This is a genomic window from Streptomyces sp. NPDC031111, from assembly GCF_055570675.1.
In genome coordinates, this window is the sequence record NZ_JBVIGS010000010.1 from 165512 (window position 1) to 222139 (window position 56628).

A 56628-nucleotide genomic window follows, 5' to 3' on the forward strand; every position below is an offset into this window, starting at 1 on the left:
TCTCCCCCCCCCCCCCCCTTCTCTCCCCCCCCCCCCCCCCCCCCCCCCCCCCCCCCCCCCCCCCCCCCCCCCCCCCGCCGCCCTGCCGCACCGGCGGGGCGTGCGGGCGGGAACTCAGGGAAGGATCTTGTCCAGGGCGGTGGGCCCCTCCTCGTCCAGCTTCCGCCTGGCCCAATCGAGGTTCTGCGGGGTGAGGTCCTTGCCCGAGGCAAGGACCAGGTCCTCCGGCGACACATCGGTGCCGGTGCGGGCGTGGAGCAGGCTGTCCGGGGTGGCGCGGTCCTCGGGCTGCCGGGACGCGTCGGGCTGGGACGTCGACATCTTCTGGCTCCTCGGGTCCGGATCGCTGTTGCGGCCCCGGTGCTGTCATCGGGTCCGATACTCACCATTCAACGCGGGAGCCCGCCGTGCATCCGGAACGCTCGCGGCACCGCGGTGAAGGGCCGCTCCTCCTGGAGGGCGGGGTACCTTCCCGCGCCGCCGGGAAACCTGCCCGTCGAGCCGCTCTAGAAGGCCGTGAGCGTCAGCCGGAAGCCGGTGGGTGCCGTGTCCTGGATGTACGAGGCGAAGTCGGCCACGTCGTCGAAGGCGAAGCCGTACGCCCTGCCGTCCTCGGTGGCCGTGTGGACGGCCCTGGAGTAGTGGTTGGTGAGCTCGGTCCGGTAGAAGTCCGAGGCGTCGGTCGTCGGCTGGTCGGGGTGGCTGAGCAGGGTCGAGCGGTTGAAGCCGGCGCCCAGCACCGCGGCGACCGGGCCGGTGGTGCCGTCGTTGGGGGCGGCGAGGGCGCCGTCGCAGAAGAGGACGTCCCGCGTGGACGGCTTGCCGAAGGAGACCTGGGCGGGCCCGTCGAAGGTGAACCGGTCGCCGCGCACCCGGCCGGTGAAGGTACCGGCGTTGGTGGTGACCTTGAGGTCCCGGCCGGTGTAGGTGCTCCACACCTCGTCGATGTACGGGGCGAGGTAGTCCTCGGCGAACAGCCCGGCGTCCAGACCGTGTCCGGGGGCGATGATCCGGGTGTCGTCCACGACGAGCCGTGAGAACGCCTCCACCCGCTTGACGGCCGCGAAAGCCGCCGCGCGGCCGCCCTCGCGCACGGTGCCCGTCGTCTGGTCCTTGGCGCCGGTGAGCCGGATGGCCAACGGCACGCTGAACATGTCGACCATGGTGGTGTTGCAGAACATGCCCGAGGAGTTGTACGTGAACTCCGCGCAGTCGTGCAGCACGCCGTGGTTGGGGTCGGAGGCGACCCAGCCGGCCGGGTACTGGAGCGCCGCGTTGCCGGCGCCGTCCGTGACGACCTTGAACTTGAGCTTCGCGCCGAGGGAGACGTAGATCCGGCCGGACATGTACGGCAGGGACAGCTTGGTCTCGCCGCTGCCGGCCAGGCCGATCGCGTAGTCCGTGAAGCCGTCGGGGCCGTTGTCGGACGCGGCGACCGGGGCGACGGTGCCCTCGGGGGTGACCCGGACCTGACGGCCGTCGGCGTTGCCCACGATGTAGACGTGCACGTTCGCGTTGTCGAAGGAGCCGCTGTTGTTGACGATCGTCAGCGGCAGGGCGCCCGCCGCCGCCGTGCCGGCCTTCCGCTCGCCGGACTGGTCCGCGAGGGCGTGCGGAGCGATCGCCGCCGCCGTGGGGACGGCCACGGCGGCTCCGCCGAGGGCGAAGAGGACCTTGCGGCGGCCGAGGCTGCGCTGGTGACGAGGAGTCATGTGGGGGATCTCCTGGAGTAGTGCGGGTTGCGGACCGCGCCGGCCGACCGACGTGGTGGGGGGAGACCAAGAGCGATGAGAGCGCTCTCAGACGCTACGTCGGGGCCGGCGCGCGGCACTGATGGTAGGGACCGCGGCGTCCCCCGCCAACGGTCCGACTTGTCCACGCACCGGCGCTCACCTGCGCATACGCGAAGGGGCGACGAACTCCCCACGATCGCTTAACCGGCCTTTAAGGGGCCCTTAAGTCGACCGGGCGCCGAGACCACGGAGCGCGTTGAGAACGCTCCATTCCGCAGTCGCCCGGGGCCGCGCGAGAGTCGCTGTCAGCGGGCACCGCCGCCCAGCAGCGTCTCCGCGGTGGCCAGGATCTCCGTCACCCGCAGGGCGAACGCCGCGTCACAGGGGTGGGGAGCGCCGCCGTCGGCCGCGGCGAGCAGGGCGTCCGCGGCCCGGGTGAGGGCCGGGACCGGGCCCTCCGTGGCCTCCGGGAGGAGCGTGACCCCGGCCTCACCGCGCAGCTCCACCACGGCGCCGGCCGCGGCCGGGGGAGCGGTGAGGCTCAGGGTGAGGCTGCTCGACGCCCCACCGGCGTGGTCGAGGACGAGATGGACGGTGTCCCCGGGGCCGTACGCGGCGGCCGTCACCCGCCGCGCGTCACCGAGCACCGGCAGCAGCACGGACAGGGCGTGCGGGCCGACGTCCCACAGGGCGCCCTTCTCCCGCCGCCACGGAGACGCCGCGAAGGGATTGCCGTCGGCGGTGAACACCGCCCCGAGCCACTGGGCCCGCCCGGTGAACCAGCCGCCCGCGCGCCCCTGTTCGGTGATCCACGCCTCCGGTTCGGGCTGGAAGCGGGTGGTGAAGAAGACGACGGAGGCGACCCCGGACTCCTCGGCCGCCTCCACCACCGCCCGCCCCTGCGCGACCGTCGGTGCCAGCGGCTTGTCGAGCAGCAGATGGCACCCGGCCCGTGCCGCACGCACCGCCAGCCCCGCCTGCACCGCGGGCGGCAGTGCCACGGCGACGGCGTCCACGTCGGCGAACAGCGCCTCGACGTCGTCGTACGCGCGGGTGCCGTGCTGCGCGGCCAGTTCCTTGGCGGCTTCGGGCCGGCGGCCCCACACGCCGGCGAAGTCGAGTTCCGGGTGCCCGCTCAGCGCGGGGGCGTGTGCCACCCGCGCCCAGGGCCCGGTGCCGAGCAGTCCGATCCGCATGCCGCCGCCTCTCCCGGTCCGGCGACCGCCGCCGCACCGGTGTCCTGGCGCGCTCCGCCGACGCGCTCCGGTCAGTACCGTGATCCCTGCCGAAACGTCATGTCAACGGCGTGCCGCCGGAAAGCCGCGGGGCGTTCGCGGCCGGCGTCACCCCTCGGGCTGGTTGATGTTGACCATCCAGGGGATGCCGAAGCGGTCCGTGCACATCCCGAACACGTCTCCCCACATCTGCTTCTCCAGCGGTACGGACACCGAGCCGCCGTCGGACAGCTTCTCCCAGTAGCCGCGCAGCGCGGACTCGTCCTCGCCGCTGACACTCACGGCGAAGTTGTTCCCCGGGGCGTGCGTCATGCCCGGCGGCATGTCGGCGCCCATGAGGGTGAAGCCGACGGGGCTCGAGAGCATGCCGTGCATGATCTTGTCGGCGTTGTCGGCTCCGGGCTGACCGAAGTCGCCGTACGTGTTGAGCCGCAGCTCGCCGCCGAAGACCTCCTTGTAGAACTCCAGCGCCTGCCGTGCGTTCCCGTCGAAGCTCAGATAGGGGTTGAGGAGCGAGGCCATGATTACCTCCGGAATGTCCGCAAAGGGGCAACTCCGCGCAGCGTAACGCCGGGCACCGACAACCGCGCGGCGGCGCCGTCGCCCTCCGCGCGCCGCGATTCAGCGCCCCGTCTGCTGAATGCGTTCGCTTTCTTCTATTGGATTTCGGGCCGTCCGGGGACCAGGCTGGTACGCGCTTTCCAGGACCGTGGGACGACAGCCGGAAGAGGTCGCGCGCACATGCACATCCGCCGTATCGGTGATGTCGAGGTCGGTGCCGTCGGGCTGGGCGCCATGCCCATGTCGATCGAGGGCCGCCCGGACGAGGCCCGTTCACTGGCCACCCTGCGCGCCGCGCTGGACGCCGGTGTCACCCTGATCGACACCGCGGACGCCTACCACCTGCACGCCGACGAGGTCGGCCACAACGAGACCCTGATCGCCAAGGCGCTCGCCTCCCACGACCGGGGCGGCGACGTCCTGGTCGCCACCAAGGGCGGTCATCTGCGCCCCGGTGACGGCAGCTGGACCCAGGACGGCAGCCCCGAGCACCTCAAGCGGGCGTGCGAGGCGTCCCTGCGCCGGCTGGGCGTGGAGGCCATCGGGCTCTACCAGTTCCACCGGCCCGACCCCCGCGTCCCGTTCGCCGAGTCCGTCGGCGCGCTGCGGGAGCTGCTGGACGAGGGGAAGATCCGGATGGCCGGCGTCTCCAACGCCGGCCCGGAGCAGATCCGGCAGGCCGACGAGATCCTCGGCGGCCGGCTGGCCTCCGTGCAGAACAAGTTCTCCCCGGCCTTCCGGTCGAGCGAGCCGGAGCTGCGCCTGTGCGGCGAGCTCGGCATCGCGTTCCTGCCCTACAGCCCGTTCGGCGGCATCGCCCGGGCCGGCGAACTCGCCGCCGCCCACGCCCCGTTCGCCCGGATCGCCCGGAGGCACGGGGTGAGCGCGTACCAGGTGTGCCTGGCGTGGATGCTCGCCAAGTCGCCGGTCGTCGTCCCCATTCCGGGCGCCAGCCGGCCGGAGTCGGTCCGCGACTCGGCGGGCGCCGCCGATCTCGTCCTGACGGCCGAGGACATCGCGGAACTGGACGCCGTCTGACCTCACCCGCCCGTCTCAGGCGCCGGACGCCGGAGCGGCGGCCCCACGTGCCCGGTGTACTCCTGGACGTGAGGCGCGGAAAGCGCTTGCTGGATTCACAGGGGAGGACCACCCATGGCGTCGTCGCTGGAAAGACCGCTCGACCACCGCTACCGCGGCGAGCACCCGATCCGCACCCTCGCCTATCTGTTCCGCGCCGACCGGGGCCGGCTCGCCGCCGCCGTCGTCGTCTTCACCGTCAAGCACAGCCCCGTCTGGCTGCTGCCGCTGATCACCGCGTCCATCATCGACACCGTCGTGCAGCACCAGCCGATCTCCCGGCTGTGGACCAGCACCGGCGTCATCATGTTCATCCTGCTGGTCAACTACCCGCTGCACGTGCTGTACGTACGGCTGCTGTACGGCAGCGTCCGCCGCATGGGCACCGCCCTGCGCTCCGCGCTGTGCACCCGCATGCAGCAGCTCTCCATCGGCTACCACTCCCGGGTCAGCGCCGGCGTGCTCCAGGCCAAGGTGGTCCGGGACGTGGAGACCGTGGAGCAGATGGTGCAGCAGACCGCGGAGACCGGGCTCGGCGCGCTCACCGTGCTCACCGGCGGACTTGTCATCATCGCCATTCGCACGCCGGAGTTCCTCCCGGTCTTCCTGGTCGTCGTACCCGCCGCCGCCCTGCTCGTCGCCCGGCTGAGGGCCCGGCTGCGCACCCACAACGAGCACTTCCGCCACGAGGTGGAGGCGCTGTCCTCCCGGGTGACCGAGATGACCCGGCTCATCCCCGTCACCCGCGCCCACGGCCTGGAGGGCAAGGCGCTGCGCCGGATGAACGGCACCCTGAACCGGCTGCTCACCTCCGGGCTGCGCCTGGACCTGGTCAACGGCCGCTTCGGCTCGCTGGCCTGGGTCGTCCTCAACGTCGTCGGGGTGATGGTGCTGGCCGGGGCGGCCCTCGTCTCGTACTACGACGTCTGGGGCGTCACCGCCGGCGACGTCGTGATGCTCAGCGCCTTCCTGACCACCCTCACCAACTCCACCACCACGCTGGCGGGCCTGGCCCCCGTCATCACCAAGGGGCTGGAGTCCGTCCGCTCGGTCGGCGAGGTCCTCCAGGCCCCCGAACTCGAGGACAACGAGGGCAAGGCGGAGCTCACCGCGCTGCGCGGCGCGATCACCTTCGAGGGCGTCGGCCACGCCTACGACTCCGACGGGCGCCCCGCCGTGCGCGACTTCACCCTCGACGTCGCCCCGGGCGAGACCGTCGCGCTCGTCGGCGCCTCCGGGGCGGGCAAGTCCACGGTGCTCAACCTCGTCATCGGGTTCATCCGCCCCACCTCGGGCCGGCTGCTGCTCGACGGCACCGACATGAACAGCCTCGACCTGCGCACCTACCGGCGTTTCCTGTCGGTGGTGCCCCAGGAGTCGATCCTGTTCGACGGCACCATCAGGGAGAACGTCGCCTACGGCATGGACGACGCCGACGAGGAGACGGTACGGGCCGCCCTGCGCGACGCCAACGCGCTGGAGTTCGTCGACCGGCTGCCCCAGGGCCTCGACACCCTCGTGGGGGAGCGCGGCGCACGGCTGTCCGGCGGGCAGCGCCAGCGTCTCGCCATCGCCCGCGCGCTGATCCGGGACCCCAAGGTGCTGGTCCTCGACGAGGCGACCTCGGCCCTTGACACCCGCTCCGAGGCACTGGTGCAGGAGGCTCTGGCCCGGCTGCTGCGCGGGCGCACCACGTTCGTCGTGGCGCACCGGCTGTCCACCGTGCGCGGCGCCGACCGGATCGTGGTGATGGCGGACGGCCGGATCCAGGAGATCGGCACCCACGAGGAACTGCTGCGCGGGGGAGGGGCGTACACGGCGCTGCACAGCGGGCAGGTGGCCTGACGAGCCGGTCAGGGTGCGACGGGTTTCGGTCAATTGCGGTCAGTTGAGCACATGAGGTGAGTGCTTCGGTCTGGTTCGGGCATACGCAGCGAAAACCAGAGAGGGGCGCTTCGTGCTCGGACCGGACCCGAAGGTCGTCAGACAGCTGCTGACGCGGTACGCGACGCTGCGGATAGCACAGGCGGAGCGGCACGCGCCGGCGGCGGCGCGCGAACTGGAGGACGTCGGCCGCACGCTCCGCGCCATGATGGGGACGTCCGACCTCCACGAAGCCATCGCCCTGGCGGACGCCCTGCTCGACAGGGCGCGCCCCGCCACCGGCAGGGACCCGGAGGCGGACGGGGAGAGGGGCCTGTCCCTGGCGGTCTGAGCCACCGGGACCCTCACCCGTTCACCCGCCGCCCGCGGGGACGGCGCGCCGTCCGCTGAACGTCGAGCGGTAGGCGTACGGCGTGGTGCCCACCACCTTGCGGAACCGCTCGCGGAACGCCGTGGGCGACCCGAACCCGGCCTGCTGGGCGATCCGTTCGACCGTGTGGTCGCTGTTCTCCAGCAGGTACTGCGCACGCCGCACCCGGGCCCGCAGCAGCCACTGCAACGGCGTGGTGCCCGTCTGCTCGCGGAACCGGCGGCTGAAGGTGCGCTCGCTCATACCGGCGCGCGCCGCCATCGCCCCGAGCGTGACCTCGTGCGCCAGGTTGTCCTCGATCCAGTCCAGCAGCGGTTCCAGGTCCGACCCGCGGGGCACCGGCGGGTGCTCGTGCACGATGAACTGGGCCTGGCCGCCCTCCCGCTCCAGCGGCATCACCGACATCCGGGCGGCGTTCGCGGCGACGACCGAGCCCAGGTCCCGGCGGATCATGTGCAGGCACATGTCCAGCGCGGCGGCGGCCCCGGCCGAGGTGAGGATCCGGCCGTTGTCGACATAGAGCACGTCCGGCTGCACGTCGACCTCCGGGAAGGCCCGCGCCAGCTGCCCGGCCGCCACCCAGTGCGTGGTGGCGCGCAGGCCGTCCAGCAGCCCGGCCTCCGCCAGTACGAAGGCGCCCACGCACACCGAGGCGATCCGGGTGCCCGCCCCGGCCGCCTGCCGCAGCGCCGCGAGCACGGCGGGGGAGGGCGGGGGCGCCCCTTCCGCACGGCCCGGGACGATGATCGTGTCGGCGTCCGCCAGCGCCTCCAGCCCCCGGTCGACGCGCAGGGTGAAACCGCCGTCGGCGAGCACCTCCGGCCGCTCGGCGCACAGCCGGACCCGGTAGGGGTGCCGCCCGTCGGGCAGCCGGGTCCAGTCGAAGACCTGCATGGGCGCCGCCATGTCGAAGGGCACGACCCCATCGAGAACCAGAATCGTCACGGAGTGCATGAACGCCACGATAGGCGGGTTCCCGCCACCCGCCGGAACCGGGGGCACCGGGTGGAACGCCCGCCGAAGCCGTGGTGGGCGGTGCTGGCGGGAATCCGTTGGAACCTGTCGTTTCAGCCCCTGGGTGATCACCCGGCGGGCTCCTAACGTGGGCCCGGCACCGCCGATCACACCATGGAAAGAGTTCCGGTGACCAAGCTCCTGCTCTCCCTCCACGTCCTGGCCGCCATCATCGCCGTCGGCCCCGTCACCGTCGCGGCCAGTATGTTCCCGCCCGCCGTGCGCCGGGCCGCCCCGGCCGGGGCCGACGGGACCGCCGCGACGGACATGACCACCGTCGCACTGCTCCACCGCATCTGCCGGGTCTACGCCCGCATAGGGATCGCGGTGCCCGTCCTCGGCCTCGCCACCGGCCTCGCGATGGGCGTCCTGGGCGACGGCTGGCTCATCACCTCGATCGCCCTGACCGCGGCCGCCGCCGGAGTCCTGCTCGCCTTCGTCCTGCCCCGGCAGGACGAACTCGTCGAGCAGCTCGGCGAGCAGCGGCCACCGGAGCGCCGGGACACCGTCCGACTCGCCATGTTCACCGGGGTGTTCAACCTGCTGTGGGCGACCGTCACGGTCCTGATGATCGTCCGCCCCGGCTCCACGACGGGGGCCTGATCCGGGCGGGACCGCTCGGTGTGCCCGATGTGTGCCGCACATCCGCCGCGTCCGTTCCGTGTCCCCTTGTACCGGGGAATTCCTCCTTCAGGGTGTCCGGCCGCCTAGACTCTGCAATCGCGTCCCGCATCGGGGCCGACGAGCAGAAAGGCACGTTGACGCGTGTTCCAGGATTCCCCCATCTACGACCGACTCATCGCGGAGTGCGGCGACGTGCCCGCGCAGGTGCGCCGCGAGGCCGAACGCGTGAGCCGGGAACTGGAGCTGGTCATGCGGCCTCTGCAGTCCCCCGGTTACGCCCCCGGCCTCGACCGGCCGCACTCCCCGGGCAACGGCTGGCAGCGCACCGCCCTGCTGCCCGGACCCCGGTCGCACTGATCCGGGCGCGGTGACGGCCCCTCACCGCACCGTGCTGCCCGCCTCGTCGAGCTCCGCGGGTTCGTCGGGAATCGGACGGGACAGCCACTCGGCGATGGTCCGGGCGATCGGCTGCCCCGTCTCCACCTCCACGAATCCGAACTGCCCCGACTGGTTGCACTCCAGGAACCACCAGGTCCCGTCGGCGTCCTCCGCGAAGTCGAAAGCTCCGTACGCCAGTTCGGCCCGGCGCAGATAGGCGCGTACGGCGTCGGCGGTGCGCGCCGGGACCTCGACCGGCTCCCAGGGCGACCCGGGGGCGGCGAAACGCACGTCCACCTCCTCCGGATCCGCGTCCGGCGCCGTCATCTTGCGGGCCGCCAGCAGCCGCTCGCCCACCGCGGTGAGCCGGATGTCGGCCCGCTTGGCGATCCGCCGCTGGAGCAGCGTGGGCCCGAACGCCACCGCCGAGAAGTCCGTGTCCGGCGCCACCCGGCTGGTCGGCACGGCCCGCGGCGGATCCTGCGGGTGCGACCCCGACACCGGCTTCACCACCAGGTCGGGGAAGCGTTCGGCGAACTCCCGCGCGGCACGCGGGAACGTGGTGATCACCGTGGCCGGCACGGGCAGGCCGCAGCGCTGGGCCAGACGCAGCTGCCACGGCTTGTGGCGGGCCCGGTGCGCGGCGTCCGGGTGGTTCATCCACCGCGCGTCACAGCCGCGCAGCATGCCGTAGAGCGCCTGTGAGGCCTCCTCGGCCAGCCACGCGGACGGCCGCGGCGCGTGCCCGGCGGGGGTGCCGGGCCGGCGCACCCACACCGACCGCAGTCCGCCGATGCTCACCAGCCGGCCGCCGGCGGACAGATGGCCGCGGAAGCGGCCGTGGACGTACTCGCCCGACAGGGAGACGCCACCGGTCAGATCGGCGGGGTCGAGACGCACCACCGGCACACCGGAGCCGTTCAGATGGACGACCACCATGTCGGCGGTCACATCCTCCTCACTGGTGAGGATCAGGACGGTCATCGTCTACGGTCCGCGTTCAGTCGTCGAAGTGGGTCTTGGAACCCGCGGTGGACGTCGTCGTCCCCACCTCGCGCAACAGCGCGTGATCGCAGGCCGCGATCCGTCCGTCGCCGAGTACGTTCAACTGCAGTCCGGAGTCATACGCATACGGAGTGGCAACGGCCAACTCAACTGCCGGACGGGCGTAGTTGAGCGCGAACGGTTGCATCGTCTCTCCCTCGTCGGTGCTGCGCCGAGCAGGCAACGGCCCACGGTGCGCCGTCGCTTGGTCCGCCGACTTCTTTTGGCTTCCAGAGACTTATACGAATCGAACGGGTGGTTGGTTTCCTCACGGAGCGTAGTCATCGGCGGGTCGCCGGCCGCCCCGCCTGAGGGGCGTTCCGGGCGCCCGGGCGCCGGAGGAACCGCGCACGGTGCGCAGAGCGAGCAGCAGCACGCCCATGTCGTCCAGATAGACCGGATCGGGCAGCAGATCGGCGGGCAGCACCAGATAGAGGACCGCGCCCCAGAACACCCATCGGGGCCCCGTGGGCAGACCCGCGTGACGCAACTCACGCCGTGTACGGACCAGTCGGACCAGTACGGCGACGGCGCCGGCCAGCACCACGGCCGCGAGGACCGCGGCGACGACGAGCACCACAGTGGTCGTGTCCAACGGACTGCCCTCCTCCCGGTGACGCGTGCCGAGGTCCCGCCGCGGCACGGCCCTCACGGGAGCGGATTCCCGTTCCCGGCCCCGGTATGGCGGCCGGGACCGGCCATGCGCGCACGCGTCCGATGCCCCGCGGGAACCACGCGAAACGCCGGATCGCCGCAGGTCATCCCGGTGGCTCAACCAAGTGGCAGCGAGCGGTGGGGGCGCCTAGTAATGGTCATCAGCCTTCCCATGGAGTCGATCATGACCACTTTCTCCCCGTCGTCCTCGAACGAACCGGTCATATCCACCGAGGCTGCCGCGGTCCCGCCCTCCGTCGAGGACGTCACCCGGCTGGTGGCGCTGCTGCACGACGAGCCGCCGGCGCGCCGGCGGGACGCCCGCCGCCCTCGCAGGCTGCTTCTCCTTACGCGCCGCTCGCCCGAGCCGGTCCTCCGGTCCGTGATCCGGTCGAGCTGGCTCGCCGCCGTGGCCCTCGCCCTGTGCGCGGTGACCCACTTCCCGCTGCGCCATGACGGCGTCTCACCGCGCCTGCTCGCCTGCACCGTCGGCCTGTCGGTGCTCTGCACGGCGCTGGCACTGATCCTGGTGGTGCGACCCGGAGCGGTCGCACTGGCCGGAGCGGTCGTGGTCCCGGCGGTCCTTGCCGCGGCCCACGTCTACGGGGGTTCCCTGCCGTCGGCCGACCTGTCCAGGTCCGTGGAACTCGCCCTCGCACCCCCGTGGCTCGCCACCCCGGCCGCCTTCATCGCCGCGTTACTGGCCCTGGCGGCCCTGCTGGTACGCGTGCGCAACTGCGGGCAGTCGTGCCGCTGGGGCGGCACGGGTGGGCGCAGCGGCACCCCGTAAGCGCCGGGCTGCGCAACCCACCCCCGACCGGACTCAGCCCGGCTCCCCACCCTCCGGCCGCCGGGCCTTGGCACCGGGCTTCAGCCGTTCCAGCGTGCGCGTCAGCTGGTGCAGCGGCGACGGGCTCCGCGGCGCCGGAGGCTGCCCGACGGCCGAACCCCCGGCCGACTCCCGATACGCCGCCAGCGCCTCGTGCGCACGCTCGGCGGCCTCCCTGTACAGGTCCCGCGACTTCGTCATCGCCTCCAGCGCCTCGGCGTACATCGCCACCAACGCCCGCTCGCGGGCGAGCTCCTCCTCCGGCGTCAGCAGCCGCCAGTCCTCCCGCAGCGCGGTCAGGGCGTCGTGCGCGCCGTCCGGCAGCACCCGCGGCAGCGCGTCGAACCGGGCCACCGCGTCCACGAGGTCGGCCGGTTCCTTGCCGTCCAGGAACACCGCGCGCACGGAGAAGGCGTCGGCGCCGTAGCCCTCGGGGGCCGGGCCGCCCGGCAGCACCACCGCACCGCCCCTCGGGACCTCCACCCCGAACTCCCGCAGCGCCCAGTTCGCCACCCGCGACTGCTGGGGCGTGGCCCGGTGTTCCACCACCCGGTCCCGCAGCCCCGGCGGCAGCCAGCGCGCGAGCGGCACCCGCCCGCGTTCGTCCGTGGTCATGGCCTCATGCACCACGACATGGATGTGCCACGGGTCGCGCGCACAGTCGCGCAGCAGCCGCCGTACGTCCTTGTCGTCCTCGGGCAGGGGGTTGATGCCACCCGGCCGCAGTCCCGTGGCCGGGTCGGCGTTCCATGCGGCGTCGTCCGGCTCCGTCGGCCAGAACATGGCGGCCGGGGACGGCCAGGAGTGGTCCCAGGGCCGCTCCGCCTCCGCGACCAGGGTCCAGTCCCGACCGCCGTCCGCGGGGGCCGCGAGGGTCAGCCTGGCGCGCACGGTGATCTCACCGGCGACGCGCGTACGGGATTCGAACACCAGGTCGGGGGCGGTCTCGGCGGCGGGGAGTTCCAGGAAGTCGTCGATGTCCCGGTCGTCCTTGAGCCGGCGCAAGGTGCGCCGGAGCACCGTGTCGGCCGTGGTTCCGGTGTGGCGGCCGCGGGCCAGCCAGACCGTGGGGGGAATGGTGGGGTGGGCTGTGGGCGAGGTCGGCATGGGTCCAGTCGTGAACGGGGGCACGTGCTCCTGCCAGTATCGTCGCCGCCGGCCCGCGGGTTGAGCCGGGGTTCCGCCGGACGGCGTGTCGCGCGCGGGGTGTGCGCGGCGCACACGTGGTGAGCGCCGTTCACCCGTGGCCCCGGTGGTGCGACCGTCACCACAATGGGTCCCGCGAGCGGGGCCGGCCCACCATCCGCATCGGGGCCGGTCCTGCCCGCGCCGGACCGGGCGACCGCCCCGTTGCCCGGCGGCAAAAGCCCGGACCCTACCAGTGGCGAACCGCCCCTGTCGCATATTCCACGGGAAAACGCCAAAGCCCTCACCACGGTCGAGCACACACCGTAGCGTCGACGTCACGTTCGCGGTACAGCCGTGCGAGAAGGGGGATCCGGCGTGCCCGGAATCGACGAGAGCCTGCTGGAAGCCATGCGACTGCCCGGCGCGCGAGGAGCACTGGTGGTCGACTGGATCAGCGGGCTCGCCCTGGGCGCGGTGGGCGAGGCCCCGGGCGGTGACGCGGAGGCCACGGCCGCGGAGACCGCCGAACTCGCCCGCCTGGCCATGGAGAGCGGCACGCTCGCCCCGGGCGACGGCGGCGGCGCCACGGCGGGATCGGGCAAGGAACCACCCGTCGACGACCTGATCCTCACCACCGCGGACGCGTACCACCTGCTCCGGTTCGTCATCACGACCTTCGACAGCACCGTGTTCCTGTACCTGTGGCTCGACCGAGCCGAGGGCAACCTCGCCCTGGCCCGGATCCGGCTGGCCGAGATGGCCGAGCGGCTGGTGCTCGGATGATCCCGACACCGTGCGCGGACGGATCCGCGCCCGAGCTGCTCGGCACCCTCGCGGCGGACCACGCCACCGGGGCACTCTCCACCGAGTCCGGGATCTTCTACCTCTCCGCCGGACGCGTCGTCCACGTGGAATCCGCGTACAGCCCCGATCTCGGCGACCTGCTCACCCGCAGCGGAGCCGTCGCCCCGGCCGGCTGGTGGGAGGCGGTCGAGCGGGCCGGGGCCCGCCAAGGCGTCGGCCGCCGGCTGGTGGACAGCGGACGCCTCACCACCGGTGCGCTGGAACTCTGCCACCTCGGCGCCCTCTTCGACGCGGCATACTTCGCGCTCGCCCACCACGGCTCCGCGCTCCGCTTCCGCCCCGGGGCCGCGCACTGGATCGGCGTGGTCCGCCCCGTGCCGGTGGCGACCGTGCTCCACGAGTCCCGGCGCCGGCGCGACCTGCTGCACCGCATCTGGCCCGACCCGGCCGTCGACACCGCCCCGCTCGCCCGCGTGCCCGGCACCGGCCCCGCCGGGCTGCCGCCCCGCCGCGCCCGCACCCTCGACCAGGTCGACGGCGCCCGCACCGCCGCACAGATCGCCTCGGCCCTCGCCCACCGCGCCTTCCACACCCTCGTCGAACTGCGCCGCCTGGCCGCCGGCGGACTGGTCACCCCCGCGCCACCCCCGCCCGCCGCGCCCGTCCACACCGTCCCCGACGCGGGCGGGGCGGCGTGGGACGAGCCCGACACAGCGCTGCTGAAACGGCTCCTGGACGCCTTGGAGGCACTGTGATCCGCGCGCGCCGGCAGCGTGCCGAAAGGAGACTGCTCATGGCCGTCGAGACCGACGTGCTGGACGAACTGCGTCGGCTCCGTACCCGGATACCCAAACTGGCGGGCTCCCTCGCGGCCACCGTCGACGGACTCGTGCTCGCCCACGACGTACCGGACACCGAACCGGAGGGGCTGGCCGCGCTCACCGCCGCCGCGCTCGGGGTCGCGTACCGCATGACGGACGCCGCCGCCCGCGGCGACTTCCGCGAGCTGCTGGTGCGGGGCAGCCAGGGCTACGTCGCGACCTACGCGGCGGGCGGCACCGCCGTGCTCACTCTCCTCGCCGACGACCGGGTCAACGTGGGCCGGCTGCATCTGGAGGGCCGGCGCAGCGGCGCCCGGATCGCGGAGCTGGTGCAGACGGGCATCGGCCCGGGCGGGGGCCGGCACGCCGACCGGCTCACGGCCCGGGAGGCCCCCGGACCGGCCCGGCCCATCGGCACCCTCCCGGTGCGGACCCCGCAGCGGCCCGCACCCCGGCCCCAGCCCGGCGGCTGACCTCCCGGCTTTCCCCTCGGCCGGACGCCTCGTACCACCCGGCGTCCGGCCCGTATCACCCATCACGACGGAAAGGACATCTCCCATGGCCAACACCGAGACCTCGCTCAAGGAATGCCTCAGCTCCATCGAGGGCGCGACGGCCGCCGCACTCGTCGACTACACCAGCGGCATGGCCCTCGGCACGCTGGGCGGCGGCAAGGACTTCAACCTGGAGGTCGCCGCCGCCGGCAACACCGACGTCGTACGCTCCAAGCTGCGCACCATGGAACACCTGGGGCTGAACGACGAGATCGAGGACATCCTGATCACCCTGAGCAGCCAGTACCACCTGATCCGCCTGCTCAAGGGACGCGGCGGGAACGGCCTCTTCCTGTACCTGGTGCTCGACGCGGGCCGCGCCAACCTGGCGATGGCGCGGCACCAGTTGCGCCGTATCGAGACCGAGCTCGAGGTCTGATCCCGGCACGTGGCCCCGCGTGCCGACGGCGGCACACGGGGCCCGGCGCCGGTCAGGCCGCCTCGGGCAGCCACAGGTCGGGGCCGAAGACCTCGTAGTGGATGGAACGGGCGGGCACCCCGGCGTCGAGCAGCCCGCCGCGCACGGCACGCATGAAAGGCAGCGGGCCGCACAGATACACCGTCGCGTCCGCCGGAACGTCGATCCCCGCGAGGTCCATCAGGCCGTCGCGGGCGTCGGGCTCCTCGGGGCCCGGACGCTCGTACCAGAAGACCGCCTCCGCGTCGGGCAGCGAGCCCACCGTCTCCCGCGTCTCGGCGCGCAGGGCGTGCTCGCCGGGGGAGCCGTCCGCGTGCAGGACGAGCACCCGCCGGGTGGAGCCGGTGGCGGCCAGCCGGGCCAGCATGCCCAGCATCGGCGTGCAGCCGATCCCCGCCGAGACGAGGACCAGCGGGGTGTCGGCCTCGTCGAGCGCCACGTCACCTGCGGGCACCGAAAGGACCAGCTCGTCCCCGGTGCCGATCCGCTCGTGCAGCAGGTTGGACACCTCTCCGTCCGGCGCGCCGTCCGCTCCGGCGACCCGCTTGACGGTGATCCGCCGCAGCTCGTCCCCCGGGTCGGAGGACAGGCTGTACTGGCGCAGCTGGTGCACCCCGTCGGGCATGCGCAGCCGTACGCTGACGTACTGGCCCGCCCGGGCCTCCGGAGCCGGCTCGCCGTCGGCGGGACGCAGCAGGAACGACACCACGTCGTCGGTCTCCTCGTGGCGCTCCACGACCGTCCACCGGCGCCAGATGTCGCCCGGTTCGACACCGGCGTCCCGGTACAGGCGCGCCTCCCGCGCGATGAGCGCGCCGGCCATCAGCCAGTACACCTCGTCCCAGGCGGCGGCGACCTCGGGCGTCACCGCGTCGCCCAGCACCTCGGCGATCGCCCCGAACAGGTACTTGTGGACGATCGTGTACTGGTCGTCGGTGATCCCGACCGCCGTGTGCTTGTGCGCGATCCGGGACAGCAGGGCGTCCGGCCGGGTGTCCGGGTCGTCGAGCAGCGCCTGGGCGAAACCGGCTATGGACCCGGCGAGCGCGCGGCGCTGGGCGCCACTGGCCTGGTTGCCCCGGTTGAACAGGCCGTCCAGCAGCTCGGGCCGGTCGCGGAACATCGAGCCGTAGAAGCGGGTGGTGATCTCGTCGAGCGCCCCGGCCACGGCGGGCAGGGTGGCCCGCAGTACCGCGGCGGACTCTTCGGACAGCATGAGGTCTCCCAAGGGCGGGACGGGGGAAGGGGTTGGACCGCGGATCCGGATCGGCGGCAGCACCTGTATAGCAATCCGACATGCCCGTTTCCCGGGGTAACGGGGTCGTCGGCGGCAACGCGGGACCGTCGTCCCGGCGGAACGGGACCTCCGGCCCCGGCGGGCGGCCGGGGACAGGGCCGACCGGCCCTGTCCGTCCCGTCGCGCCCGCGGCCGGCCCCCGGTCCCCGCCCGTCCGGCCGCCGGGCCGATGCCGTAGCGTCACCATTGCTGGACCGTTACCGGTGCGCCGGCGGCAGGCCGCCGGGCGTCGGCGTCGGACGAGGGGACGGGAGGCACACGGGTGGCAGGCTCCGAGCGGGACGGGGACGCCCGCGTACGGCTACCGCAGCTGAGGCTCGACGAACTGCTGGAGGAGCTCCAGGCGCGGATCGACGCGGCCCGCGGCACCCGCGACCGGGTGCACAGTCTGCTGGAGGCCGTTCTCTCGGTCGGCCGGGAACTCGACCTGGAGCAGGTGCTGCACAGCATCGTGGAGGCCGCGGCGGCGCTGGTGGACGCCCAGTACGCCGCCTTGGGCGTGATCGGCCCGGACGGCAAGCGGCTGTCCGCCTTCCACACCGTCGGGGTCGACGAGGAGACGATCGCCCGGATCGGCCACTACCCCGAGGGCCACGGCATCCTCGGCGAGCTGATCCGCCATCCGGAGCCGCTGCGGGTGGCGCGGCTCTCCGACCACCCCGCCTCGTACGGATTCCCCCCGCACCACCCGCCCATGAACAGCTTCCTCGGGGTCCCCATCCGGGTCCGCGACCAGGTCTTCGGCAACCTGTACCTGACCGAGAAGCGGGGCGGGGCGCACTTCGACGAGGAGGACGAGTCGGTCCTGTCCACCCTCGCGGTCGCCGCGGGCGTCGCCATCGACAACGCCCGCCTGTACGAGGAGTCCCGGCTGCGCGAGCGGTGGCTGCGGGCCAACGCCGAGATCACCCACGGACTGATGTCCGGCAGCGAACGCGGCTCGGCCCTCCTGCTCATCGCGGAACGCGCCCGGGAGATCACCGGGGCCGCCCTCGCCGTGGTCGCGGTGCCGATGGCCGACACCGACTCGCTGACCCTGGAACTGGCCATCGGGCAGGGCGCGGACACCCACCGCGGGCTCGTCGTGCCCGTCGACGACAGCCTGCTCGGACGCGCCTTCACCGGTGCCGCTCCCGTCACCAGCCCGGACATCGCGCACGACGACCGGGCCTTCCCGGGCCCCGAGCGGTACACGGGCCTCGGACCGGCGGTCGCCGTGCCCATCGGGTCGGGCGAGGGCGTGCGCGGCATCGTCCTGCTGGTGCGGGCCGCCGGACGCAACGCGTTCGCGGACAAGGAGATCGAGCCGCTCCAGGGGTTCGCCGCCCAGGCGGCCGTGGCGATGGAGCTGGCGGAACGCCGTCGGGACGCCGAGCAGATCGCCGTGCTCGAGGACCGCGACCGGATCGCCCGCGACCTGCACGATCTCGCCATCCAGCGGCTGTTCGCGACCGGCATGACGCTCCAGAGCGCCGGCCGGTTCATCGAGCACAAGGAGGCCTCGGAGCGGGTGCTGCGGGCCGTGGACGACCTGGACGAGACCATCAAGATCATCCGGTCGACCATCTTCGGCCTGCGTTCGCCCGAGGACCCCGGCGGCGGGACCGGCCTGCGTGCCCGCGCCGTGCGGGTGGTCGGCGAGGCCGCCCCCGTGCTGGGCTTCCCGCCGAGCGTGCGGATGGAGGGCCTGATCGACACGCACGTCACCAAGGACGCGGCCGACCACGTGGTCGCCGTGCTCTCCGAGGCGCTGACCAACATCGCGCGGCACGCCCGCGCCGACCGCGCCGAGGTCGTCCTCGAGACCGACGGGCGCGAGCTGCGGCTGACGGTCGCGGACAACGGCGTGGGCATCGGGGACGGGGGCCGCCGCAGCGGGCTGCGCAACATGGCCGAACGCGCGGAGCGACTGGGCGGCACGCTCGACGTCACCACCTCCGCCGACCGGGGCACCACGCTCCTGTGGCGGGTGCCGGTGGGCGCACGCTAGGCGGCTTCCGCCCGGCCCGTGTGTGTTCCGCACCCGCCGGGGGTACTCCGATGGTCGACCGCCGGCCGTGGCGGCCGTCCGTCCCACGACCGGTGTGGGGACGGACCGCCGCGGCACGGCGCCGCGCGACGGCCGTCGGCGGGGAGGAGCGTCGAAGTGACGGGCTGGACCTGGGAGCACGAGGGGTACGACCCCGCCGACGCACGCCTGAGGGAGTCGCTGTGCACCCTGGGCAACGGATACTTCGCCACCAGGGGCGCGCTGCCCGAGTGTTCCGCGGACGACGTGCACTACCCGGGCACCTACGCGGCCGGCATCTACAACCGGCTCACCTCCGAGGTCGCGGGACGGCACGTCGAGAACGAGGACATGGTCAACCTGCCCAACTGGCTGCCGCTGCGCTTCCGGCTGCCCGGCGGGTCCTGGCTCACCCCCGACACGGCGACCGTGCTCGACCACGGCGAGACCCTGCACCTGTCGTCCGGGCTGCTGGAGCGCCGGACGCGGTACGGGCTCGGCGAGGGCCGGGCGCTCCTGGTGCGCCAGCACCGGTTCGTGCACATGGCCGACCCCCATCTGGCGGGTCTGCGCACCGAGTTCACCGCCGAAGGCTTCTCCGGCACCCTGGAGACGGAGGCGGCGCTCGACGGCGACGTCACCAACGCGGGAGTGCCCCGGTACCGGGACCTGGACGGCCGCCATCTGACCCATGTGCTCACCGGCACGACCGCCGCGGACACGGTGTGGCTGCGCTGCCGCACCCGTACCTCGGACATCCGGATCGCGCTCGCCGCCCGGCTGACGTCACCCGCGCCCGTGACGAATCGGCACGACCGCCCGCGGGCCCTTCAGACCACCCGTCTGGAGCTGGCGGCCGGACGCACCGTCACCGTCGACAAGGTCGTCGCCCTGCACACCTCCCGCGACCCCGCGATCAGCGACCCGCTGCACGCCGCCGTGGACCGGGTGGTCCGGGCGGGCGGCTTCGACGACCTGCTCCCGCCGCATCTGACGGCCTGGGACCAGCTGTGGCGCCGGGCGGAGCTGGACGTACCCGGTGAGGCGGGCCGCATCCTGCGGCTGCACCTCTTCCACGTCCTTCAGACCCTCTCCCCGCACACCGCGGACCTGGACGTGGGGGTCCCGGCCCGGGGACTGCACGGCGAGGCGTACCGGGGGCACGTCTTCTGGGACGAGCTGTTCGTCCTGCCGTACCTCAACCTGCACTTCCCCGAGGTCTCCCGCGCCCTGCTGCACCACCGCCACCGGCGCCTGGAGCGCGCCCGCACCGCCGCGCGGGACGCCGGGCGCAGAGGCGCGATGTATCCCTGGCAGAGCGGCAGCGACGGCCGGGAGGAGACCCAGCAGCTGCATCTCAACCCCCGCTCCGGGCGCTGGCTGCCGGACCACTCGCACCTCCAGCACCACGTCGGATCGGCGATCGCGTACAACGTCTGGCAGTACTGCGAGGCCAGCGGCGACCAGGAGTTCCTGCACACCAAGGGCGCCGAGATGCTGTTGCAGATCTCCCGCTTCTGGGCGGACTCGGCCACCTTCGACGACCGGCTGGGCCGGTACCGCATCAAGGGTGTGGTCGGGCCCGACGAGTACCACGAGGCCTACCCGGACGCCGCCGAACCGGGCCTCGACGACAACGCGTACACCAACGTCACGGCCGCCTGGGTGCTCGCCCGCACCCTGGAGGTGCTGCGCGGGCTGCCCGAGCCGCGCCGCCGCGAACTCGCCGAGCGGACCGGGCTGGACGCGGCCGAGCTCGAGGAGTGGGAGGAGGTCTCCCGCACCCTGCACGTGCCCTTCCACCACGGGGTCATCAGCCAGTTCGAGGGCTACGGCGAACTCGCCGAACTCGACTGGCGCGGCTACCGGCACCGGTACGGCGACATCCGGCGCCTGGACCGGCTGCTGGAGGCCGAGGGCGACACCGTCAACCGGTACCAGGCGTCCAAGCAGGCGGACGTCCTGATGCTGGGTTACCTCTTCGCGCCCGCCGAACTCCAGGGGATCTTCCGCAGGCTGGGGGTGGACCTGGACGAACGGACCTGGCGGCGCACGGTGGACCACTACCTGCACCGCACCAGTCACGGTTCCACCCTCAGCGGCCTGGTCCACGGCTGGGTGCTGGCCCGGGCCCGGCGCGCGGACGCCTGGAAGTTCTGCCAGGAGGCCCTCCAGGCGGACATCGCCGACATCCAGGGCGGCACCACCGGGGAGGGCATCCACCTCGGGGCCATGGCCGGCACCCTCGACCTCGTCCAGCGCGGACTGACCGGGCTGGAGACACGGGGTGGAGCCCTGTGGCTCGACCCCGTGCCCCTGCCGGAACTCTCCTCCTACGGCTTCACCCTGCGCTACCACGGCCACTGGGGCGTCCGGCTGCGGCTGGAGCACGGCCTGCTGGAGATCGCCGTGCCCTCGTCCGGCCGCTCCCCGATCGACGTGCACCTCCCGGACCGCACGGTGCGCCTCCGCCCCGGCGAGACGGACCGCCTGGCCCTCCAGGAGTGACCGCCGGGCGCCGGACCGTCACTTGTGGAACGTCACGTACCCGTTGCCGTCCGGGTCGGATCCGCGCTTGGTGTACGCGTGCGCGTCGGCCCGGCTGCCCGTCGGCTTGACGAGGTAGACGGTGTCCTTGTCGTTGTTCCACATGAAGTTGCAGTTGTCGCGGTAGACGACGTTGTCCTTGTCCGAGTCGGTGCCGTTGCCGCCGCGCAGCTTCACGTAGTCGCCGGGCTGGAGGTAGTGGCTCGCGGTGAAGACGAATCTGTTCCCCGCGGCGTCCTTGACGACGTATCCCTTGAGGTCGACCGTCTTCGACGACGAGTAGTTCTTGATCGTCAGGTACTCCTGGTGGGTGTTGCCCCCGGAGCACCGGTTGGAGTCGCTGCCCGGCGCGTCGTACTGGATGCCGCGCACCTTCAGCGCGGAGGTGTACTCGGTGGCCTGTGCCGGAACGGCCGTCAGCGCGGCCAGCGCGCCCGCGGCGGCGGTGGTGGCGACGGCGGCAGTGCGTATGCGCATCAACTCATCCCCCCTGCATGGTCCTTCGGTGAAGGACATGTGGTGTTTCGGTGAAGAGTCGGATCGTACACACGGCATCGCCGTTGTCACCCGCCGGGGTGACGACTCGAGCACGCGCCGAGCGCCCGCCCGGTCCGGGAAGTGGACCGGACGGGCGCTCGGTGGTGTGCCCTCGAAGGGCGGTGGGTCAGGCGCCGCTCTCGCGGAGCATGTCCTCGCGTTCGACGATCTTCACGCGTTCGCGGCCCTGAGGCTCGCCCAGCGCCTTCTCCGCGGCGTCCAGGCGGTACCAGCCGTCCCAGGTGGTGAAGCGGATGCCGCGTTCGGCGAGGAACGCGTCCACGGCCTCCGGAGCAGGGGACCCGGGCGTCTGGAGCCTGCCGCCCGCGTAGTCCTCCAGCAGGTTCGCCACGGTCTCGTTGGCGTCGCCCTTGGTGTGGCCGATCAGGCCCACCGGACCGCGCCGGATCCAGCCGGTGACGTACGTGGACGACAGGTGCTCGCCGGTCTCCTGGACGACCCGGCCGCCCTGGTCCGGGACCGTGCCCGAGTCGATGTCCCAGGGCAGCTTGGGGAGTTTGTCGGAGAGGTAGCCCACGGCCCGGTAGACCGCGCTGACGTCCCAGTCCTTGAACTCGCCGGTCCCCTTCACATTGCCCGTGCCGTCGAGTGCGGTGCGCTCGGTGCGCAGCCCGACGACCTTGCCGTCCTCGCCGAGGATCTCCACCGGGGACTCGAAGAAGTGCAGGAACAGCTTGTGCGGACGGTCGCCGGTGTCGCGGATCGCCCAGTTCTCCAGGGTCTTGGCGACCATGTCGGCCTGCTTGTTGCCGCGCCGGGTGGCGATCGAGCCGTCGTCGTAGTCGATGTCCTCGGGGTCGACGACGACCTCGATGTTGGGGGAGTGGTCCAGCTCCCGCAGCTCCATCGGGCTGAACTTCGCCTGCGCCGGGCCCCGGCGGCCGAAGACGTGGATCTCCACGGCCTTGTTGGCCTTGAGTCCTTCGTGGACGTTCGGCGGGATCTCGGTCGGCAGCAGCTCGTCGGCCGTCTTGGCCAGCACGCGGGCCACGTCGAGCGCGACGTTGCCGACACCGAGCACGGCGACCTTCTCGGCCTCCAGCGGCCAGGTGCGCGGCACGTCCGGGTGCCCGTCGTACCAGGAGACGAAGTCGGCGGCGCCGTAGGAGCCGTCGAGGTCGATGCCCGGGATGGGCAGCGCCCGGTCGGCCGTGGCGCCGGTGGCGAAGATCACGCCGTCGTAGAACGTGCGGAGATCGTCGAGGTGGATGTCGGTGCCGTAGTCCACGTTGCCGAACAGACGGATCTGCGGCTTGTCGAGCACCTGGTGCAGGGCCGTGATGATGCCCTTGATCCGCGGGTGGTCGGGGGCGACGCCGTAGCGGATCAGTCCGAACGGCGCCGGCATGCGCTCGAAGATGTCGATGGACACGCCGGGTTCGGCGGCCACGTCGGACTTGAGCAGGGCGTCGGCGGCGTAGATCCCGGCGGGGCCGGATCCGACGATGGCTACCCGCAGGGGGCGGGGCATGGTCAGGTTCCCTTCGAGCGATGACAGGCGACTCGATGGGAAGCCTAAACTGAGGCATGCCTTACCTGGTACGCGGGTCCGGTCTATGGGCTCATAAGCGGCTCTTATGAGTTCTCCCCAGGCTCCCTTATGTCCGGGGGGACCGGCTGCTCCGCCCAGATGACCTTGCCGGCGGGCAGATAGCGGGTGCCCCAGCGCTCGGCGAGCTGGGCGACCAGGAACAGCCCCCGTCCGCCCTCGTCCGTCATGGTCGCGTACCGCAGATGGGGCGAGGTGCTGCTGCTGTCGTAGACCTCGCAGATCAGATTGCGCTCGTGGAGCATCCGCACCTGGATCGGGGCGCCGCCGTAGCGGATCGCGTTGGTGACCAGCTCGCTGAGGATCAGCTCCGTGCTGAACATCAGCTCGTCCAGCCCCCACTCGGCCAGCTTCCGGGTGACCGCGGCCCGCACCTCGCCGACGGCCGCCGGGTCCGACGGCACCGGCCACTCGGCGATCCGGCCGGCGGGCAGCGCCCGCGTGCGTGCCACGAGCAGCGCGATGTCGTCACCGGCCCGCGTCGGCCGCCGGGACTCCAGGACCACCCTGCACGTGTCCTCGGGCGAGTCACCGGCCCGGGACAGTGCCTCGCGCAGCCGCTCCAGACCGACGTCGATGTCGTGCCCCCGGTCCTCGACCAGACCGTCCGTGTAGAGGACGAGCCGGCTGCCCTCCGGCAGTTCCCGTTCCGCCGACTCGAACGGCAGGCCGCCGAGCCCCAGCGGCGGGCCGACGGGAACGTCCCAGAACTCCACACCGCCGTCCGGGCGGACCACGGCCGGCGGCGGATGACCCGCGCGGGCCACGGTGCAGTGCCGGGAGACCGGGTCGTAGACGGCGTACAGACAGGTCGCCCCGGTCACCGGCGCGCTGTGCTCGTCCTGCGCCTCGTCCTGGTCGATGCGGCCGACCAGTTCGTCCAGCAGGGCGAGGAGCTCGTCGGGCGGGAGGTCCAGCGAGGAGAAGTTGTGCACCGCCGTGCGCAGCCGCCCCATGGTCGCCGCGGCGTGCAGGCCGTGCCCGACGACGTCGCCGACCACGAGCGCGACCCGGGCCCCGGACAGCGGCAGCACGTCGAACCAGTCCCCGCCCACCCCGGCCTGCGCGGGGAGGTAGCGGTAGGCGATCTCCAGGGCGCTCTGCTCGGGCAGGCTGCGCGGCAGCAGGCTGCGCTGGAGCGTCACCGCCATGCTGTGCTCACGCGTGTAGCGGCGGGCGTTGTCGATGGAGACCGCGGCCCGGGCGACCAGCTCCTCCGCCAGCGCCAGCTCGTCGGTGTCGAACGGCTCCTCCTTCTGCGAGCGCCAGAAGCTGACCACCCCCAGCACCAGGGCGCCGGCCCGCAGCGGCACGGTGATCAGCGAGTGGATGCCGTACTCCACGACCTGTCCGGAGCGTTCCACGTCCTGTGCCTGCCAGCCCGGCGCCTCGCTCAGCCGGGGCTCCAGGACGGGACGGCCGGTGGCGAGGCTGACGCCTTGCGGGGACGACGCCACGAAGCGGATCTGCTCGCCCCTGGGGTAGAGCGGCGCGTCGTCCCCGATCCCCGTGCTCGCCGCGCGGCGCAGCCCGCCGGCCGCGTCGGGGTGGCCGCCGGCCAGCACCGGCTCGAACAGGTCGACCGTGACGAAGTCGGCGAACCGGGGGACGGCCAGCTCGGTGAGCTCCTCGGCCGTGCGGGTGACGTCCAGGCTCGTCCCGATGCCCACCCCCGCGTCGTAGAGCATGTTGAGCCGCTCGCGTGACTCCTCGGCCCGGCCGGAGAGGGCCCGCAGCTCGGTGGAGTCGCGGACCGTGGCCACGCTGCCGGGCGGGCCGCCCGCCCGGTCGGTGGGCCGCTGGTTGACCGCCAGCAGCCGGTCGCCCACCAGATGCACCTCGTCCGTGGCGACCCGCCCCGAGGACAGCAGCTCGGCGGTACCGGGGTCCAGGCCGATGTCCAGCACCTGCCGGCCCTCGGCGTCCTCGGGCAGGTCGAGCAGCCGGTGCGCCTCGTCGTTGGCGAGCATGAGGGTCCCGTCCCCGTCGACGATGATCACCCCTTCGCGCACCGCGTGCAGCACCGCGTCGTGGTGTTCGTACATCCGGGTCATCTCGTGCGGGCCCAGCCCGTGGGTCTGGCGCAGCAGCCGTCTGCTGACCAGGGCGGCGCCGCCGGTCGCCAGCGCGAGCGCCGCGAGCGCCGCGCTCAGGACGAGTGGCAGCTGGTCCTCCGCGGCCCCGCCGACGTGCTCGGTCGTGATGCCCGCCGACACCAGGCCCACCACCGTGCCGTCGGGATCCTCCACCGGCACGACCGCCTGCACCAGATGCCCGATGGTGCCCTCGATCTCCTCCACCACCGGCTCCCCGGCCAGCGCCGGCTCGATGGTGCCGACGAACTGCCTGCCGATGCGGTCCGGCCTGGGGTGCGTGTAGCGGATGCCGTCGGTGTTCAGGACGACGATGAAGTCGACCCGCGCCAGCTTCCGGGCGGCCTCGGCGCGCGGCTGGAGCTCGGCCGTGGGGTCGGGGGAGTCCAGCGCCTCGATGATGCCCGGCGAGTTCGCGAAGGTCTCCGCGACGGCGAGCGAGCGGTTGCGGGCTTCCTGTGTACTGTCCCGCCGCACCTGGAGCACCAGCGCCACGACGGCGGCGACCACGAGCAGCAGCACGATCATCAGGTGCAGCAGGAACACTTGTCCGGCGACGCTGCGCCCGCTCAGTGCCGACCGTACCGCCGCCGCCGGATTCCACCGGGAGCGGCCGTCTTCGTGTCGCCGACGCCGTACGGACGCCGCGGCACCGGGCCGCAGGGGCGACCGGGTCCGGGATCGACCCATGAGTCGGACCATGTGCCATGTCTACACTGCCGCGCCACGCGAGGCGAGGGACGGGCGCCCACCTGACCGGCGGGTTGTCGCCGTGGGGTTCCCGGGTCGCGCGCGGCCGTCCCCCGTTGACCGCGCGCGACCCTCCCCCCGGCGCGCGACTCGTCCCCCGAAGGTCGCGCGCGCTCCCCGCCCGGGCCGTCCCCGGCTCCCGGGCCGCACCGGCTCAGTCGGCCAGTGCGCGGGCCAGTTCCGTGGTGGCCCGGGCGATCTCGGTGTCCGGTTCGGCCAGCAGCCGGTTCAGGTCGTCGCGCCGGGAGCGCACCGCCTGGCGCGCGGCCCGCTCCCACACCACCGGGTTCTCCCGGTGATTGAGCAGCTTGGGATACGCGGCGGCGGTGCTCTCCCACTGCCGGGCGTCGGCGATGGCCTTGAGCAGCTGGATGATCCGGGCCCGGCAGGTGACGTGCGGCAGCTGGGCCAGCTCCCAGAGGAAGGGGACCGTGGCGGCCGTGGCCTGTTCCGTGACGAAGCCGTACTGGCAGATCCGTTTCCGCAGATCCTCCAGGGCGGCGCGGGCCGTGCCCGCGTCCCCCCAGGCGATGCCGTTCAACAGCAGGGGGATGGCCGCGGCCGATCCGGTGGAGTCCTGCATGTCGGCCCACGGCACGCGGGACAGCGCCGTGAGGGGCGTGGAACGTGCCACTCCGGTGGGGGACGTGTGGCGCACAGGGCGCTCGCTGCTCGGCTGTTCCGTAGAAGCGCTGCGCATGGCGAGGGTGCCTTTCCGCGGCAGTCGTGTCAGGTGGGCGGGTGGGTCGACAACCGGGCCCACACCGTCTTGCCCGCGGGAGGGGTGGGGGTCCAGCCCCACGCCTCGGACAGGGCGTCGACGATGCACAGACCCCGGCCGTGCTCCTCCAGGCCGGGGACGGCACCGGACGGGCGGACGGGCGGGTGGTCGTCGGGGTCGGAGACGGTGAGCAGCAGGTGCGCGGGCTCCAGCCGGAACCCGAGCCGGACGTCCGGCGCACCCGGGCACCGCGGTGCCGCGTGCGTCACGGCGTTGGCGGCGAGCTCGGTGATCACGAGGGTGGCGTCGTCGCAGCGGTGGCCGAGCGACCAGACGCGCAGGGTGTCCCGGGTGAAGGACCGCGCACGCGCGAGCCCCTCCCGGCCGCGTGCGATGCGCAGCGCGGCCGAAGGGGACGCGGCGCGGACCGTCTCGGGCACCGGGTGCGGTTCCCCGTGCGGCACCGCCGGGAGCGGTGCGCCGGGCCCTGCCTGTGCCGTGCCGGGGCCACCCGTCGGTGTCACGGCCACGGCCGCCGGCCGGAGCAGTGGATGCGCAGGTGATGACACGGCATCTCCCCGATGCGACGTCAGGACAGGGCGCCAACACGGGGGTTGACGCCGCGGCTATTATCCACGCTGACAGCGCTCGCGTGCAATTGCACGAGAAATTGCGCGAGATTTTTCCCCGGAGCGTTCGGGCACCGAACGGCGCGCCGGGGCACGGGAACAGCAAGGAGACAGCGGTGCCAGGAGTGCGCAACGGAGTGCGGGCCAGCCAGTTGGACGCCCGCTGGATCAAGAGCCGGCACAGCAATGCCGAGGGCAACTGCGTCGAGGTGGCCCCGCTGACCGACGGGGGCATCGCGATGCGCAACTCCCGTGACCCCGACGGCCCCGCCCTCGTCTACACGACCGCGGAGCTGGCCGCGTTCCTGGCCGGCGCGAAGGACGGCGAGTTCGATCACCTGGTCTGAGTACCCGCGACCCGTCGGCGCCGGCGCCCGGTCCGGTGCCGTCCGGGTGAAGCGGAGCTCAACTCACCACTTCTCCGGGGCTTTCGTACACGGATGCGGTGAGGGACAGTCAGGTGCGATAGTGTAAATCGCCCTTGTGCCGGTCTGCTGGGAGTCAGGATGTCCGCCGCGTCGCATCGTATCTCCCGCCTGGAACCCTATCTGGACAGGCCCGAGCCCGCTCCGACCCTGCTGAAGATGCTGGTCGGCGTACAGCTGGCGGGCTTCCGGGACGACGCCGGACTGTCCCAGGACCAGGCGGCGCGCACCGTCGGTTTCAGCGCGGCGAAGCTGTCCCGCATCGAGTCCGGCAAGGGCCGCCGCCCGCCGACCGAAGGCGACGTCCGCGCCCTCCTCGAGCTCTACGGCACCGACGAGTACGAGGCCTCGGTGCTGCTCAAACTGCTCCGCCGGGCCGGCGAGCCGGGCTGGTGGCAGCGGTACGACAAGCGGCTGATGCCCGAGTGGTTCGACCGTCTGGTCGGACTCCAGGAGGCAGCCGCCACCATCCGCACCTTCGAGATCCAGTACGTCCCCGGACTGCTCCAGACCGCCGCCTACACCCGCGCGGTGGTCGAGCGGGGGCTCCCGAACGCCCCGGCGAGCGAGGTGCAGCGCCGGGTCGAACTCCGTATGCGCCGCGCCGAACTGCTGATGCGCGAAGGCGCGCCGCAGATCTGGGCCGTCGTCGACGAGTCGGTCCTGCTGCGCGTCCTGGGCAGCCCCGCGGTGATGCGCGAGCAGCTGGAGCACCTGGCGACGATGGCCGAGCGCCCCAATGTGACGGTGCAGATCGTGCCGCTGGACGTGACGAACGCCTCGGCTCCCGCCATCCCCGTGACCTATCTGCGCTTCGGCGGCCTCGACCTGCCCGACGTGGTCTACCTGGAGCACATCAGGAGCGCCAACTTCCTCGAGGACCGCGACGAGACGGAGGAGTACCGGATCGCGCTGGACCGTCTCGCCGACGAGGCGCTCAAGCCCCGCGACTCGGTGGACCTGCTGCGCAGGACGATCAAGGACCGCTACGCCCCGGCGTAGCGCCGGCGAACACGCCCACGCCCCCGGCGGGACCACGTCGGTCCGGCCGGGGGCGTCGAGGTGTCAGCGGGTCACTGCGGGATCCGGCCGACGCCGCCGAACTCGATCCATTCCTGCGTGAGCTGACGCGGCGCCACCTCGGTGTCCGGACGCCAGGTCGACACCTCCACCAGGCCCGGTTCCAGGACCTCAAGGCCCTCGAAGTACGACGCGACGTCCGCCTCCTGCCGCACCCGCCCCCAGTGCCCCTGGGTCGCCCGGTCCATGAAGTCGGTGACGAACTCGCGGACCTCGGCGTCCTCGCTCACCAGCTGGCACATCACCATGAAGCTGCCCGGGGCGAGCCGTTCGCGCACCCGGCGGGCCAGGGCGAGCGGGCCGTCGCTGTCGCTGTCCGGGATGCAGTGGAAGACCGAGTTGAACAGCACGCAGACCGGCTCCGAGAAGTCGATCAGGCGCTGGGTCTCCGCGTGACCGAATATCTCGTCGGTCTCGCGCATGTCGGCCTGGATGACCGCGGTGCGCTTGTCCTGCTCCAGCAGGGCCCGGCCGTGCACCAGCACCATCGGGTCGTTGTCGACGTACACCACGTGCGTCGTCGGGTCGATGCGCTGTGCGACCTGGTGGACGTTGTCCTGGGTGGGCAGGCCGGAGCCGTGGTCGAGGTACTGCCGTATCCCGTACTCCTGCGTGAGGGTGCGGACCACCCGCTGGAGGAAGCGCCGGTTGTTCAGGGCCAGACGCCGGGTGCTGGGCACCACCTTGTCGAGTTCCTCGGTCGCCGCCCGGTCCGCCGCGTAGTTGTCCTTGCCGCCCAGGTAGTAGTCGTACATGCGCGCCGCCGTCGGAACGGTCGCGTCGATCTCGGTGGACAACTGCTTACCGGTGTGCATCGTTCCCCCTGCGGGCGCGCCAACTGGACTGGCTGGACAGGAAGTACATCCTAGGGAGCGCCGTGTCCGCCGTGCCAGCCCGTCGGCGAACGTCGCCCGGAACGAACGACACGCCGGGCACCCTTGAATACCCACCGTGTTCATGCGGGTGCGAAGTGTGAGTATCGATCCGCGGCTCCCCGTCAGCGCCTGACCACACTGGGTGGATGCCCGCCGCTCCCTGCGCGAGCGCGTGTGCCCCGCTATCGTCGGTTTCGTCCCCACGGGACGTTCGTCGCCGGCAGGGCGGTGGCCGGCCCATCCGCTTCCCCGGGAGGCAGGCACTCATGGACGACTACTACGACCTCGGAACCTACCGCCGGCCCGTGACGACCTCCTCCGCCGAAGCCCAACTCTGGTTCGACCGCGGGCTGCTGTGGACGTACGCGTTCAACCACGAGGAGGCGGTCGCCTGCTTCGAGAGGGCGGCCGAGGCCGACCCGGACTGCGTCATGGCCCACTGGGGCATCGCCTACGCCCTCGGCCCCAACTACAACAAGCCCTGGGAAGCCTTCGACGGCGACGAACTCGTCCACACCGTCGCACGCACCCACCGGGCGGTGGAGCGGGCGCACGAGAAGGCCGCGCACGCCACCCCCGTCGAGCGGGCCCTCGTCGAGGCCCTGCGCGCCCGCTACCCCCAGGCACGGGCCGCCGAGGACTGCTCGGTGTGGAACGAGCCCTACGCGGACCGGATGCTCGCCGTGTACGAGAACCACCCCGGTGACCTGGACGTGGCCACGCTCTGCGCCGACGCCCTGATGAACCTCACCCCCTGGCAGCTGTGGGACCTGCGGACCGGCCGCCCCGCCGACGGCGCCCGCACGTCGGAGGCCAAGGCCGTCCTCGACGGCGCGCTCGCCACCGCCGACGGCGCCCGGCACCCCGGAGTCCTCCACCTGTACGTCCACCTGATGGAGATGTCCCCCACCCCGGAAGCGGCCCTCACCGTCGCCGACCGGCTCCGCGGCGCCGTGCCCGACGCCGGGCACCTGCTCCACATGCCCTCGCACCTGGAAGTGCTGTGCGGCGACTACCGCCGGGTCGTCTCGGACAACACCGCCGCCATCGCCGCCGACGAGAAGTACCTCGAGCGGGCCGGCGCCATGAACTTCTACACGCTCTACCGCGCCCACAACCACCACTTCAGGATCTACGGCGCCATGTTCGCCGGGCAGTCACAGGTCGCCCTGGACGCCGTCGCGCGGCTCGAGGCCGCCATCCCCGAGAAACTGCTGCGGGTGCAGAGCCCGCCCATGGCCGACTGGCTCGAGGGATTCCTGGCGATGCGCGTCCACGTCCTGATCCGCTTCGGCCGCTGGGACGACATCCTCGCGCTGCCGTTCCCCGCCGACCCGGAACTCCACTGCGTGACCACCGCCATGCTCCACTACGCCCGGGGTGTCGCCCTCTCCGCGACCGGCGCCACCGACCGCGCCGAGGCCGAACGGGCCGCCTTCCGTGCGGCCGTGGACCGCGTCCCCGGGACCCGGATGCTGTTCAACAACACCTGCCGCGACATCCTCGCCATCGCGTCGGCGATGCTGGACGGCGAACTCGCCTACCGCAAGGGCGAGTACGACGCCGCCTTCGCCGCGCTGGAGCGGTCCGTCGAACTCGACGACAACCTGCCCTACGACGAGCCCTGGGGCTGGATGCAGCCCACCCGGCACGCGTACGGGGCGCTGCTGCTGGAGCAGGGCCGCGCAGAGGAGGCCGAGGCCGTGTACCGCGCGGACCTCGGCCTGGACGCCACCCTGCCCCGGCCACTTCAACACCCGGGCAACGTCTGGGCGTTGCACGGATTCCACGAGTGTCTGACGCGCACCGGCAAGCTGGGCGAGGCCGCGATCGTCGCCGCACAGCTCAAGCAGGCGGCCGCGTTGGCGGACGTACCGATCGAGGCGTCCTGCTTCTGCCGGCTGGAGATCCACGGGCCGGCGGCCCCGGGCGCCGGCCACCCCTGCCACTGAGCCGGCCCGCTCGACGGCTCAGCGGGACTCGACCACGGTCTGGAACGTCTTCATACAGGAGAAGCAGTGCCGGTCCGTCGTGTGCCGCCGAGGTGATTCGTCCTCCTTCTCCACTCCGCAGAGCGTGGATGTCTTGTCCGGCGTGAGGACGTGCCACACCGGCTCTCCCGAAATGTCCGCACCGCACCACATCTCGTGCATCGCCAGCTCCCTCCGGGTAGGCATGGGGGCCGCTCCCATACGAGCACGGGACGGGCCCGGACGGCTCGTCCGGCGAGCCAGTCGGGTGATGTGCGGGGCCGGGATGCATACCGGCGGCACCGGCAGGATCCTGGAAGGATGACCAAGGCGCCGATCGTGGTGCACCCGCCGCTCGGGTCGGGCGGCCGACGGGTGACGGTGCGGGGTGAGATCGTCGGCCTCGCCAACTCCGACCGCGACGTGGTGGAGTTCCTGCGGCGCGCGGGGCTGCCGGAGGGCGAACGGCTGCTGGACGACCCCGCCTGGGTGAAGTGGGCCGGCGGCCGGGCCCACGTCTACGACGCCGCCTGACGAGCCCTCCAGCGACCGCCGCGCCAGCGTGAACGGCGCGCGGACCGCGAACCGCGGCCACCGTCGGCGCCGACTCCGACGGTGACCGCGCCTGTCCGTGTACCCCCGGTTCGACCCGGCATGCGACGCGCGACTCCATGTTCGCCCCCGGATCCGGGCGGTGAGGCCCCGCGGCCCGCCGCCCCGCGTCCCGGCGCGGCGCACGAGACCGGTGAGATTGCCGGTCCGCACCGACCCTCCCCTCTCCGACAGTGGCACCCCCAGTCAATCGGCGGCGCCACCGGCCCGTGCACGGCCCCAACCACACCGTGATCCCCGTGCACAACGACGGCCGGGCGGCCCGCCGCGACAGAGAGGACCACTCGTCGTGCAGCAGCACCCCCACAGCAGCAGGCGCCGGACCGGCCGGCTCGCCGCCCTGGCCTCGGCCGTGGCCGCCGTCGTCGGACTCACCACCCTCGGCGGCCCCGGCGCCCACGCGGCGGACAACCCGTACGAGCGCGGCCCGGCCCCCACCGAATCGAGCATCGAGGCGCTGCGCGGCCCCTACTCCGTGTCGGACATCTCCGTCTCCTCGCTCTCGGTCACCGGCTTCGGCGGCGGGACCATCTACTACCCGACCAGCACGGCCGACGGCACGTTCGGGGCGATCGCCATCTCGCCCGGCTTCACCGCCTACCAGTCCTCCATCTCCTGGCTGGGCCCGCGCCTGGCCTCCCAGGGCTTCGTGGTCTTCACCATCGACACCAACACCACCCTCGACCAGCCCGCCTCCCGCGGCAGCCAGCTCCTCGCCGCGCTGGACTACCTGACCCAGCGCAGCGCGGTCCGCGGCCGCATCGACAGCAGCCGGCTCGGCGTCATGGGCCACTCGATGGGCGGCGGCGGAACCCTGGAGGCGGCGAAGGACCGGCCCTCGCTCCAGGCGGCGATCCCGCTGACACCGTGGAACCTCGACAAGAGCTGGCCCGAGGTCAGGACCCCCACCATGATCTTCGGGGCCGACGGCGACACCATCGCCTCCGTCTCCAGCCACGCCGAGCCCCTCTACAGCGGACTGCCGTCCTCCCTGGACCGGGCCTACATCGAGCTGAACGGCGCCACCCACTTCACGCCCAACTCGTCGAACACGACGATCGCGAAGTACAGCATCTCCTGGCTGAAGCGGTTCATCGACAACGACACCCGCTACGAGCAGTTCCTCTGCCCGCTGCCCCGGCCGAGCCTGACGATCGAGGAGTCCCGCGGCAACTGCCCGCACACCTCCTGAGATCCCGAAGTCCCGCTGAACGAACACCCGGTGGCGGTCCGCGCACGACGGCGGGCCGCCACCGGCGCTGTGCGCGCGCACCGCCACGCACCGGTCGCCTTGGGCCGCGGCACACGTGTGGACGCGCTCCCTCCACCTCACCTTACGCGTGAGTAAGGTCGAGGGAATGACCGGACAGACGACCCCACGGCGGCAGGCGCTCCACCGGCTGCTGGCCGTGCTGCGCACCGACGGCGGCGTCCGCGTCGTGACCGGTGAACCCGGTTGCGGCCGCACGGCGTTCCTCGAACACGCCGCCCGCTCCTTCCGCGCCGGACCGGTGTGGCACGTACGCGCCGACCCGGCCCGCACCGCTCAGCCCCTGAGCGGCCTCCACACCCTGCTGCGCGCCGCCGGCCGCCCCCTGCCCGCCCCCGGGGACGCCACGGCGGGGGAGTCGCTGCTCGACGCCCTGCGCGCGGCGGCCGGTACGGCGCCGCTCCTGGTGTGCGTGGACGACGCGCACCTCTGGGACGACGCGTCGCGCGCCGCGCTGGGGCACGCGGCCGTGCGGGTCCACGCGTCGGGGATCAGGGCGGGACTGCTCCTCACGGTTCCCGGACACCGGCCCGTCGGCGGGGGGTTGGCGGCGCTGCCCGTGTTCCGGCTCGGTCCGCTGCCACCCGGGGACGCGGCACGACTGGTCGACGACGTGACCGACGGCGCCGTCGACCCGGCCGTCCGCGAGGAACTGGTGACGGCGGCGGAGGGCAACCCCGCGCTGCTGGTGGCGCTGACCCACCGGCTGTCCCCCGACCATCTGGGCGGACGCCGGGCGCTGCCCCGCCCCCTGGCCGACGGGGAGATCCTCACCGAAGTGGCCGGCGGGTGTCTGACCGGCGTACCGCCCGACCGGGCCGGCCTGCTGCTCACGGCCGCGGCCGCCGTGCGCGCGACGGGGGAACCGGACGCCGACGCCGGCCTCGTACGACGGGCCGCCGGGCCCGGTTCGGCGGAACCGCTGCCCGAGGTGCTCGTCCTGGCCGACGGCCGCCTGCGGTTCCGCAGCGCGCTGCTCGGCCGGGCGGTGTACGCCGGAGCGCCGCCCGAGCGCCGCCGCGCCGCGCACCGCGCACTGGCCGAGTGCCTGACCGGCCCGGGCGTGGACGGCGTCCTGGCACTGGTGCACCGCTCCTGGACCGTCACGGGGCCCGCCCCCACCCTCGCGGCCGAACTGGCGGCGGCAGCGGCGGACCCCGCGTCCGCGCTGCCGCCGGGCCTGCGCCGACGGGCACTCACGCGCGCCGCCGAGCTGACACCGGACGACGCGGAGCGGGCCCGCCACTACACCGCCGCCGCGGAACAGGCCGTCCTCGCCGGGCACTCGCCCGACGCCCTGCGCCTGCTCGACGCCGCCCGGAGCCGCCGGGCACCCGCCTCCTCACGCGGCGCCGCGGAACTCCTGCGGGGCACGGTGCTCCTCGCCGACGGGCCGGTGGACGACGCCCGCGAGTCCTTCCTGCTCGCCGCGGGGCTGCTGGTCACGGTCGACGACGAGGCCGCCGGCACCGCGGCCCTGGGAGCGGCGGACGCGGCCTGGGCCGCGGGCGACCCGGCCTCCTGCCTCCACGCCCTCACCCCCGTGCCGGAGGCCCCGGCCCACGGCCCCGCCGACCGGACCCCGCTGATACACGATCACCGGGACGGGATGCGCGCCGTTCTGCTGGGCAGGTTCGACCGCGCCGCCGGACCGCTGCGGCGGGTCGTCGAGCGCGGACTGTCCGACGACGAGCCCCAGCGGCTGCTGCGGTCCGCCTCCGCCGCGCTGATGCTCGGCGAGGTCACCGCCGCCCGCCGCGCCGGCGCCCGGGCGCTCGCGGCGGCCCGCACCCTCGGCTCCGCCGCCCTCGAACCGAGAGCCCTGGAGTATCTCGCCTACGCCGAACTGCGGGCCGGACGCCATCAGCTCGCCCGGACCCACGCCGAGGAGGGGCTGCGCACCGCACGGCGTACCGGACAGCGCAACACGGCCGCCCACCACCACGCGGTACTGGCGCTCGCCGCGTCCATCGAGGGGGAGAATGAGGTCGTCGCCGAGCATGTGGCGGCCGCCCTGCGCACCGCCCGCGAGCACGGACTGGCGCAGGCCGCGACACTCGCCCAGTGGGCCGCGGCCCGAGCCGACCTGGGCGCCGGCCGCCCCCGCGAGGCCGCCGACCGGCTCGGCCCGCTGGTCCGCCCCGGTACGCGGCGCGGCCACTTCGCGGTGTGGATGCTCGCCGTCCCCTGCTTCGTCGAGGCCACCGCACTCGCAGGCCGGCCTGAACACGCCTCGCCGGTCGTCGAGGACTTCGCCCTGTGGGCCGACTGCGGGGCCGACCCGCAGGCCCCCGCGCAACTCCTGCGCTGCCGCGCGCTCCTGGCCGTTCCGGACGCCGCCGACGCGCTGTACCTGAGCGCCCTCCGCCGCCACGACGCCATGACCGGCGACTTTGAGCGGGCGCGCACGGAGTTGCTCTACGGCAAGTGGCTGCGCCGCCGGCGCCGGCTGCGTGACGCGCGCACCCACCTCGGAGAGGCGCTCCTGGGCTTCGAGCGGTGCGGCGCGCACCTGTGGGCGCAGCAGGCCGCCGCCGAACTGCGCGCGGGCGGCGCGGCCCCGGCGGGCGCCGACGCCGGGGAACTGTCCCGGCTGACCCCGCAGCAACTGCGTATCGCACGGTGCGTCGCCGAGGGCGCCACCAACCGGGAGGTGGCCCTGAGCCTGTCCGTCAGCACCCGCACCGTCGACTACCACCTGCGGAACGTCTTCGCCGTCCTCGGCGTCCGTTCCCGGGTCGAGCTCGTCCGCCTGGTCGAACAGGCGGAAAAGACCGGTGCACAACTCTAGGGACCGACCGGACGGTATGCCATCCTTCGGGGCAGGACGAGTCCGACGGCGGCCGGCCCACGGGCTCCCCGTACCGGCCGGGCGCCGGTACGGGGACCGCCGCCGCGCGGGCACCGCCGGGAAGCCGACCCTGGGGGAGATGCGCGATGCAACACGCCGTACGACCACGTACCCTGCTGCGCCCCGGACCCATGCCCGCGCCGCGGCCCCGGGCGCCGCGGGTGCGGTCGCTGATCGACGCCGACGCGCTGCATGTGCTGCACCGGGCCGCCCGCGTCCTGCTGGACGACCTGCCCCAGCTCACCGACCGGCTGGTCGCCGCGGTGCAGGAACAGGAACCCGCCTACCGGGCCGCGATGGAGAGCGACGCCACCGAGACCTGGCAGGAGGTGCACCGCTCGCTGCGGCACAGCATCGCCTCGCTGCTGGATCCGCGGGGTGCCCGGGACGCGGCCCGCCGCTGCACCTGGAAGATCGGCGCCACCCGCGCCGAGCAGGGCCTGCCCCTGGACGCGTTGCTGCACGCCTTCCGGCTGGGCGGCTCGCTGGTGTGGCAGGGCCTGGTCGACGAGACCTCCCGGTCCGCGCCCGAGGACGTGCGCCTGCTGGTGCATGTGGCGTCCGACGTGTGGGACTTCGTCGACGAGCACTGCACCCTCGTCGCGGACGCCTACCGGCAGACCGAGCGGCAACTCGCGTGGCGAAGGGAGAACAGGGTGCGTCTGCTGGCCGCGGCCCTGCTGGACGGTACGAGCAGGATCGCCGACCTGCCCGAGGCGGCGCAGGCGCTGGAGCTGCCCGAGCACGGGCGGTACGTGGTCGTCGCGGTCGCCGGCGGCGGGCTCACCGGTTGTTCCGGTGCCCAAGCGGCCCTCGTCCCGGGTGTGCGCGTGCACTGGCACACGGGCGTGGACGCCGACTACGGCATCGTTCCCGTCGCGGACGGCGGGGACCCGGTCGTGGCGGAGGAGCAGCCGCCCGGGGCGCGGGTGGGCGTCAGCAGCGTGGTCGAGGGGCTGTCCGCGGTGGGGGAGGCGCGGCGGCTGGCGGACACCGCGCTGAGCCTGTGCCCCCGGGAGGGCGGCACGATCCGGCTGACCGAGCACCTGCCGGCGGCGCTGGTGGTGTCGAGTCCCGAACTCGGCTCGGCGCTGGCCGAGCGGCTGCTCGGCCCTCTGGCCCACCTCGAACCGGCCGACGCGGAGGTCCTGCTGGACACCCTCGCCACCTGGCTGGCCTGCGACGGCTCGGCCCAGCGGGCGAGCCGGCGCCTGTACTGCCACCGCAACACCGTCCTCAACCGCCTCCGCCGCTACGAACAACTCACGGGCCGCTCCCTCTCCCGCCCCTCCGACCTGATAGAAGCCAGCCTCGCCCTGACAGCCCGCACCCACCTCCCCCACCCCCGCCCAACCTGACCCACCCGTCCCAGCCGGCGGCAGCGCCGCCCCGCGCCTTGCTGTGGGCGGCGGTGCCCCCGCAGCTGCGGGCAGTCGTGCCGCCCCCACCCGGCTGTGGGTGGCGCTGCCGCCGCAGCTGCGGGCAGTCGTGCCGCTGGGGCGGCACGGGTGGGCGCAGCGGCACCCTTCCGGAGGCGGCGAGCGAGACCCGGCCCCGTGTCGCCCCGGCCGGCGCCCACCTGGGCACCCGCACAACCCCCACCCGCCCCCATTGGTACGCCGCAGCGTACGGGCACCGAAACCTGTACCGCCCGCCCTCCCCCGTGCTGTCGTGAGCACCCCTTCCCCCGAAGCCACCCGCCCCGCGCGGCGCGGCCCCGAGGAGTCGTGATGCCCGAAGCACCACCGGACGACCTGCCCGCACTGCACGTCGAGAACGTCGACGTGACGTACGGACGCGCGCTGTCCGCTCTCCGTTCCGTGTCCCTGACCGTGCCGCCCGGCACCGTCGTCGCCCTGCTCGGCGCCAACGGCGCCGGCAAGACGACCCTGCTGCGCGCCGTCTCCGGCACGCTGCGCCTGCACCGCGGCGCGATCACGGCCGGCCGCATCCGCTACGGCGAGACGGTGCTCGACGGCAAGGACCCCGTCGCGGCGGTACGCGCCGGAGTGGTCCAGGTCCCCGAGGGACGGCGGGTGTTCGCCGGACTCTCGGTCGACGAGAACCTCCGCTCCGGCGGCCTCGGCCTCGGCCGGCGCGGCCGCACCCAGGTCCAGGAGGCCCGCGACCGCGTCTTCACGCTCTTCCCCCGGCTCGCCGAACGCACCCACCAGGCCGCCGGCCTGCTCTCCGGCGGCGAACAGCAGATGCTGGCCATCGGACGCGCCCTGATGGCCGCCCCGCGCCTGCTGCTCCTCGACGAGCCCTCCCTGGGCCTCGCACCGCAGATGGTGTACCGCATCGCCGAGGTGATCCGCGAGATCAACGCCCAGGGGACCGCCGTACTCCTCGTCGAGCAGAACGCCGGCATGGCGCTCTCCCTCGCCGACCACGCGCACGTCCTGGAGGTCGGCGAGACCCGCCTGTCCGGCCCCGCCGACGAACTCGCCCGCACCGACGCCGTACGCCGCCTCTACCTGGGCGAGTCGGCCGAGGACCAGGGGGCGGCGTGACCGACCGCACCACCACCGCACCGCCCGTGCTCGACGTACGGGACGTCACCGTGCGCTTCGCCGGACTCACCGCCCTCGACGGCGTCTCCTTCACCGTCGCCCCCGGCTCGGTGCACGCGCTCATCGGACCCAACGGCGCCGGCAAGTCGACCTGCTTCAACGTGCTGTCCGGCCTGTGCCGCCCGGCGGAGGGCACGGTGACGCTCGGCGACACCGAGCTGACCCGGCTCGCCCCGCACCGCATCGCCGCGCTCGGCGTGGCCCGCACCTTCCAGAACATCGTCACCACCCACGGCACGGTCGCCGACAACCTCATGCTCGGCCGCCACGCCCTGTCCCGCGCCGGGTTCGCCGCCAGCGCGCTGCGCCTGCCGAGCGCCGTGCGCGAACAGCGCGAACACCTCGAACGGGCCCGCGAGATCGCCGAACTCACCGGACTGTCCCCGCACTTCGACAGCCCCGTCGCCCTGCTGTCGTACGGCGACCGCAAGCGCGTCGAACTCGCCCGCGCCCTCTGCCTGGAGCCGCGCGTGCTGCTCCTCGACGAACCGGTGGCCGGCATGAACGCCGCCGAACGCGCCCGCACCGCCGAGGTGGTGGGCGAACTGCGCGCCGCACTCGGCCTGTCCATCGTCCTCGTCGAGCACGACATGGGCCTGGTGATGCGTCTCGCCGACGACGTCACCGTGCTCGACTTCGGCCGGCCCATCGCGCACGGCACGCCCGACGAGGTCCGCCAGGACCCCGAGGTGCTGCGCGCCTACCTCGGCACCGACGCGACCGGGGAGGACGCGGCATGACGGCATTCCTGGACAACATCCTCGGCGGACTGGCACTCGGCGCGGTCTACGCGCTGGTCGCCCTCGGGTTCGTCGTCATCTTCAAGGCGTCGGGCGTCCTCAACTTCGCCCACGGCTCCCTGCTCCTGCTCGGCGGCTACCTCATCGCCGTCCTGCACGACGACCTCGGTTTCGCCGGAGCACTCGCGCTGGCGATCCTCACCACGGCCGCCCTCGCGGGCGCCCTCGACCGCTTCCTGTTGCAACGCGGCGGCCAGGACGCCCACTCCGCCCATGTGCAGACCATCGTCACCATCGGCATCGACATCGTCCTGCTCACCGATCTGGCCCGGCGCATCGGCGGCGACCTGCTGTCCCTGGGCGACCCGTGGGGCGACTCGGTGACCGAGCTGGGTCCGCTGACCGTCGCCGACAGCCGGCTCGCCGCGATCGTGGTGTCGGCCGTGGTCATCGGCGCGGTGTTCGCGCTGTTCCGGTTCACCTCCTGGGGGCTGTCCCTGCGGGCGGCGGCGGAGGACCTGGAGGCGGCCGCCCTCATGGGCGTACGGCTCAGCCGGGTTCGTGCCGGTGCCTGGTGCCTGGCGGGCGCGCTCGCCGCGCTGGCCGCCGTGTTCCTCGCCGCCTTCCCCGCTCCGGGCCTGGAGCGCACCACCGGCCAGATCGCCCTCAACGCCTTCCCGGCGGCGATCCTCGGCGGCCTGGCCTCCCCGGCCGGCGCCCTCGCCGGCAGCCTGATCATCGGCCTGACCGAGGCACTCGTCGTGGGCTACCAGTCCGATCTGCACGTCCTCGGCGAGGGATTCGGCGACGTCGCCCCGTACGCCGTGATGCTGCTGGTCCTTCTCGTACGGCCCACCGGGCTGTTCGGAGCGAAGGGAGCGGCCCGTGTCTGACCGCCTCCTCGGCGCCCTCACCCGTCGCCGTGCCACACTCCTGCTGCTCGCCGTCGTCCTGTGCCTGCCGCCGTTCTACCTGGACGCCTTCTGGCTGCGCATCGGCCTGTTCTCCATGGCGGCGGCCATCGGCGCCATCGGCCTCGCCCTGCTCAGCGGCACCGCCGGCCAACTCTCCCTCGGCCACGCCTTCTTCCTCGCCGTGGGCGCCTACGGCTACGCCTGGCTCGCCGGCGAACCCGGCCCCGGCCTGCCACCGGCCCTCGCCGCACTCCTCGCGGTGCTGCTCGCCGGAGCGGCCGGCGGACTGTTCAGCCCCGTCGCCGGCCGCGTCAAGGGCATCTACCTGGGCATCGCCACCCTCGCGCTGGTCTTCCTCGGCCACCACGTCCTGCTGACCGCCGACTCCGTCACCGGCGGGTTCAACGGCCGCTCCGTGCCGCCGCTGACCCTCGGCGGGTTCACCTTCGGCTCGGACGACCCCGCCCTGACCGTCCTCGGCGTGCCGTTCGGCGCGGAGGAACGGCTGTGGTTCCTCGGCCTCGCCCTGTTCGCGTTCACCTGGTTCACCGCTCGCGGCCTGCTGCGCGGCCGGCCCGGCCGGGCCCTGGCCGCCCTGCGGGACAGCGAGACCGCGGCCTCGGTGATGGGCGTCGACGTCGCCCGGCACCGTTCGGCGGCCTTCGTGGTGTCGTCGATGTACGCGGGGCTCGCCGGAGTGCTCCTCGCGCTCGCCTTCCGCCGCGTCGTCCCGGACTACTTCTCCCTCGCCCTGTCCGTCGACTACCTCGCCATGATCGTCATCGGCGGCCTCGGCTCCGTCGCCGGAGCCACCGCAGGCGCCGTCTTCGTCACCGCGCTCCCACTGCTGATGACCCGTTACGCCGACCAGCTCCCGCTGGTGACCGCCCCCGGTTCCACCGAGGGTGCCGTGGGCCCCACCGAGGCGGCCCGCTACCTCTACGGCGCGGCGATCGTCCTGGTCCTGCTGTACGCACCCGACGGTCTGCACGGTCTGGCACGCCGGATCCGGGACCGCGCACGGCGCCGCCGAACCCGTACCCCCGCCTCGGAATCAGTCGTCCCTTCGCCTTCGCAACCGGCCGCGGCCGCACGACCCAAGGAGCACACCCCGTGAACACCACGCACCGCAGACACCGCAACCGGCACCGCACCGCCGGGACCGTCCTCGCCGGCGCCCTCGCCCTGCTGCTCGCGGTCACCGGATGCAGCTCCAAGGCGGACGGCGACGACAAGGGGGGCGAGGCCGCCGACGGCGTCCGCACCGGACCCGGCGTCGGCGCCGACACCATCAAGCTGGGCGCCCTCACCGACCTGACCGGCCCGTACGCCACGCTCGGCAAGAGCATCGTGCAGGCGCAGCAGATGTGGGCCGACGAGGTCAACGCCAAGGGCGGCATCTGCGACCGCAAGGTGGAGATCGTCGTCAAGGACCACGGCTACGACGTGCAGAAGGCGGTCACCGCCTACGCCGACATCGCCCCGGACGTCGTGGCGCTGCCGCAGGTCATCGGCTCCCCGGTGGTCGCCGCCCTGCTCGACGACATCGAGCGGGACAAGATGCTCACCTTCCCGCAGGCGTGGGCGGCCTCGCTGCTCGGCAAGGACGCCATCCAGGTGCTCGGCACCACGTACGACGTCGACATGATCGCCGCGGTCGAGTACCTCACCCGCGCCAAGGGCCTGAAGAAGGGCGACACGATCGGCCACGTCTACTTCGAGGGCGACTACGGGGCCAACGCGCTGGAGGGGGCCACCTGGGCGGCGGAGAAGGCCGGCCTCAAGGTGACCGGCCAGAAGATCAAGGCGACGGACACCGACCTGTCGGCCCAGGTCTCGGCCCTGCGCAAGGAGGGCGTGAAGGCCATCCTGATCAGCGCCGGGCCCGCGCAGACGGCCTCCCTGGTCGGCGTCGCGGCCTCCCGCGGTCTGAAGGTCCCCGTCGTCAGCAGTGCCCCCGGCTTCGCGCCCCAGTTGATGAAGACACCGGCGGCGCCGGCCCTGGCGGCCATGCTCAACGTGGTCAGCGCCGCGCCCGCGGTCAGCTCCGATCTGCCCGGCGTGAAGGCCATGGTGGCGGCCTACCAGAAGAAGTACCCGGACTCGCCCGTCGACTCCGGCGTGCTGTCCGGCTACAACGCCGCACAGCTGATGGGCTCCGACTTGAAGAAGGCCTGCGAGGCGGGCGGCCTCACCCGTGAGGACGTCGTCAAGGCGCACCGCGCGCAGACCGACGCGGACACCGGCCTCGGCACCCCGCAGAACTTCTCCGACGTCGACCGTCCCGCGAGCGTCGAGACCTATGTGCTCAAGCCCGACGCCAAGGCGGTCGGCGGCGTGGTGAACGCCGAGGACGCGCAGGCGGCTCCGGGTGTCGAGGAGTACCTCTCCTCGCGCTGACGGCCCACGCCGTACGGACGCCCCGGCGGACCCGAGAGACGGGGACGCCGGGGCGTCCGGCGCCGACTCAGCCCAGCGTGCCCAGACGCGCCTCGCGCCACAGGTCGACGCCGCCCTCCGTGGCGTACTTGTCGATCTCGGCCAGTTCCTCCGTGCTGAAGTCGAGGTTCTCCAGCGCGGCGACGTTCTGCTCCAGCTGCTCGGCGCGGGACGCGCCCATGACCAGCGAGGTGACCCGCGGGTCCCGCAGCGCCCAGGCCAGCGCCATCTGTGCGAGGGTCTGTCCGCGCCCGGCCGCGATGTCGTCGAGGGCGCGCAGCCGGCGCAGCATGTCGTCGGTCAGCCATGCCGTGTCGAACGACTTGCCCGCCGCCGCCCGCGAGTCCCGCGGGACCCCGTCGAGATAGCGCGCGGTCAGCATGCCCTGCGCGAGGGCGGTGAAGCCGATGATCCCGAAGCCCTCCTCCTGGGCCACGTCCAGCAGGCCGTCCGTCTCGATCCAGCGGTTCAGCATGTTGTACGACGGCTGGTGGATCAGCAGCGGTGTGCCGAGGTCCCGGAGGATGGCCGCGGCCTCGCGGGTGCGCTCGGCGTCGTAGGAGGAGATGCCGACGTAGAGCGCCTTGCCCTGGCGGACGGCCGTGTCGAGGGCGCCCATCGTCTCCTCGAGGGGAGTGGTGGCGTCCAGCCGGTGGGAGTAGAAGATGTCCACGTACTCCAGTCCCATGCGCTTCAGGGACTGGTCCAGGGAGGCCAGCACGTACTTGCGGGAGCCGCCGCCCTGGCCGTACGGGCCGGGCCACATGTCCCAGCCGGCCTTGGTGGAGACCACCAGTTCGTCCCGGTACGGCGCGAGGTCCTGCCGCATCAGCCGGCCGAAGTTGATCTCGGCGGAGCCGTAGGGGGGACCGTAGTTGTTCGCCAGGTCGTGGTGGGTGATGCCCAGGTCGAAGGCGCGCAGGGCGATCTCGCGCTGCGTCTCGAACGGCTTGTCGTCACCGAAGTTGTGCCAGTAGCCCAGGGACAGCAGGGGGAGGTCGAGCCCCGAACGGCCGGTACGCCGGTAGCGCATGGTGCCGTCGTAGCGCTCGGGATGGGCGATGTGGTTCATCGGCTGGTCTCCGGTGATGCGAGCGGGGATGTCCCGTGGGAAGGTCTTGATCGTGCCCACAGTGCCCCCGGCCGATCAGGAAGTCCAACCGATCCCCTCCATGGAATTCAGCAGCACGGCTTCTTAATCGGCAGGCGGCCGGAGCGCGGGATTGGAGTCCGTGCCGGCGGGCAGACGAGGCGGCAGCGGCATGAGCACGACTGCCTGCCGCGCACAGGGAGGTCGACCATGCAGGTCCGTACGCTGACCGGCGGCCTGGCCGTCGTCGTCGTGATGTCCTGGCCCACGCTGACCGGCCAGGCCGGGGCCGCTCCATCCGGCGTTACCGCCCCGCCCGTGGCGGCCGATCGGGTGGTCGACCGGGTGGTCACGTACGACGCCGGCGGCGCCGCGGAGTTCAGGGCCGCGGTCGACCGGGGCGCGGAGATCTGGAACGAGAGCGTCGACGGCGTCGAGCTGCGCCCGGCCGCGTCCGGGCAGCCCGCCGACGTCCGGATCGTGACGGACGACGGCTGGCCGCGCTCCGTTCCCGACTCCGTGGGCAGCGGCACCGTGTACATGGGACGGCAGGCCGTGGACCAGGGCCACCACACCGTCCGCATCACGGCTCACGAACTCGGCCACATGCTGGGCCTGCCGGACCGCAAGCCCGGTCCCTGCTCCAGCCTGATGTCGGGCGCCAGCGCCGGAACCTCGTGCACGAACCCCTATCCGAGCGCGGCGGAGCGGGCAGAGGTCGAGAAGAACTTCGAGGACGCCCCCGCCGAGGCGCCGATGTGACCGATGTGACTAGTGGGGCGACTGCGGCTATGGTTGTTCCAGGTCACGGCGACGGAAACCTCCGGAGACCGTCCGTGCGTTGGTGGTCCAAGGAAAGACGCCCCGCTTCCTGCGGGGAGATGCAGGTGCAAGGCCTGCCCGGCGCTCCATCACGAGCCCCGTCCCGGCACTCCGGGACGGGGCTCGCGGCGTTCCCGGCGGCTCAGCGCCGCATCGGCACGCTCCAGCAGTTGGACGTCGTCGGCCTGCCCTCCAGCCGGTCGGTCAGCCAGTCCACCGCGTCGCCCTGGTCGGCGATGAGCGGCGCGAGGTGGTTGGTGAGCAGCTTGTCGCCGAGGTTGGGCAGCCGGACCGCCTTGTAGGTGACGTCGCCGCCCTTCGCGCACCAGTCGGCAGCGAGCCGGCGTGCCTGCTCATGGGGCACGATGTCGTCCTGCACCCCCGTGGCCAGCCGGACCGGCCCGGTCGGCTTCGTCATGCCGAGGCGCTGCTTGTCCAGTACGGCCTGGGCGGCCGGCTCGCCGGCGATGATCTCGGCGATGGACCTGCCGCTCCTGGTCCACTGGGTGCTCCTGGTGAAGCCGTAGCCGAGGATCGCGTCACCGACGCACGTGGTGGAGATGTCGTCCAGGGCGGCACGTCCGGTGGCGTTGATGTTCTCCTCCACGACCGCCCGCAGTTCGGGCTCCGCCTGGGCGAAGCCGTTGATCGACCAGCCCAGCGCGCCGGCCAGGGCGCTCCCGTCGATGCCCTTCATCACCGCGGTCAGATCGGCGGGCGGCGCGCCGCTGTAGGTGCCGACGAGCCGGACGTCGGGTGCGTAGCTGCGCTGGAGTTCGGCCGCGGCGGCGCTGGCTCCGCCGCCCTGGCTGTAGCCGTACATGGCCACCCTGGACGCCCCGGTGACGGACGCGCCCGGCACGGAGAGCGCGGCGCGGGCCGCGTCCAGCATGGCGTGCCCCTGGTCCACGCGGTTGACGTAGGTGTGGAGCCGGTCGGTCGTGCCCAGGCCGACGTAGTCGGTGACGACGACGGCCGCCCCGGTGGCGAGGAGCCGGTGGACCGCCAGGTCCTCGTACGCGAACGACACCGTCTGTCCGTTGAGGATCAGGGGGTGCTGGAGGGCGAACGAGGGCGCGCACTGGTCGCCCTGCCCCATGGTTCCCGAGCCGACGACCACCAGGGGCCGGGGCCCGTCGCCCTTCCAGTCGGCGGACGGTTCGATGTAGGCACCGGTGACCGCGACCCGCTGCCCGCCTGAGTCGGTGGAGGTGTACATCAGACGGGTCGCCGTGCCGGGCATCGGGCGGCCGTCCAGTCCGGGCAGGCTCAGCCCCAGGGGCAGCGGCTCGTGGCGGACCAGGACGCCGTCGCCCGCGGGCAGGTCGGTGGGCGGGGTGTAGAAGGCGGGGATGGTGACGCCCCGCGACACCACGGGGTCGGTCGCGGCGGCGGTCGGCGCGGACACGCAGACACAGGCGGTCGTGGCGACGACGGTGGTCAGCACGGTGCTGATACGGCTCACGGCTCACTCCTCGCTCTGCTCCAGGAAGGTGAACCGGAAACTAGCAGCGGTTACTTACCCGTGGTAACACCTCGGTAAGTTACGGCCGAGTAACTATTGTGGGGCGCGGTGGCCATGGCGGGGCGCATGAGAGAGCGGGCCCTGCCGGTGTCCGGCGGGGCCCGCTCTCAAGTGTCGTCAGGCCGTTTGCAGCGTCAGCCCGTAGCGGTTGAGTATCTCGTTGACCGGCTGGAACCAGGTCTCGCCCCCGCTGGAGCAGTTGCCCCAGCCGCCGGAGGTGACGCCCTGCGCCTGGTCGCCGCTGATGAACGAGCCGCCGGAGTCGCCGCCTTCGGCGCAGACGCTCGTCTTCGTCATCTGATGGACCGCGCCCTGGCTGTAGTTGACGGTCTCGTTCTTGGCCAGGACCCTGCCGCAGTGCCAGTGGGTCGTGGAGCCGGAGCGGCAGATCGAGGCGCCGACCGGGGCCTCCGCGGAACCGCGCACCAGCTGGTCCGACACCGTGCCCCAGCCGAGGACCACCGGAACCGTCCACCAGCCGCTGCCCACGTTGACCCAGGCGTAGTCGTTGCCCGGGAACGAGGAGCCCTGGAAGTTGCCGATGTACGAGCCGTCCCAGCCCCTGACCTGCCCGCCGACGCCGCCGCAGTGCCCGGCGGTGACGAAGCCGCCGTGCACCGAGAAGCCTATGGAGCAGCGGACGTTGCCGGTGTAGTAGGGGTCGCCGCCCACCGTGCCGGCGGCGAAGGTCTCGGCGGGGGCGGGCACGGTCCGCACGGTGACCGGGCCGGCCTCGCGGGCCTCGTCCACGAAGGCGCGGACATCGTTGTCAGCTCGCTCGCCGGCGACGACGTTCACGACGACGCTGTTGGCGGCCGGGTCCACGGACCAGCTGCTGACGCCCGAGGGCGCGTCGAGACGGTCGATACGGGACTTCGCCGCGTCGAGCTGCCGTGCGCTGTGCTCGACGGTGCGGACCTCCGCGCCGGACGCGCGCAGCGTCCGTACGGTCGAGGCGGTGGCGTCCGGGGTGACGGCCACGGTCAGTTTCTCGCTCTTGGCGTCGAACCAGGCGCCGCCGTAGGCGGATCCGGCGGTCTTCCGGGCCTTCGGCGCGAGATCGGTGGCCTCGCGTTCGGCGGCCAGCCGGGCCTCCGCCTCGGCGCGGGTCAGCCCGAAGTCCCGCTGCATCGCCTGGAGCAGGCCGGCGGAGGCGGGCGCGGAGTCGGTGGCGCGGGCGGTGGGGGAGTCGGGGGCGTCCTGCGCCGATGCGGGCAGGGTACCGGCGGCGGTCCAGCTGCCGATCATGAGCAGGGCGGCCACGCCGGCATGCGTGAGTCTGGTGCGTCTCATGGAAGGTTGCCCTTCGTCGTTCCAGCAAGGTGGGGGTGGAACAACCGCAGTGTGAGAGCGCTCTCAACGCGTGTTTGAGCAGAGCTTAGCGAGACGTCGCTGTCAGGTCTATGCCAATGCGGGGTCATTTCCCGCGCGCTTCGGGAACGCGCGACCGTGACGGAGGCGCGGGCGGGTCACCTGACGCCCTTCGCCGCCCTCTCCGCCTCCCGGGTGGCCTCCTTCGCCTCCCGCTCGGCCCGGGCGAGGGCGTCCGAGGCCGCCCGGCCCCGTTCGTCCGCCGTCCGCTCCTCCCGCTCCGCCCGCTCGAACTCCGCGCGGACCTCCCGGAGTTGCTCCTCCAGGGCCGACACCCGCCGCTCGGCCTCCCGGCGGTGCCCTTGGGCCCGCTCCAGCGCGGCGGCGGCGTCCTCGTGCTCGGTACGGCGCTCACGGAGCCGTTCTCCGGCCTCCCGGGCCGCCTCCCGGGCCCGGTCGAGCCGCCGCTGCCGCTCCGCGCGGCGCTCTGCCAGTTCGTCCTTCCGTCGCGCCGGGGCCGGCGGCGTACGGGCCGGTGCGCGGGCCGCCTTCGGCGCCGGACTTCCCGTGGCGGAGAACTCCGACGGAGGGGTGAGCGCGCTTTCCGTACGGCCGGTGTCCCACAGCTCGGCCGCCTCCGGGTCGGCCAGCACCGCGCGCAGGGTCGTCTCGACGTCCCGCCGCACCGTGTCCGACAGCGGATGTCCGGCCTCCCGTGCCAGCGTCGAGGCCTGCCGGGACAGCTCGGAGACGATGCGCCGCCGCTGGGCCGACAGTTCCTTCAGCGCGCTCGGATCCAGGGTGGTGTAGGCCTCGCGCAGCGCCCGCCCCAGTTCCAGGAACTGCCGTGCCTCGTCGGGCCGGGAGCGCCGCAGGAGGTTCGCCGCCCATGCCGCGAGGGTGGGCCGGCGGGCGGCGTGGATGCGGCGGGCGTCGTCGGCCCGCTGGGCCGTCCGCGCGGCGGCGGCCCGTTCCTCGCGCCGGGCGACGAAGTCGGACGGCGGCAGCGCGTACAGCTCGTCGAGGACGGCTTCCACATCGCCGTCGCCGCCGTCCCGCACGTCCTTGCGCCGCATGATCCCCAGACTCCACCGAACGCGGTGACGGCGCACATCGGGCCAGGGCCCGCGGTGTCGTCGGCCCTCTCGGCCGTCCCGGCGGTCGGTGAACCGCTCCGGGGGGCGATGACCGCGTTCGCCGCGTCGCGCGCCCGCCCCCGGTCGGTCGTCATGGAACCTCCTCAGCCGTCCCGGCGGTCGGTGGACCGGTTCGGGGTCAGCGTGGTCAGCAGCGAGGTGATCACCAGGTCCGTGGAGGCGGCCATGTCCACGGAGCCGGGGTCCAGCAACCACTGGACCTGGAGGCCGTCCATGACGGCGATGACCGCGTTCGCCGCGTCACGCGCCCGCCCCCGGTCGGTCTCGGACAGTCCGCACGACTCGACCAGCGCGTCGGTGACGAAGGCGCGCAGCCCGGTGTACCGGTCGCGGAAGTAGCTCTGGGCCGGGTGGTCGTCCGTGACGGACTCCGCCGACAGGACGGCGTAGAGCCGCACGATGCCCTCGCGTTCGGCGTTGCGGTGGGCGGTGTCGACGAGGTGGCGCAGGAAGGCGAGCCCCCGCGGGCGCTCGGTGCCCAGCTGCTCGATGTCGGTTTCGTCGCGCAGTTCGAGCACGCTGGTGAGCAGCAGCGCCTTGGAGCGGAAGTAGTGCAGGACGCCGGCCTGGGTCAGCCCCGCGCGCTCGGCGATCTCCGCGAGCGAGGCGTTGTTGTAGCCGCGGGCGGCGAAGGTGTCCATGGCGATGTGGAGGATGTCCCGCTGCCGCTGCCTGGCCTCGGGGCTGCGAGGTGTGCGGGGTCTCGCCCCGGCCCCGCGGGCGGGCCGACCCGTCGACTGGTCATTCATCCGCGACAGCTTACGGCCGCGTGATCCCGCCGTCGTCGATCTTGACGTACGCCCTCGCCGGATGTGATGCAGACCACTTACTAACCACTTAGTGGGTGTGCTTTTATGGCGCCGTTCCGACGGATCGCCGCCGTTCCGGCGCTTCCTCGAAGGCGGCCGGCGTACCCCCACGCGTCACCCGACGAAGGAGAAGCCGCACCGTGTCATCCCTGTCATCCAGATCCCCCAGGTCGAGAGGCGGCCGTCCGCCTCGTGTCCGCGCCGCGGTCCTCGCGCTCGGCCTGGCCGCCGCCGGCCTCGGTCTCACCGGCGCCGGGACCGCCCGGGCCGCCGACCCCGTCGCCCAGGTGTGGGTCACCACGCCCGACGGCGCGAAGAAGCTCGCCGCGGAGGGCGGCGTCCCGTTCGACGGCACCCCGCAGTCCGTCGACATCCGCATCGACGCGGGCAGCAAGGGCCAGCGCTTCACCGGCGCCGGGGCCTCCGTGACCGGCGCCTCCGCCCGGCTCGTCCAGAGCCTGCCGCAGGACCGGCGCGGCGACCTGATGCGGTCGCTGTTCTCCACCGCCGGCGACGGCATCGGGCTCAACTACCTGCGCCAGCCGCTCGGCAGCACCGACTTCGACGCCACCGCCGACCCCCATTCCTACGAGGACACCCCCGGACAGTTCTCCATCGACCGGGACCGGGCCGAGATCATCCCCGTCCTCAAGCAGGCCACCGCCGTCAACCCGGCGATCCGGTTCATGGGCTCCCCCTGGTCACCGCCCGCCTGGATGAAGACCGGCGACTCCCTCAACGGCGGCAGCCTCAGGACCGAGCACTACGGGGCGTACGCCGACTACCTGGTCAAGGCGATCCAGGCGTACGCGCGGGAAGGCATCACCCTCACCGACCTCACGGTGCAGAACGAGCCGGAGTTCGCCACCAGTTACCCGTCGATGTCGATGACATCGGCCCAGCAGGCCGACTTCCTCAGGGTGCTCGACCCCAAGCTGACCGCGGCGGGGCTGCCGACCAACATCCTTGCCTACGACCACAACTGGGACCACCCGAACTACCCGCTCGACGTCTTCTCCCGCACCGCGGGCATCAACCGGGTCATCGGCGCGGCCTTCCACTGCTACGGCGGCCAGGTCGGCGCCCAGCGGCAGATCGCCGACGCCGGGAAGCGGGTCTTCTTCACCGAGTGCTCCGGCACCGACAGCGCGAACCCCGCCGCCACCTTCGGCGACACCCTGCGCTGGCACGCCGAGAACCTCGTCGTGCAGAACATGCGCAACGGCGGCGAGACGGTGATCAACTGGAATCTCGCCCTCGACCAGAACGGCGGCCCCCACCAGGGCCACTGCACCAACCGCTGCAACGGCGTCGTCGAGATCGCCGGGGGCAACGTCACCCGCAACGCCGAGTACTACGTGCTCGGCCACGTCACCAAGTTCATCAAGCCGGGCGCGATCCGCATCGGCTCCACCAGCCAGGGCGCCGGAGGCGTGCAGAACGTCGCCTTCCAGAACCCCGACGGCACACGCGCCGCCTACGTCGTCAACACCGCCGGCAGCGCCCAGCGGTTCTCCCTCACCGACAACGGCAGGTCCCTCGCGTACACCCTGCCCGCCGGTGCCGTCGCCACGTTCACCTGGAACGGCACCGACGCCCCGGCCGGCCCGATCGACCCCGCCGCCTGGTACCGGGTCGTCAACGCGGGCAGCGGGGCCTGCCTCGACGCCACCGACTGGGGCACCGCCGACGGTACCGCGCTTCAGCAGTGGGCCTGCGGCACCGGAGCCAACCAGTCCTGGCAGTTCCGGCCCACCGGCGACGGCCACTACCAGGTCGTCAACCGTCACAACGGCAAGGTCTGGGACGTCGACGGCGGACCCGGCGCCACCGCCGACGGCACCAGGGTCCACCTGTGGCAGTACGTGGGCGGCACCAACCAGCAGTGGCGCCCCGAGAACGCCGGCGCCGACGGTCGCTACCGCTTCGTCGCCCGGCACAGCGGCAAGTGCCTGACCGTCGACAACGCCTCCACCGCCGACGGAGCCCGGCTGTCCCAGCGGACCTGCTCCGGCTCGGCCGCGCAGACCTTCACCCTCACAGGCTGAACCGGTCGGGGGCGACCGCACGCGGGGTTCCCGGCGGTCGCCCCCCGGGTCGGGAGGCGCACTCCGGCGTGAAGGACGGGGCACCCGGGGAGCACCGCGGCCGCCGCGCACCGAGTGCGCCGCCTTGCCGCGCGGAGGACTTGACGGAGCGGCAGGCGCTCGGCGCTACTGGAAGACGTGCCGGGCGCACATGTGTGGGGGGACCGCCCGGTACCGACCCGGTGTGCCCACCCCCGCCGCACGCATGTCGGAGGGGTGACCGGTGCGCTCTCGATGGGCGGCGGCCGTCGCACTGCTCGCCTCGGTGCTGCTCCTGACCCTGTGCTCCCCGACCCCGCCGGCGGCGGACCGGCCCGCTGCGGGGCATCCTGCCGCGGCACCACACCACGACGAGCCGGCCGATGCCGTGCCCGAGGCCGTCGGAGCGCCCCTCCCGGGGGAGGACGCCTCCTCGCTGCACCGGCCCCTCGCCCGCCCGCCGAGGGCCTCGGGGGCGGCCGGGGCGCCCCACCCGACGGTCGGCGCCGTGTCGCCGGCGACCGCACAGCGACGATCCGCCCCCCAGCCGTGTCCGGAGGGGCCGCCACCGGGCCGTGAACCGGGCGATCAGTCCCGCGGCGCCGCCGCCCTCCAGTCGTTCCGCTGCTGAGCGACGGCGGTACCGCCCGAGGCCTGCTCCGCGCCGCCGATACCGCCCGGTGCCGGGTCCCCGTTCCGGACCACGGTGACGAGCAGGTCTTCTCGTGTCCCGAAAACCGCGACGACACAGGAGGCACCGACATGCAGGGAAAGCGCGTTCTCGTGGTGCGGCCGGACGAACTCGGGCCGAGCGAGCACAAGATGTGGAGACACCTGCGCGCCGAGTCCGGCGCACCGGAGAACCCGTTCCTCGATCCGGCGTTCACGACGGCCGTCGGACGGGTCAGGCCGGGAGCCCGGGTGGCCGTCTTACAGGAGGACGGCACACCGGTCGGCTTCCTCCCGTACGAGAAGGGGCCGCTGGGACGGGGCCGGGCCGTCGGACTGGGTGTGTCGGACAGTCAGGGCGCCGTGCTGCGCCCCGGGCTCCGGCTCGACCCGCGCACCCTGCTCGCGGCCTGCGCGCTCTCCTCCTGGGAGTTCGACAACCTGGAGGCGGGCCAGTACCTCTTCGTCCCGCACGCCGCCGAACGGCTCGCGAGTCCGGTGATCGACCTCGACCAGGGCTTCGGCCACTACACCGACGGGCTGCGCGCCCGGTCCCCCGGATTCCTCAAGCAGACACGGGCCAAGGAACGCCGGCTCGCCCGGCAGGTCGGTGACGTGCGCTTCGAGTACGACGCCCGGGACCCGGAGGCGCTGCGGGCGCTGATGCGCTGGAAATCCGCCCAGTACCGGCGCACGGGCCGCCGGGACCGGTTCGCGCAGCAGTGGATCACCGGGCTGGTGGACCTGCTCGCGCACGGCGACGACCCCGAGTGCCGCGGAGTGCTCTCCGTGCTGTACGCCGCCGGCCGCCCCGTCGCCGCCCACTTCGGCCTGCGCTCGGCCACCGTCCTGTCCTGGTGGTTCCCCGCGTACGACCGCGACCACGCCCGCTTCTCACCCGGACTCGTGCTGCATCTGCGGATGCTGGAGGCGGCCGCCGCCGACGGCATCCGCCTCGTCGACCTGGGCAGCGGACCCGCCCGCTACAAGGACTCCCTCAAGACGCGCGAACTCCCGGTCTACGAGGGCGCCGTGGTACGGCCGGGGCCGGGCGGAGCCGCGTACCGGCTGGGCCGGGAGCCGGCCAGGGCCGCCCGCCGGTTCGTGCGCGGCCACCCCGGGCTGGCCGACACGGCCCGGCGCGCCCTGGCAGGGGTGGGCAGGCTGCGCGACCGCTGACCCCGTCCGGCGTACGCCGACGTCAGTACGCGGGGTTACTCCCGCCGTCAGATGTCCGCGCCGCCCGGGCCCGGCACCGTGGGACGGGTGAAACTCAGCCGCCCCGCACGCCGGGCCCACCTCGTCATCCATGTCCTCGCCTCCGCCGGCTGGCTCGGACTCACCGTCGGGCTGCTCGCACTCGGCATCACCGCCAACACCACCGGGTCCGCGGCCATGGTGGAGGCGTCCGTCCGGGCCATGAAGCTCTTCGCGGACTGGCTCCTGCTGCCGGTGGCGTTTCTGACGCTCCTCAGCGGACTCGTCCTCTCCCTGGGCACGCCGTGGGGCCTGGCCAGACACCGCTGGGTGTGGACCAAGTTCTGGCTGACCCTGGCCACGACCACCGCCACGGTGTTCGCGCTGCGGCCGGGAGTGAACGCGGCCGCGGCGGCCGTGTCCACCGGGCAGGCGCTGCCCGACGGGGGCGACGTCCTGATGGGCCCCATCGTGTCCCTGACCGCCTACGTCTTCATGACGGTGATCTCGATCCTCAAGCCGTGGGGGCTCACCCGCCGCGGCCGGCGCCTCCGGGCCACTGCCCGGAGGCCGAGGACCGCCGAACCGGCGCGCCTCTGATCACGCGCGGCGCCGCGTCACAGGGTGCGCTCCAGCCGGTCGGCCATCAACTGCACGAAGCGTGCCGGGTCCTTCGGGCGGCCGCCCTCCGCCAGCATCGCCAGCGAGTACAGCAGTTCGGCGGTGTCGGTGAGCTCAGAGCGGTCCTCGCGCTCCGCGTACGCCTCGTTCAGGCCCTTCACCAGCGCGTGGTCCGGGTTGAGTTCGAGGATGCGCCGGGTGCGCGGCACCTCCTGGCCCATGGCCCGGTACATGTTCTCCAGTGCCGGCGTGAGATCGTTCGCGTCGGCGACGAGACAGGCCGGGGACACCGTCAGCCGCGTGGACAGCCGCACCTCCTTGACGTCCTCCTCCAGGCGCTCCCGCATCCAGCCGAGGAGACCCGCGTACTCCTCGGCCTGCTGCTCCCGCTCGTCCTCGCTCTTGTCGTCCTCGCGCGCGCCGAGGTCGATCTCGCCCTTGGCGATCGATCGCAGCGGCTTGCCCTCGAACTCGCCCACGGTGTCGACCCACACCTCGTCGACCGGGTCGGTGAGCAGCAGCACCTCGATGCCGCGCTCCCGGAACGCCTCCATGTGCGGGGAGTTGTCGATGCTCTCCCGGGACTCGCCGGTGACGAACCAGATGGTGTCCTGCCCGTCCGGCATCCGCTCCACGTACTGCTTCAGCGTGACCGTCCCGTCGTCCCCGTGGGTCGTGGTGAAGGACGTCACCGCGAGGAGGGCGTCACGGTTGTCGGCGTCGGTGACCAGCCCCTCCTTCAGGACAGGGCCGAACTCCCGCCAGAACGTGGCGTAACGCTCGGGGTCCTTGGTCATCATGCTCTTCACCGAGGACAGCGTCTTCTTGGTGAGCCGGCGCTGCATCATCCGGATGTGCCGGTCCTGCTGGAGGATCTCCCGCGACACGTTCAGCGACAGGTCCTGGGCGTCGACCACGCCCTTCACGAAGCGCAGGTACGGCGGCAGCAGCGCCTCGCAGTCGTCCATGATGAAGACGCGCTTCACATACAGCTGGAGCCCGTGCCGGTAGTTCTGGTTGAACAGGTCGTGCGGGGCGTGCGACGGGACGAACAGCAGGGCCTGGTACTCGAAGGTGCCCTCGGCCTGGAGCTGGATGGTCTCCAGCGGTTCGCGCCAGTCGTGGCTGATGTGCTTGTACAGCTCGTGGTACTCCTCCTCGGACACCTCGTCCCGGGAGCGCGCCCACAGCGCCTTCATCGAGTTCAGCGTCTCCGGCTCGGCCGCCTCGCCGTCGTCGCCCTTCTCACCGACCAGCCGGATCGGCCAGGTGATGAAGTCCGAGTAGCGCTTGACGATCTCCTTGACCGTCCACACCGAGGTGTAGTCGTGCAGCTGGTTGTCGGGGTCGGCCGGCTTGAGGTGCAGGGTGACCGAGGTGCCCTGCGGCGCGTCGTCGACCGCCTCCAGGGTGTAGGTGCCCTCGCCTCGGGAGGTCCAGCGGGTGCCCTGGCGTTCGCCCGCGCGCCGGGTGAGCAGGGTGACCTCGTCCGCGACCATGAACCCCGAGTAGAAGCCGACGCCGAACTGCCCGATCAGTCCCTCCGCCCCGGCGTCGTCCTTCGCCTCCCGCAGCTCCCGCAGGAACTCGGCGGTGCCCGAGTTGGCGATCGTGCCGATGAGCTGCCCGACCTCGTCGTACGACATGCCGACGCCGTTGTCCCGAACGGTGAGCGTACGGGCGTCCTTGTCGATCTCGAGCTCGATGTGCAGGTCGGAGACGTCGGCGTCGAGCGAGTCGTCCCGCAGCTTGGCCAGCCGCAGCTTGTCCAGCGCGTCGGAGGCGTTGGAGACGAGTTCACGGAGGAAGACGTCCTTGTTCGAGTAGACCGAGTGGATCATCAGCTGGAGCAGCTGACGGGCCTCTACCTGGAACTCAAACGTTTCGGTCGGCATGGTTCGCGATTACCTCACTGATCCACGGATCGCCGGATACTGGCGCCCTTACTTTAGTAAAAGCGCGGGTCAGCCGGTCGGGTTCAGCGCCGCGTCCAGGAGGGGGCCGAGCTCGCGGGACACGGTCGTCAGGGGGCGGACGTCCCGCTCGGCGCGGGCCATGAGGATCGCGCCCTCCAGGGAACTGATCATCAGGGTGGCCAGGGGCCGGGCGCGTTCGCCGGGCACGCCCATGTCCGCCAGGGCCCGGGCCACCGCGCCGGTCCACCGGTCGAAGGCGGCGGACGCGGCCTCGCGGGTCGACGCGGTGGACCCGGCGCGGTCCACCGTGGCGGCGGCGACCGGACAGCCGCCGCCGAAACCCGTGGCCTCGTACTCGTCGGTCCACTGCCGGACCATCTCCGCGAACAGTCCGCCGGGCGTCGGCTCGGGCAGCG

Annotated in this window: 53 protein-coding genes (1 of these 53 running past the window's edge); 29 read left to right on the top strand and 24 right to left on the bottom strand. The window is 73.0% G+C overall.

From position 1 onward, the window contains the following. Positions 1-114: 114 nt before the first annotated feature. The 4 genes from ACZ470_RS21890 to ACZ470_RS21905 all read right to left on the bottom strand — a co-directional run bounded on the left by ACZ470_RS21890 (position 115) and on the right by ACZ470_RS21905 (position 3490). Entirely contained in the window at positions 115-321 is a 207-nt protein-coding gene (locus ACZ470_RS21890) for a hypothetical protein (RefSeq protein ID WP_468429500.1), read from the bottom strand. 185 nt (positions 322-506) lie between these two features. After that, positions 507-1712: a glycoside hydrolase family 64 protein gene (locus tag ACZ470_RS21895; RefSeq protein ID WP_468429501.1), complete on the bottom strand. Its 1206-nt coding sequence runs from the start codon at positions 1710-1712 to the stop codon at positions 507-509. Positions 1713-2038: 326 nt separating this feature from the next. Continuing rightward, a complete protein-coding gene (locus tag ACZ470_RS21900; RefSeq protein WP_468429503.1) occupies positions 2039-2929 on the bottom strand; it encodes a Gfo/Idh/MocA family protein in 891 nt (296 codons plus the stop codon). Between the two features lie 147 nt (positions 2930-3076). Next, a complete protein-coding gene (locus ACZ470_RS21905; RefSeq protein WP_468429506.1) occupies positions 3077-3490 on the bottom strand; it encodes a VOC family protein in 414 nt (137 codons plus the stop codon). A gap of 219 nt (positions 3491-3709) precedes the next feature. Here ACZ470_RS21905 and ACZ470_RS21910 point away from each other — a divergent pair, with 219 nt between their 5' ends. From ACZ470_RS21910 to ACZ470_RS21920, 3 genes are all read left to right on the top strand, one after another. Continuing rightward, entirely contained in the window at positions 3710-4567 is an 858-nt protein-coding gene (locus tag ACZ470_RS21910; RefSeq protein WP_468429508.1) for an aldo/keto reductase, read from the top strand. Between the two features lie 114 nt (positions 4568-4681). After that, positions 4682-6451: an ABC transporter ATP-binding protein gene (locus tag ACZ470_RS21915; protein ID WP_468429510.1), complete on the top strand. Its 1770-nt coding sequence runs from the start codon at positions 4682-4684 to the stop codon at positions 6449-6451. A 112-nt stretch (positions 6452-6563) separates the two neighbouring features. After that, positions 6564-6821 carry a DUF5133 domain-containing protein gene (locus ACZ470_RS21920; protein ID WP_468429512.1) on the top strand — a complete coding sequence of 86 codons (258 nt, stop codon included), beginning with the start codon at positions 6564-6566 and terminating at the stop codon, positions 6819-6821. Between the two features lie 21 nt (positions 6822-6842). Here ACZ470_RS21920 and ACZ470_RS21925 read toward each other — a convergent pair whose 3' ends face one another. After that, entirely contained in the window at positions 6843-7814 is a 972-nt protein-coding gene (locus ACZ470_RS21925) for a GlxA family transcriptional regulator (protein ID WP_468429514.1), read from the bottom strand. Positions 7815-8003: 189 nt separating this feature from the next. On the opposite strand from ACZ470_RS21925, the gene ACZ470_RS21930 reads away from it, so the two are divergent. Together ACZ470_RS21930 and ACZ470_RS21935 are read left to right on the top strand one after the other, a co-directional pair. Continuing rightward, complete coding sequence (locus ACZ470_RS21930; protein WP_468429516.1) at positions 8004-8477, top strand: DUF2269 family protein; 474 nt, start codon at positions 8004-8006, stop codon at positions 8475-8477. 162 nt (positions 8478-8639) lie between these two features. Next, on the top strand, positions 8640-8855 hold the full coding sequence (locus tag ACZ470_RS21935; protein ID WP_085573724.1) for a hypothetical protein: 216 nt from the start codon (positions 8640-8642) through the stop codon (positions 8853-8855). Between the two features lie 21 nt (positions 8856-8876). Here the strand turns inward: ACZ470_RS21935 and tgmB are convergent, their stop codons facing one another. The 3 genes from tgmB to ACZ470_RS21950 form a co-directional block, all read right to left on the bottom strand. Then, the gene (tgmB, locus tag ACZ470_RS21940) at positions 8877-9860 is read right to left on the bottom strand and encodes an ATP-grasp ribosomal peptide maturase (RefSeq protein WP_468429518.1); all 984 of its coding nucleotides are present in this window, start codon (positions 9858-9860) and stop codon (positions 8877-8879) included. A 16-nt stretch (positions 9861-9876) separates the two neighbouring features. Continuing rightward, positions 9877-10068 (bottom strand): putative ATP-grasp-modified RiPP, encoded by a 192-nt coding sequence (gene tgmA, locus ACZ470_RS21945; RefSeq protein WP_004935783.1) that lies wholly within the window; start codon positions 10066-10068, stop codon positions 9877-9879. Positions 10069-10188: 120 nt separating this feature from the next. Next, positions 10189-10515 carry a YkvA family protein gene (locus ACZ470_RS21950; RefSeq protein WP_468429520.1) on the bottom strand — a complete coding sequence of 109 codons (327 nt, stop codon included), beginning with the start codon at positions 10513-10515 and terminating at the stop codon, positions 10189-10191. A 243-nt stretch (positions 10516-10758) separates the two neighbouring features. Here ACZ470_RS21950 and ACZ470_RS21955 point away from each other — a divergent pair, with 243 nt between their 5' ends. Further along, entirely contained in the window at positions 10759-11364 is a 606-nt protein-coding gene (locus ACZ470_RS21955; protein ID WP_468429522.1) for a hypothetical protein, read from the top strand. 33 nt (positions 11365-11397) lie between these two features. Here ACZ470_RS21955 and ACZ470_RS21960 read toward each other — a convergent pair whose 3' ends face one another. Then, positions 11398-12510 (bottom strand): hypothetical protein, encoded by a 1113-nt coding sequence (locus tag ACZ470_RS21960; protein WP_468429524.1) that lies wholly within the window; start codon positions 12508-12510, stop codon positions 11398-11400. A 396-nt stretch (positions 12511-12906) separates the two neighbouring features. Between ACZ470_RS21960 and ACZ470_RS21965 the strand changes: the two genes are divergently transcribed. The 4 genes from ACZ470_RS21965 to ACZ470_RS21980 all read left to right on the top strand — a co-directional run bounded on the left by ACZ470_RS21965 (position 12907) and on the right by ACZ470_RS21980 (position 15089). Next, positions 12907-13314, top strand: coding sequence for a hypothetical protein (locus ACZ470_RS21965; protein WP_468429526.1), 408 nt, complete (start codon positions 12907-12909; stop codon positions 13312-13314). Beyond that, complete coding sequence (locus ACZ470_RS21970) at positions 13311-14090, top strand: hypothetical protein (RefSeq protein ID WP_468429528.1); 780 nt, start codon at positions 13311-13313, stop codon at positions 14088-14090. Before ACZ470_RS21965 ends, ACZ470_RS21970 begins: the two co-directional genes overlap by 4 nt. Before the next feature lie 38 nt (positions 14091-14128). Next, positions 14129-14629 carry a roadblock/LC7 domain-containing protein gene (locus ACZ470_RS21975; protein WP_468429530.1) on the top strand — a complete coding sequence of 167 codons (501 nt, stop codon included), beginning with the start codon at positions 14129-14131 and terminating at the stop codon, positions 14627-14629. An 85-nt stretch (positions 14630-14714) separates the two neighbouring features. After that, positions 14715-15089 (top strand): roadblock/LC7 domain-containing protein, encoded by a 375-nt coding sequence (locus ACZ470_RS21980; protein ID WP_468429532.1) that lies wholly within the window; start codon positions 14715-14717, stop codon positions 15087-15089. A 52-nt stretch (positions 15090-15141) separates the two neighbouring features. Here ACZ470_RS21980 and ACZ470_RS21985 read toward each other — a convergent pair whose 3' ends face one another. Continuing rightward, positions 15142-16344, bottom strand: a complete 1203-nt coding sequence (locus ACZ470_RS21985) for a globin domain-containing protein (RefSeq protein ID WP_468429533.1) — start codon at positions 16342-16344, stop codon at positions 15142-15144. Positions 16345-16687: 343 nt separating this feature from the next. Here ACZ470_RS21985 and ACZ470_RS21990 point away from each other — a divergent pair, with 343 nt between their 5' ends. Both ACZ470_RS21990 and ACZ470_RS21995 read left to right on the top strand, forming a co-directional pair. After that, complete coding sequence (locus ACZ470_RS21990) at positions 16688-18415, top strand: sensor histidine kinase (RefSeq protein WP_468429535.1); 1728 nt, start codon at positions 16688-16690, stop codon at positions 18413-18415. A 156-nt stretch (positions 18416-18571) separates the two neighbouring features. Further along, a complete protein-coding gene (locus ACZ470_RS21995) occupies positions 18572-20941 on the top strand; it encodes a glycoside hydrolase family 65 protein (protein WP_468429536.1) in 2370 nt (789 codons plus the stop codon). Between the two features lie 18 nt (positions 20942-20959). Here ACZ470_RS21995 and ACZ470_RS22000 read toward each other — a convergent pair whose 3' ends face one another. From ACZ470_RS22000 to ACZ470_RS22020, 5 genes are all read right to left on the bottom strand, one after another. After that, entirely contained in the window at positions 20960-21457 is a 498-nt protein-coding gene (locus ACZ470_RS22000; RefSeq protein ID WP_468429538.1) for a lamin tail domain-containing protein, read from the bottom strand. 187 nt (positions 21458-21644) lie between these two features. Then, positions 21645-23009, bottom strand: coding sequence for an FAD-dependent oxidoreductase (locus tag ACZ470_RS22005; protein WP_468429539.1), 1365 nt, complete (start codon positions 23007-23009; stop codon positions 21645-21647). 104 nt (positions 23010-23113) lie between these two features. Continuing rightward, on the bottom strand, positions 23114-25882 hold the full coding sequence (locus ACZ470_RS22010) for a SpoIIE family protein phosphatase (protein ID WP_468429541.1): 2769 nt from the start codon (positions 25880-25882) through the stop codon (positions 23114-23116). Positions 25883-26084: 202 nt separating this feature from the next. Continuing rightward, complete coding sequence (locus tag ACZ470_RS22015) at positions 26085-26630, bottom strand: hypothetical protein (protein ID WP_468429543.1); 546 nt, start codon at positions 26628-26630, stop codon at positions 26085-26087. A gap of 29 nt (positions 26631-26659) precedes the next feature. After that, on the bottom strand, positions 26660-27244 hold the full coding sequence (locus tag ACZ470_RS22020) for an ATP-binding protein (RefSeq protein WP_468429728.1): 585 nt from the start codon (positions 27242-27244) through the stop codon (positions 26660-26662). A gap of 152 nt (positions 27245-27396) precedes the next feature. On the opposite strand from ACZ470_RS22020, the gene ACZ470_RS22025 reads away from it, so the two are divergent. Then, complete coding sequence (locus tag ACZ470_RS22025) at positions 27397-27627, top strand: DUF397 domain-containing protein (RefSeq protein ID WP_468429545.1); 231 nt, start codon at positions 27397-27399, stop codon at positions 27625-27627. A 159-nt stretch (positions 27628-27786) separates the two neighbouring features. Continuing rightward, the gene (locus tag ACZ470_RS22030; protein WP_468429547.1) at positions 27787-28707 is read left to right on the top strand and encodes a helix-turn-helix domain-containing protein; all 921 of its coding nucleotides are present in this window, start codon (positions 27787-27789) and stop codon (positions 28705-28707) included. Positions 28708-28778: 71 nt separating this feature from the next. Here the strand turns inward: ACZ470_RS22030 and ACZ470_RS22035 are convergent, their stop codons facing one another. Then, positions 28779-29600: an SAM-dependent methyltransferase gene (locus ACZ470_RS22035; RefSeq protein ID WP_468429548.1), complete on the bottom strand. Its 822-nt coding sequence runs from the start codon at positions 29598-29600 to the stop codon at positions 28779-28781. A 326-nt stretch (positions 29601-29926) separates the two neighbouring features. Between ACZ470_RS22035 and ACZ470_RS22040 the strand changes: the two genes are divergently transcribed. Beyond that, positions 29927-31612, top strand: a complete 1686-nt coding sequence (locus ACZ470_RS22040) for a hypothetical protein (protein WP_468429550.1) — start codon at positions 29927-29929, stop codon at positions 31610-31612. Positions 31613-31630: 18 nt separating this feature from the next. On the opposite strand, the gene ACZ470_RS22045 is transcribed toward ACZ470_RS22040, so the two are convergent. Beyond that, entirely contained in the window at positions 31631-31837 is a 207-nt protein-coding gene (locus ACZ470_RS22045) for a hypothetical protein (RefSeq protein WP_468429552.1), read from the bottom strand. A 114-nt stretch (positions 31838-31951) separates the two neighbouring features. Here ACZ470_RS22045 and ACZ470_RS22050 point away from each other — a divergent pair, with 114 nt between their 5' ends. The 9 genes from ACZ470_RS22050 (at position 31952) to ACZ470_RS22090 (ending at position 42990) form a co-directional block, all read left to right on the top strand. Further along, complete coding sequence (locus tag ACZ470_RS22050) at positions 31952-32164, top strand: hypothetical protein (RefSeq protein WP_468429554.1); 213 nt, start codon at positions 31952-31954, stop codon at positions 32162-32164. 367 nt (positions 32165-32531) lie between these two features. Next, positions 32532-33434, top strand: a complete 903-nt coding sequence (gene bdeA, locus ACZ470_RS22055; protein ID WP_468429556.1) for a bis(hydroxyethyl) terephthalate hydrolase — start codon at positions 32532-32534, stop codon at positions 33432-33434. 166 nt (positions 33435-33600) lie between these two features. Continuing rightward, positions 33601-36303: a helix-turn-helix transcriptional regulator gene (locus ACZ470_RS22060; RefSeq protein ID WP_468429558.1), complete on the top strand. Its 2703-nt coding sequence runs from the start codon at positions 33601-33603 to the stop codon at positions 36301-36303. A gap of 146 nt (positions 36304-36449) precedes the next feature. Further along, entirely contained in the window at positions 36450-37721 is a 1272-nt protein-coding gene (locus tag ACZ470_RS22065; protein ID WP_468429560.1) for an RsbRD N-terminal domain-containing protein, read from the top strand. A gap of 372 nt (positions 37722-38093) precedes the next feature. After that, entirely contained in the window at positions 38094-38876 is a 783-nt protein-coding gene (locus ACZ470_RS22070) for an ABC transporter ATP-binding protein (RefSeq protein WP_468429562.1), read from the top strand. Continuing rightward, positions 38873-39676: an ABC transporter ATP-binding protein gene (locus tag ACZ470_RS22075; RefSeq protein WP_468429563.1), complete on the top strand. Its 804-nt coding sequence runs from the start codon at positions 38873-38875 to the stop codon at positions 39674-39676. Before ACZ470_RS22070 ends, ACZ470_RS22075 begins: the two co-directional genes overlap by 4 nt. Continuing rightward, a complete protein-coding gene (locus tag ACZ470_RS22080) occupies positions 39673-40569 on the top strand; it encodes a branched-chain amino acid ABC transporter permease (RefSeq protein ID WP_468429564.1) in 897 nt (298 codons plus the stop codon). The genes ACZ470_RS22075 and ACZ470_RS22080 overlap by 4 nt, the downstream gene beginning before the upstream one ends. Continuing rightward, positions 40562-41707, top strand: coding sequence for a branched-chain amino acid ABC transporter permease (locus ACZ470_RS22085; protein WP_468429565.1), 1146 nt, complete (start codon positions 40562-40564; stop codon positions 41705-41707). The genes ACZ470_RS22080 and ACZ470_RS22085 overlap by 8 nt, the downstream gene beginning before the upstream one ends. Continuing rightward, entirely contained in the window at positions 41704-42990 is a 1287-nt protein-coding gene (locus ACZ470_RS22090) for an ABC transporter substrate-binding protein (RefSeq protein ID WP_468429566.1), read from the top strand. Before ACZ470_RS22085 ends, ACZ470_RS22090 begins: the two co-directional genes overlap by 4 nt. 67 nt (positions 42991-43057) lie before the next feature. On the opposite strand, the gene mgrA is transcribed toward ACZ470_RS22090, so the two are convergent. Further along, positions 43058-44101 carry an L-glyceraldehyde 3-phosphate reductase gene (mgrA, locus tag ACZ470_RS22095; RefSeq protein WP_468429567.1) on the bottom strand — a complete coding sequence of 348 codons (1044 nt, stop codon included), beginning with the start codon at positions 44099-44101 and terminating at the stop codon, positions 43058-43060. A gap of 228 nt (positions 44102-44329) precedes the next feature. Between mgrA and ACZ470_RS22100 the strand changes: the two genes are divergently transcribed. Next, positions 44330-44881 carry a snapalysin family zinc-dependent metalloprotease gene (locus ACZ470_RS22100; protein ID WP_468429568.1) on the top strand — a complete coding sequence of 184 codons (552 nt, stop codon included), beginning with the start codon at positions 44330-44332 and terminating at the stop codon, positions 44879-44881. 202 nt (positions 44882-45083) lie between these two features. On the opposite strand, the gene ACZ470_RS22105 is transcribed toward ACZ470_RS22100, so the two are convergent. The 4 genes from ACZ470_RS22105 to ACZ470_RS22120 all read right to left on the bottom strand — a co-directional run bounded on the left by ACZ470_RS22105 (position 45084) and on the right by ACZ470_RS22120 (position 49683). Further along, positions 45084-46406, bottom strand: coding sequence for a lipase family protein (locus ACZ470_RS22105; RefSeq protein ID WP_468429570.1), 1323 nt, complete (start codon positions 46404-46406; stop codon positions 45084-45086). A gap of 177 nt (positions 46407-46583) precedes the next feature. After that, a complete protein-coding gene (locus tag ACZ470_RS22110; RefSeq protein WP_468429572.1) occupies positions 46584-47759 on the bottom strand; it encodes a S1 family peptidase in 1176 nt (391 codons plus the stop codon). Positions 47760-47935: 176 nt separating this feature from the next. After that, a complete protein-coding gene (locus ACZ470_RS22115; RefSeq protein ID WP_468429574.1) occupies positions 47936-48853 on the bottom strand; it encodes a hypothetical protein in 918 nt (305 codons plus the stop codon). Between the two features lie 164 nt (positions 48854-49017). Further along, on the bottom strand, positions 49018-49683 hold the full coding sequence (locus ACZ470_RS22120) for a TetR/AcrR family transcriptional regulator (RefSeq protein ID WP_468429576.1): 666 nt from the start codon (positions 49681-49683) through the stop codon (positions 49018-49020). A gap of 281 nt (positions 49684-49964) precedes the next feature. On the opposite strand from ACZ470_RS22120, the gene ACZ470_RS22125 reads away from it, so the two are divergent. The 4 genes from ACZ470_RS22125 to ACZ470_RS22140 all read left to right on the top strand — a co-directional run bounded on the left by ACZ470_RS22125 (position 49965) and on the right by ACZ470_RS22140 (position 54275). Next, positions 49965-51791, top strand: a complete 1827-nt coding sequence (locus tag ACZ470_RS22125) for an RICIN domain-containing protein (RefSeq protein ID WP_468429729.1) — start codon at positions 49965-49967, stop codon at positions 51789-51791. A 262-nt stretch (positions 51792-52053) separates the two neighbouring features. Next, on the top strand, positions 52054-52440 hold the full coding sequence (locus ACZ470_RS22130) for a hypothetical protein (RefSeq protein WP_468429578.1): 387 nt from the start codon (positions 52054-52056) through the stop codon (positions 52438-52440). 131 nt (positions 52441-52571) lie between these two features. After that, on the top strand, positions 52572-53657 hold the full coding sequence (locus ACZ470_RS22135) for a GNAT family N-acetyltransferase (protein ID WP_468429579.1): 1086 nt from the start codon (positions 52572-52574) through the stop codon (positions 53655-53657). A 51-nt stretch (positions 53658-53708) separates the two neighbouring features. After that, on the top strand, positions 53709-54275 hold the full coding sequence (locus ACZ470_RS22140; protein ID WP_468429581.1) for a DUF2269 family protein: 567 nt from the start codon (positions 53709-53711) through the stop codon (positions 54273-54275). Positions 54276-54292: 17 nt separating this feature from the next. On the opposite strand, the gene htpG is transcribed toward ACZ470_RS22140, so the two are convergent. Beyond that, positions 54293-56191 (bottom strand): molecular chaperone HtpG, encoded by a 1899-nt coding sequence (gene htpG / locus ACZ470_RS22145; protein WP_468429583.1) that lies wholly within the window; start codon positions 56189-56191, stop codon positions 54293-54295. Between the two features lie 69 nt (positions 56192-56260). Beyond that, positions 56261-56628, bottom strand: the 3' portion of a protein-coding gene (locus ACZ470_RS22150; protein WP_468429584.1) for a TetR/AcrR family transcriptional regulator. It continues 229 nt past the right edge of the window; only the last 368 of its 597 coding nucleotides appear in the window; the start codon falls outside the window, past its right edge; the stop codon is at positions 56261-56263.

Bases quoted from the DNA above. Each gene is read 5' to 3' on its own strand.
- tgmA (WP_004935783.1), bottom strand. From the start codon at position 10,068: ATGCAACCGTTCGCGCTCAACTACGCCCGTCCGGCAGTTGAGTTGGCC.
- ACZ470_RS22005 (WP_468429539.1), bottom strand. From the start codon at position 23,009: ATGCCCCGCCCCCTGCGGGTAGCCATCGTCGGATCCGGCCCCGCCGGG.
- ACZ470_RS22035 (WP_468429548.1), bottom strand. From the start codon at position 29,600: ATGCACACCGGTAAGCAGTTGTCCACCGAGATCGACGCGACCGTTCCG.
- ACZ470_RS22110 (WP_468429572.1), bottom strand. From the start codon at position 47,759: ATGAGACGCACCAGACTCACGCATGCCGGCGTGGCCGCCCTGCTCATG.
- ACZ470_RS22135 (WP_468429579.1), top strand. From the start codon at position 52,572: ATGCAGGGAAAGCGCGTTCTCGTGGTGCGGCCGGACGAACTCGGGCCG.
- ACZ470_RS22115 (WP_468429574.1), bottom strand. From the start codon at position 48,853: ATGCGGCGCAAGGACGTGCGGGACGGCGGCGACGGCGATGTGGAAGCC.
- ACZ470_RS21890 (WP_468429500.1), bottom strand. From the start codon at position 321: ATGTCGACGTCCCAGCCCGACGCGTCCCGGCAGCCCGAGGACCGCGCC.
- ACZ470_RS21895 (WP_468429501.1), bottom strand. From the start codon at position 1,712: ATGACTCCTCGTCACCAGCGCAGCCTCGGCCGCCGCAAGGTCCTCTTC.
- ACZ470_RS21910 (WP_468429508.1), top strand. From the start codon at position 3,710: ATGCACATCCGCCGTATCGGTGATGTCGAGGTCGGTGCCGTCGGGCTG.
- ACZ470_RS21905 (WP_468429506.1), bottom strand. From the start codon at position 3,490: ATGGCCTCGCTCCTCAACCCCTATCTGAGCTTCGACGGGAACGCACGG.
- ACZ470_RS22100 (WP_468429568.1), top strand. From the start codon at position 44,330: ATGCAGGTCCGTACGCTGACCGGCGGCCTGGCCGTCGTCGTCGTGATG.
- ACZ470_RS21975 (WP_468429530.1), top strand. From the start codon at position 14,129: ATGGCCGTCGAGACCGACGTGCTGGACGAACTGCGTCGGCTCCGTACC.
- ACZ470_RS21970 (WP_468429528.1), top strand. From the start codon at position 13,311: ATGATCCCGACACCGTGCGCGGACGGATCCGCGCCCGAGCTGCTCGGC.
- ACZ470_RS21915 (WP_468429510.1), top strand. From the start codon at position 4,682: ATGGCGTCGTCGCTGGAAAGACCGCTCGACCACCGCTACCGCGGCGAG.
- tgmB (WP_468429518.1), bottom strand. From the start codon at position 9,860: ATGACCGTCCTGATCCTCACCAGTGAGGAGGATGTGACCGCCGACATG.
- ACZ470_RS22065 (WP_468429560.1), top strand. From the start codon at position 36,450: ATGCAACACGCCGTACGACCACGTACCCTGCTGCGCCCCGGACCCATG.
- ACZ470_RS21955 (WP_468429522.1), top strand. From the start codon at position 10,759: ATGACCACTTTCTCCCCGTCGTCCTCGAACGAACCGGTCATATCCACC.
- ACZ470_RS22030 (WP_468429547.1), top strand. From the start codon at position 27,787: ATGTCCGCCGCGTCGCATCGTATCTCCCGCCTGGAACCCTATCTGGAC.
- ACZ470_RS22120 (WP_468429576.1), bottom strand. From the start codon at position 49,683: ATGAATGACCAGTCGACGGGTCGGCCCGCCCGCGGGGCCGGGGCGAGA.
- ACZ470_RS21985 (WP_468429533.1), bottom strand. From the start codon at position 16,344: ATGCTGTCCGAAGAGTCCGCCGCGGTACTGCGGGCCACCCTGCCCGCC.
- ACZ470_RS22000 (WP_468429538.1), bottom strand. From the start codon at position 21,457: ATGCGCATACGCACTGCCGCCGTCGCCACCACCGCCGCCGCGGGCGCG.
- ACZ470_RS22080 (WP_468429564.1), top strand. From the start codon at position 39,673: ATGACGGCATTCCTGGACAACATCCTCGGCGGACTGGCACTCGGCGCG.
- ACZ470_RS22060 (WP_468429558.1), top strand. From the start codon at position 33,601: ATGACCGGACAGACGACCCCACGGCGGCAGGCGCTCCACCGGCTGCTG.
- ACZ470_RS22010 (WP_468429541.1), bottom strand. From the start codon at position 25,882: ATGGTCCGACTCATGGGTCGATCCCGGACCCGGTCGCCCCTGCGGCCC.
- ACZ470_RS21925 (WP_468429514.1), bottom strand. From the start codon at position 7,814: ATGCACTCCGTGACGATTCTGGTTCTCGATGGGGTCGTGCCCTTCGAC.
- ACZ470_RS21960 (WP_468429524.1), bottom strand. From the start codon at position 12,510: ATGCCGACCTCGCCCACAGCCCACCCCACCATTCCCCCCACGGTCTGG.
- ACZ470_RS22070 (WP_468429562.1), top strand. From the start codon at position 38,094: ATGCCCGAAGCACCACCGGACGACCTGCCCGCACTGCACGTCGAGAAC.
- ACZ470_RS22045 (WP_468429552.1), bottom strand. From the start codon at position 31,837: ATGCCTACCCGGAGGGAGCTGGCGATGCACGAGATGTGGTGCGGTGCG.
- ACZ470_RS22140 (WP_468429581.1), top strand. From the start codon at position 53,709: ATGTCCGCGCCGCCCGGGCCCGGCACCGTGGGACGGGTGAAACTCAGC.
- ACZ470_RS21980 (WP_468429532.1), top strand. From the start codon at position 14,715: ATGGCCAACACCGAGACCTCGCTCAAGGAATGCCTCAGCTCCATCGAG.
- ACZ470_RS22050 (WP_468429554.1), top strand. From the start codon at position 31,952: ATGACCAAGGCGCCGATCGTGGTGCACCCGCCGCTCGGGTCGGGCGGC.
- ACZ470_RS21900 (WP_468429503.1), bottom strand. From the start codon at position 2,929: ATGCGGATCGGACTGCTCGGCACCGGGCCCTGGGCGCGGGTGGCACAC.
- htpG (WP_468429583.1), bottom strand. From the start codon at position 56,191: ATGCCGACCGAAACGTTTGAGTTCCAGGTAGAGGCCCGTCAGCTGCTC.
- ACZ470_RS22040 (WP_468429550.1), top strand. From the start codon at position 29,927: ATGGACGACTACTACGACCTCGGAACCTACCGCCGGCCCGTGACGACC.
- ACZ470_RS22015 (WP_468429543.1), bottom strand. From the start codon at position 26,630: ATGCGCAGCGCTTCTACGGAACAGCCGAGCAGCGAGCGCCCTGTGCGC.
- mgrA (WP_468429567.1), bottom strand. From the start codon at position 44,101: ATGAACCACATCGCCCATCCCGAGCGCTACGACGGCACCATGCGCTAC.